The sequence below is a fragment of the Streptomyces sp. NPDC102467 genome (assembly GCF_044765445.1).
In the GTDB taxonomy this organism is placed as follows: domain Bacteria; phylum Actinomycetota; class Actinomycetes; order Streptomycetales; family Streptomycetaceae; genus Streptomyces.
This window is the reverse complement of record NZ_JBIWKA010000008.1, coordinates 226,629-283,890: the sequence shown is the minus strand read 5'-3', so window position 1 is coordinate 283,890 and position 57,262 is coordinate 226,629. Positions and strand designations below refer to the sequence as shown.

Sequence of the window (57,262 nt, the reverse complement as noted above, 5' to 3'; positions counted from 1 at the left end):
TCTAGTTGTCAGTAGTAGTAGGGGCTGTGGAAAGCGTGGATAACCGTTAGTTCGCAGGTCAGAGGCGGTTTTTTGTCCACCGAGCCTGTGGGCGGAGCCGGTGGACAACTGACCTTTTCTGTGGACGGCGAAAAGTTCTGCACACCCCATGCACAGCCCCGACCGACTTCTCCCCAGCGTCGTCCCCAGCTTTTCCCACGTTCCCCACAGCCCGACCGACCCCCTCGGTGTGACGCCTTTCACTCGCCACGGTGACGGGGCGCGTCGCGTTGCCGAACAGTGGACAGCGGTGTGGAGAAGGTTCGGATTGCTGTGCACAACAGCTGACATCCTGTGGGTCGGCGGTGGACAACGGCGTGCACAGCCTGTGGAAGAAAAATCTATCCACAGGCTGTGGGTAACTTTTGTCCACCAATCCACAGCCGTCTGACCTGGCCTGATGATGTGTCACCGGTGGCTGCTGTGGACACAGTCTGGACAACTTCCCGGTCCCCAGGGTGTGGACCGAAGAAAACTGGCACATCTGTGGAGAACACCCGTAACGCGCCGAGAAATCGAACACCGGCTCATCCCGAGGTCGTACACAACAGCGGATACGAACGTCCGCGCATACGAAGAAGGGCGCTCCAGGAGTCGATCCCGAAGCGCCCTACACGGACGTGACTGGGGTGCTGTCAGCCGTTCTTGATGCGGTTGGTGAGCTCGGTGACCTGGTTGTAGATCGAGCGTCGCTCGGCCATCAGGGCGCGGATCTTGCGGTCCGCGTGCATCACCGTGGTGTGGTCCCGGCCGCCGAACTGGGCGCCGATCTTGGGCAGGGAGAGGTCGGTCAGTTCGCGGCACAGGTACATCGCGATCTGGCGGGCCGTCACCAGGACGCGGCTGCGGGAGGATCCGCAGAGGTCCTCCACCGTCAGGCCGAAGTAGTCGGCTGTCGCCGCCATGATGGCCGGCGCCGTGATCTCCGGGGACGCGTCCTCGCCACCAGGGATCAGGTCCTTGAGGACGATCTCCGTGAGTCCCAGGTCCACAGGCTGTCGGTTGAGTGACGCGAATGCCGTGACCCGGATCAACGCCCCTTCCAGCTCGCGAATGTTGCGCGAGATACGGGACGCGATGAACTCGAGGACCTCCGGAGGCGCGTTGAGCTGCTCCTGCACGGCTTTCTTACGGAGGATCGCGATGCGGGTCTCCAGCTCGGGCGGCTGGACGTCCGTGATCAGGCCCCACTCGAACCGGTTGCGCAGCCTGTCCTCCAGAGTCACCAGCTGCTTGGGAGGCCGGTCACTGGAGAGCACGATCTGCTTGTTGGCGTTGTGGAGGGTGTTGAAGGTGTGGAAGAACTCCTCCTGCGTCGACTCCTTGTCCGCGAGGAACTGGATGTCGTCGACAAGAAGGATGTCCATCTCGCGGTAGCGCTTGCGGAAGCTGTCGCCCTTGCCGTCGCGGATGGAGTTGATGAACTCGTTGGTGAACTCCTCGGAGCTCACGTAGCGCACGCGCGTGCCCGGATAGAGACTACGGGCGTAGTGCCCGATCGCGTGCAAGAGGTGTGTCTTGCCGAGCCCCGACTCCCCATAGATGAAGAGGGGGTTGTACGCCTTGGCCGGCGCTTCGGCGACAGCGACCGCGGCTGCGTGCGCGAACCGGTTCGAGGCGCCGATGACGAAGGTGTCGAAGAGGTACTTGGGATTCAGGCGGGCGGTCGGCTCACCGGGGCCTGTCGCCGGTGCGGGCTGCGCCGCGAGTGGACCGGGAGCGCCACTGGGCACACCTCGACCGCCGGGGCCAGGACCTGTGGGGCCGCCGTCCGGACTGCGGCGGCCGCCCACTGACGGCTCTCCTTGATCACGCCGCTGGCGGCGGTCGTGCGGCGAGTTGTATGAACCGCGCTCGTCGTAAGAGCGCCGCTCGTCGTAGGAGGGACGCTCTTCATAAGAGGGGCGCTCCGCCTGCTTCTGCTCGTAAGGGGAGCGGTCGGGCTGCTGGTCGTAGCGGCCACGCTCGGGGTCGTACGGCTGCTGCTCGTAGGGCGATCGTTCTTGCTGCCGGTAGTCGTGCTGCGGCTGGTGCGAGGGGCTCGCGTACGGGTCGCGTTCCGGGAAGCCGAGCCGCGGCTGCTGCCAGCTGTACTCGTCCTGCGGTCGCGGCCAGGCGCCCGGCTCGGGTCGCTGGTAGTCCGGGTATGCGGGTCGGGCGGTGGGGAGCGGGTCGGTGCGCGGGGCCGGTGACTGCTCGCCGCGCGGGCCTTGGCCGTGCTCCTCCGGCCCGCGTCGCTCGTAGCCGTCGTAGGTGTCGCGGCTCTCGTACGAGTCGCGGGGCTGGCCGGGGGCGGAGGGCGCCTCGGTGTCCTCGTAGCGGTGCTGCTGGGCCGGTGGGGCGGCCGGCATGGGTGTCTCGCCCACGGAGTCGTCGACCGCGATCGCGATCCGGATGGGGCGCCCGCATTCGCGGCTCAGGGTCTCGCTGAGAACCGGGGCGAGGCGGCCCTCGAGTACGCCCTTCGCGAATTCGTTGGGCACTGCGAGGAGTGCGGTGTCGGCGACCAGGGCCAGTGGCTGGCAGCGCCGGATCCAGTGTTCGTCCTTCGTCTCGACGCCCTGCCCACGGCCTTCCCCGAGGAGATTCTCCAGAACTTGTGGCCACACTGCGGCAAGATCGGCAGGTACGTCAGCCACAGGGCACGCTCTCTCGCTGGTCCCACGAACGTGTGGTTCTGGGACGGATCGGGAAGAAAATCGGGTGGGACGGTGAGAAGGGAACGAATCGGAGTTCAGCCACGGTAGTCAGCGCGACCGCTGCGGTTCAAGTTGTTGTCCCCAGCCTGTGGACAGTGTCTCGCGCGTGAGGCTGGTTTGACCGGATGGCGTAGCCGCGCGTACCGTAACCAGGTCGAGTTGTCGATGGCTGCTGCCGCCTGCCTCCGATGGGCAAGGTCACGGTCCCCGCATTTTGAGGGTCGTGTAGCGGTGCACTCGGGCGTATTGCGAGCTACTCGTGGGCGCACGGTGACAGCCAGGCGATGTCCCGCCACCACACGATTTTCTGGAGCCCCCGAGTGAGCAAGCGCACCTTCCAGCCGAACAACCGTCGTCGCGCCAAGACCCACGGTTTCCGCCTTCGCATGCGGACCCGCGCCGGTCGTGCGATTCTCGCCAACCGCCGTGGCAAGGGTCGCAGCAGCCTGTCCGCCTGATCTCGTAATCAGGTCATGACGTGCTGCCTACCGAATATCGGCTGAGGCGGCGCGAAGACTTCGCGACCGCGGTACGCCGAGGACGCCGGGCCGGTCGCCCGCTTCTCGTCGTCCATCTACGTAGCGGTTCAACGGACCCGCACGCGCTTGGGGAGAGCGTTTCCCCATCGCGTGCGGGTTTCGTCGTGAGCAAAGCCGTAGGTGGAGCCGTGGTACGGAACGCGGTCAAGCGCCGACTTCGCCACCTCATGCGCGACCGGGTGGCCTTGTTGCCCCCAGGTAGCCTGGTAGTCGTACGCGCGTTGCCCGGATCGGGTGACGCTACCCACGCACAGCTGGCCCGAGACCTGGACGCCGCCCTTCAGCGGTTGCTGGGAGGGGGCGCGCGATGAAGTACCCACTGCTCGCTTTGATCAAGATCTACCAGTGGACCATCAGTCCGCTGCTCGGTCCGGTGTGCAAGTACTACCCGTCGTGTTCGCACTACGGCTTCACGGCCATCGACCGGCATGGTGCGATCAAGGGAACAGCCCTTACCGCCTGGCGCATCCTTCGATGCAACCCATGGTCGCCCGGCGGTGTAGACCACGTTCCACCACGCAAGCGTCCGCGCTGGCACGAGATGCTCCGCGACGCCTTGCGCGGGGACAAGAAAGCGACCCCCGTCGTTGAGGGCGACAGCCCCTCTGCCCAGGACGGCCCGTCCGCAGCGACCTCGCCCAATGCCCAAGGAGCCTGATCAGGGACATGATTTCCGATATCGTCAACGCGATTTCCGGTGTCTTCGCGTTTCTCACGACCCCGGTGTCCTGGGTCATCGTCCAGTTCCACAAGGTCTTCGGGGCCGTCTTCGGCCCTGACACCGGATGGGCCTGGGGTCTGTCGATCGTGTCCCTGGTGGTGCTGATCCGGATCTGCCTGATCCCGCTCTTCGTGAAGCAGATCAAGGCCACCCGGAACATGCAGCTGCTCCAGCCTCAGATGAAGGCGATCCAGGAGCGGCACAAGAGCGACAAGCAGCGTCAGTCCGAAGAGATGATGAAGCTCTACAAGGAGACGGGTACCAACCCGCTCTCCTCGTGTCTTCCCATCCTGGTGCAGTCGCCGTTCTTCTTCGCGCTCTACCACACGCTCTCCGGTATCGCCGACAACAAGAAGATCGGCGTCATCGACCAGTCGCTGCTGGACAGTGCGCAGAAGGCGCACATCTTCGGTGCCCCGCTTGCCGCCAAGTTCACGGACAGTGCCAGCGAGCTCGCCAAGATGGGCGCCTCTCTGACCGATGTCCGCGTGGTCACCGCGATCATGATCATTCTGATGTCGGCGTCGCAGTTCTACACGCAGCGTCAGCTGATGACCAAGAACGTCGACCTCACGGTGAAGACGCCGTTCATGCAGCAGCAGAAGATGCTGATGTATGTCTTCCCCCTGATCTTCCTTTTCATGGGTATCAACTTCCCCGTCGGCGTTCTCGTCTACTGGCTGACCACCAACGTGTGGACCATGGGCCAGCAGATGACCGTGATCAGCAGGAACCCCACGCCGGGCAGCGCGGCGCAGGCCAAGATGCTCGGGGTCATGCAGAAGCACGTCGTCACGCACGGTTCCACGCGCACCAAGCGTGAGCGCAACATTGTCAAGGGCATCGTCGCCAAGGGCCGCGACCGCAACGAGCAGGAGCGCAAGTTCATCAACGGCCTGAGCAAGGCCGGTCTCGCGGCGCAGGCCGACGGCACCGTGGTGAAGAGTTCCGCTGCCACGGAGGCCCTGGACGAGGACGGCACGGCCGCCGGCACCCCGAAGCGGCAGCAGCCCAAGCGTCAGTCCAAGTCGCAGCGTCAGACGGGTGTCACCGCCCCGGGCGGAAAGCCCGAGCCCTCTTCGCCGGAGAAGCCCTCGCTGGAGAAGAAGGACGAGCCGGAGGACGCCGCTCCTCAGGCGAAGCAGAGCGGATCCACGCCCGCGGCTGGGTCGAACGGCCGGAGCAAGGCCAAGTCCGGCCAGCGCAAGGGCCAGCAGCGTTCCAAGTCCTCGTCCAAGAAGTAACCCTCGACGTAAGAAGGAGTCCATCCCGTGACGGAAGGCACCACCTCCGCCGCTCCTGAGGCCGGCGACACCCTCACCCGCCTTGAGCAGGAGGGTGAGATCGCTGCGGACTACCTTGAGGGTCTGCTGGACATCGCCGACCTCGACGGTGACATCGACATGGACGTCGAGGCCGACCGCGCCGCCGTGTCCATCGTCAGTGACGCGAGCGGTCGCGATCTGCAGAAGCTGGTCGGCCGCGATGGAGAGGTCCTCGAGGCCCTTCAGGAGCTGACCCGTCTCGCGGTGCACCGCGAGACGGGTGACCGCAGCCGCCTGATGCTGGACATCGGCGGATACCGCGCCAAGAAGCGTGCCGAGCTCACCGAGCAGGGCGCCAAGGCCTCGGCCGAGGTGAAGAACACCGGTGAGCCGGTCAAGATGAAGCCGATGACGCCGTTCGAGCGCAAGGTGGTGCACGACGCGGTCAAGGCTGCCGGCCTGCGCAGCGAGTCCGAGGGCGAGGAGCCCCAGCGCTTCGTCGTCGTGCTTCCTGCCTGATCGGCACGTCGCTTCCCGGCCCCGTCTGTTCGCAGGCGGGGCCGATCTTTGTCAGCCTGTTAGTCAGCCACCCAGTGCGGTATTGCGGTACGGAAGGACGGTCCCCGTGACGGAGGCAGCAGAACTCCCCCCGGCTCCGGAGCAGGCCCGGGCGGTATTCGGCGAGCGCTTCCCCGATGCCGTCCGGTACGCGGAGCTGCTCGCCGACGCGGGGGTGCAGCGGGGTCTCATCGGGCCTCGCGAGGTGCCGCGTCTGTGGGAGCGGCACATTCTCAACTGCGCTGTGCTCTCCGAGGTGGTTCCGGAGGGTGTCACCGTGTGCGACGTCGGTTCGGGTGCCGGGCTGCCTGGTATTCCGCTGGCGCTGGTGCGGCCGGACCTCAAGATCACGCTTCTTGAGCCGCTGCTGCGCCGTACGACGTTCCTGACCGAGGTGGTCGAGCTGCTCGGGCTCGCTCACGTGACGGTGGTGCGCGGTCGCGCCGAGGAAGTTCTCGGCAAGCTGACGCCCGTCCATGTCGTCACGGCGCGGGCTGTGGCTCCGCTGGATCGGCTCGCCGCGTGGGGTGTTCCGCTGCTTCGGCCGTACGGGGAGATGCTGGCCCTCAAGGGCGATACGGCCGAGGAGGAACTCAAGGGGGCCGGCGCGGCGCTGAGCAAGCTCGGCGCGGTGAAGACCTCGGTGCTGCACGTCGGTGAGGGTGCGGTCGACCCGCTGTCCACTGTGGTGCGTGTGGAGGTCGGTGAGAGCCCGGGCGGCGTGCGTTTCGCCGCCAAGCGCGCCAAGGCGGCTCGCACGGGGCGCACCCGGCGTAGGCGTTGATCACTGGGACGGTGTAGTGATGTGTACCGCTGATCCGTCCTGACGACCAGCGGTACTCCACAAAAGCTGTCAAACGTACGCATGTCGGGGTGTCGCGCGTGACTGCGCCGAGCCGCGGTGCATCGTGTTTCACGTGAAACGTCGCTCACTGCTGCATGGCATCATCAGTCGCGGCCGCGCAGCGGCCGCCCCCCGCGACCGTAGACCTTTCGGATCCCTCGATGCGGGCACGGAGTTGTCCACAGAGAGGGATCCATCCACAGAAGACCGGGCCTCGCTGGTTCTCGACCCCGAAGACATGGGAGGCTCTGTTCATTGCGAGCCTGAAGTCGAGGAGAGTGAATCCTTGCGGTCCGACGCCAACATCGCGGGACCGATGACCGATCCGGTCCCCGGTCCCCGCACCGAATCGGCGGGGGAGGATGTTTCACGTGAAACGCCGCCCCCGATGGACGACACACCCATCGGTCGCGCTGCCCAACTGGCAGTGGAGGCTCTTGGCCGGGCAGGCGAAGGCCTGCCACGTCCGGAGCAGACCCGCGTCATGGTGGTGGCCAACCAGAAGGGCGGGGTCGGTAAGACCACGACGACGGTCAACCTTGCGGCCTCGCTCGCGCTGCACGGCGCACGCGTCCTGGTGGTCGACCTGGATCCACAGGGCAACGCCTCTACGGCTCTGGGTATCGATCACCACGCCGACGTGCCCTCCATCTACGACGTTCTGGTCGAGAGCAGGCCACTGTCGGAGGTGGTCCAGCCCGTCGCTGATGTCGAAGGCCTCTTCTGTGCTCCGGCCACCATCGATCTCGCCGGCGCAGAGATCGAGCTTGTCTCCTTGGTCGCACGCGAGAGCCGACTGCAGCGAGCCATTCAGGCGTACGAGCAGCCGCTGGACTACATCCTGATCGACTGCCCGCCGTCGCTCGGTCTCCTGACGGTCAACGCCCTCGTCGCGGGGGCCGAGGTGCTGATCCCGATCCAGTGCGAGTACTACGCGCTGGAGGGGCTCGGTCAGCTCTTGCGCAATGTGGATCTCGTGCGGGGGCATCTCAACCCCAACCTGCACGTCTCGACGATCCTGTTGACGATGTACGACGGGCGCACGCGGCTGGCCTCCCAGGTAGCCGACGAGGTGCGTAGCCACTTTGGCGAGGAGGTGCTGCGGACGAGCATTCCTCGCTCGGTGCGCATCTCCGAGGCGCCGAGCTACGGCCAGACGGTGCTGACCTACGATCCAGGGTCGAGCGGTGCGCTCTCCTACCTCGAAGCGGCGCGTGAGATGGCGCTGCGCGGGGTCGGAATCCACTACGACGCCCAGCATGCCCACGCGGGCACTCAACTTGACCAGCAGAGCACGCCGGAGGGTATTCAGTGAGCGAGCGACGGAGGGGACTGGGCCGTGGTCTCGGCGCACTGATCCCGGCTGCACCCACGCCAGAGAAGTCAGCATCGAGTACCACGGCAGGAGGAGCTTCGGCCTCTCCATCTGGTGTGCCGCTGCTGACAGCGGAGCGCGGAGTGGCGGCCGCGAAGGTGGCAGCGCTTCCGCAGGCCCCGGTTCCACGTGAAACCGAAGAGACGATCAGCAGTGCGGCAGACAGCTTCGAGAATCCTTCGGGAGCGTATTTCGCCGAACTGCCGATCGATGCCATTACGCGCAACCCCCGGCAGCCGCGTGACGTGTTCGACGAGGATGCCCTCGCCGAACTCATCACGTCCATCAAGGAAGTCGGCCTGCTGCAGCCCGTCGTTGTACGGCAGGTGGCGTCCGGGCGCTACGAGCTCATCATGGGTGAGCGCCGTTGGCGGGCCTGCCGTGAGGCGGGACTTGAACGCATCCCTGCCATCGTGCGGGCCACGGAGGACGAGAAGCTCCTTCTCGACGCGCTCCTGGAGAACCTGCACCGGGCACAGCTGAACCCGCTGGAAGAGGCCGCCGCCTACGACCAGTTGCTCAAGGACTTCAACTGCACGCACGACCAGCTGGCGGACCGCATCGGCCGGTCGCGTCCGCAGGTGTCCAACACGCTGCGGCTGCTGAAGCTCTCGCCTGCGGTGCAGCGGCGGGTCGCGGCAGGTGTCCTGTCAGCGGGCCACGCTCGTGCGCTGCTGTCCGTCGAGGACTCGGAGGAGCAGGATCGTCTCGCCCACCGCATCGTGGCCGAGGGGCTCTCGGTGCGGGCCGTCGAGGAGATCGTGACCCTTATGGGGTCGCGGCCCACGAGCACGGCGCGGGCGAAGGGGCCGAGGGCCGGCGCGCGCGTGTCTCCGGCGCTGAACGTCCTCGCCACGAGGCTCTCGGACCGGTTCGAGACCCGGGTGAAGGTCGACCTGGGTCAGAAGAAGGGCAAGATCGTCGTCGAGTTCGCGTCGATGGACGATCTGGAGCGCATCCTGGGCACGCTGGCTCCGGGCGAAGGACCGGTTCTGCAGAACGGTCTGTCCGAAGCGGGCGAGGGCGACGAGCAGGACTGACCTGCCTCGTGCGACCGAAAGGCGGGCTGTGTCCGGTGTGTACCGGAACACGGCCCGCTCTTTGCTTTCTTACGGTATCGATGGAATCGCATCGTGGTTACGATGCGACCGGGAAGAGCGCATTCACCCGACAGCACCTCACAGGGGAGGCGGGGGTCATGCGATCGGTGAGTCGCACCGGACTGATGACTGCGGGTCTCGGACTGGGCGCGGTCGGCGGATTCGTCGGCAGCCTGCTCATGGAGCGGGGCGCACTGACAGCCGCCCGCATCGCTGCGGGGGAAGGAAGCGAGGATCTGCCTTCATGGGGCGTCGGCTCGTACCGCTCACGCTGGACAACCTTCCGGACCTTCCCAAGCGTTGCCGGTCGTGTGTCTTCTGGGAGTTGGACCCAGTCAGCGGTGAGGCCGCGGTAAGAGCGGGCACACCGGAGCTGGAGAAGGAAGCGTGGATCTCGGGCGTCCTACTGGAGTGGGGCTCGTGCGGTCGCGTTGTCTACGTCGATGACGTCCCGGTCGGGTTCGTGCTCTATGCGCCGCCCGCGTACGTCCCTCGGTCCACCGCGTTCCCCACCAGCCCGGTGTCCCCCGATGCCGTTCAGTTGATGACGGCTTGGATCATGCCGGGCTATCAGGGGCAGGGGCTCGGCAGAGTCATCGTGCAGACCGTCGCCAAGGACTTGCTGAGCCGGGGCTTCAAGGCGATCGAGGCCTTCGGCGATGCTCACTGGAAAGAGCCCGCCTGCCTGCTTCCGGCTGACCACCTGCTGGCTGTCGGCTTCAAAACGGTCCGGCCCCATCCTTCGTATCCGAGACTGCGCCTGGATCTGCGGACGGCGCTCTCCTGGAAAGAAGATGTCGAGATGGCACTGGATCGGCTGTTGGGCGCGGTGCAGAAGGAACCCGTACTGCGGCCGCTGTAAGCACCCCGCAACGCCGAAGGGCCAACCCGCCTGGGTTGGCCCTTCGTGTTTCACGTGAAACAGCGACTGCCGTCCGTGAAAACGCTCGTCGGAATTACTCGGCGATGAAGTCCTCGAGGTCGCGCACGATCGCAGCCTTGGGCTTGGCACCGACGATGGTCTTGGCGACCTCGCCACCCTGGTAGACGTTCAGGGTCGGGATCGACATGACACCGTACTTGGCGGCGATGCCCGGGTTCTCATCGATGTTCAGCTTGACGACCTCGATCTTGTCGCCGTACTCGGCAGCGATGGCCTCGAGCGACGGCGCGATCTGGCGGCACGGACCGCACCAGGCGGCCCAGAAGTCGACCAGGACGGGCTTGTCACTCTTCAGGACGTCCTCGTCGAAGGAGGCGTCCGTCACGTTCTTCAGGGTGCCGGCCACAGCGGGCTCCTCATTTCTCTGGGGGGTGTGGGAGTGAAAGTTTGGAGGTCAGACGCTGGCGGTCGGCGTCTTCTCGGGCTCGGCGGACTCGCCGTCGGCGAGCGCGGCCAGGAAGCGCTCCGCGTCGAGAGCGGCGGAGCAGCCGGTGCCGGCCGCTGTGATCGCCTGACGGTAGGTGTGGTCCACGACGTCACCGGCGCCGAAGACTCCGGTCAGGTTCGTGCGCGTCGACGGGGCCTGCACCTTCAGGTAGCCCTCGTCGTCCAGGTCGAGCTGTCCCTTGAAGAGCTCCGTGCGCGGGTCGTGGCCGATCGCGATGAACAGACCGGTCACCGGCAGCTCGGCAGTCTCGCCCGTCTTGAGGTTGCGCAGCGTCAGACCGGCGAGCTTCGGGTCGCCCTTGATCTCGGCGACCTCGCTGTCCCAGATGAACTTGATCTTCGGGTCGGCGAGGGCGCGCTCCTGCATCGCCTTGGAGGCGCGCAGGGTGTCGCGGCGGTGCACGATCGTCACGGACTTGGCGAAGCGCGAGAGGAAGGTGGCTTCCTCCATCGCGGTGTCGCCACCGCCGATCACGGCGATGTCCTGGTCCTTGAAGAAGAACCCGTCGCAGGTTGCGCACCAGGAGACTCCGCGGCCGGACAGCGCGTCCTCGTTCGGCAGGCCGAGCTTGCGGTGCTGGGAGCCGGTGGTGACGATGACGGCCTTCGCGCGGTGCACAGTGCCGGCGGTGTCCGTCACGGTCTTGATCTCACCGGACAGGTCCACATTCACGATATCGTCGGGCACGAGCTCGGCGCCGAAGCGCTCGGCCTGGCCGCGCATGTTGTCCATGAGCTCGGGGCCCATGATGCCGTCCTGGAAGCCGGGGAAGTTCTCCACCTCGGTCGTGTTCATCAGCGCGCCACCTGCGGTGACTGCGCCCTCGAACACAAGCGGCTTCAGCGACGCGCGCGCGGTGTAGAGCGCCGCCGTGTAGCCGGCGGGCCCGGACCCGATGATGATCACGTTTCGGACGTCGCTCACGGCTTGATTCCTCGTCTCTGCGGGACTGCTGCGTACTGCCGGGGGAGCCTCTTCTCAGGACTCTCACCCCACCCAACGGATCCTACGGGGCGTGCATTCCCGAAGTGTCCGGGCGCACTCCCGAAGTGCCTTCGGGCGCCCCTCAGCCGCGGTCGTAGTCGTGGGTGTACAGCAGCTTGCCCGCGGAGGTGGCCTGCTTCACGCAGGCGGAGTCCACGATGAAGGCCGTGACGCGATGAGCCGGATCGGTCTTGTGGGGCAGCACGACGAGGTAGACGCTTTTCCCTTCGTACGTGCCTTTCTCAGCAGCCAGAGGATCCTCGTTGCGGTGGGTTCCGAGCTGGACGCAGGCCGGGACCGTGGTGGCCAGCTTCGGCATCGGCCGGAGCGACTGCGGCGTCTTGGGGCCGCTCTCTTGCGTGCCGAAGGACGGTTCGCTCAAGGAAGGGGACGGCGACGCTTCGCCGCCCGTGCCGAGCAGTTCCGACACCTTTGCGTTCAGTGAGCCTTCGGCGAGGGTGTCAGCGGCTCCGCTTTCCCTCGCGGTCGGAGTGCCGTCCCCGTTCTGCAGAAGCAGGACTCCCACGCCGAGGGCGGCCGCTGTCAGGGCCGCGCCGAGTGCGGCGCTCGTACGACGCCGCACGGATCGGGGCTTGCGTCCTGGGCCGGCGGCGGCACGCGGGTGCCCCGCCGGCCGGTCCATGGAACGCGGGGGCGGCTCGGGAGCGTCGACGCCCGATGTTTCACGTGAAACGGGATCGGTTGTTTCCTGCGCGTCTTCTTCCGCGTCGGCCGGGGCCGGGGCGAGCGTGTACAGGAGAGCTTCTGCGGCCAGTGCCGCATCGATGCGGCCGGCGATGTCCTCGGGCATGCGCGGTGGGTCCGGCAGAGCGCCGAGCGTGCCGCGGATCTCCTCTATCGAGGCGTAGACGTCGGCGCACAGGACACAACTGTCGAGGTGCCGCCGGATGTCGGATGTGCGGGACGGGGGCAGCAGTCCTTCGGCGAGGTCGGAGATCTCGGTGACCTCCGGATGCTCTGCCGTGTCGGTCGTGGATGTCACGCTCGCCCACCTCCGCCCTTCACCGCAGCCGAATCGTGTGGTCCTGCCTCGTCCCGAGGGCCCGCTGCCGGTGGGACGGACGTCCCCTCCGTCCGGTTCCTTCCGGGGGGCCGGTTCTCGCCACTTCCCTGGCCGTCGCTCTCTGTCCGGAGGTGTGTCACGAGAGGGAGGAGTCTCGCCCTGCCGCGGGCGCAGCGACTTTTGACGGTGCCGGTGGGGACGTCGAGGATCCGGGCGGCCTCCGCCACCGGGTAACCCTGCATGTCGACGAGGACGAGAGCGGCCCGTTGGTCGGACGGCAGGGATCCCAGGGCTTCCAGGAGCTCTCGGTGGAGGTCGTTGCGCTCCGCTGGAGCGGCCGCGGACTCGTGCGGCTCCAGCAGCTGGTCGAGGCGCTCGGTGTCGTCCACGGGTGAAGTCTTCCGGGAGGCCGTCTTGCGGGCCCGGTCCAGGCATGCGTTCACGGTGATGCGGTGCAGCCAGGTCGTCACGGCGGACTGTCCGCGAAAGGTGTGCGCGGCGCGGTAGGCGGACACCAGGGCATCCTGCACCGCGTCTGCGGCTTCTTCCCGGTCTCCCAGTGTCCTGAGGGCCACGGCCCAGAGCCGGTCCCGGTGTCGGCGCACGATCTCACCGAAGGCGTCTTTGTCTCCCGCGACGTGACGGGTCAGGAGCTCGGAATCCGAGAGCTCGGAGTGGGTTGACCGGCTGTCCATGCTTGTCCCCCGGAGGCCGTAGGGGAGGTGGCTCATGACCCCAACTCGTAGACCGTTCGCCAGAATGCCATAGATCGGGCCTGGGGCGGGGCGTCCGGAGGAAGGTAGGACGGCGATCCGGCCGGATGAGCCCGCCGGTCTCGGATAGTTCACCGGCGGTGGCCCCACCACGGCTGAAGGGCGCAGGGACACACACAAGAAAATGGCCCTGAGGAGCTGCGCTCGGCGCAGTCCCCCACGGCCATCTCTGCATGGTTCAGCTCGTGACCTTGATGTCCTTCACACGTCCGCGGTAGGTGCCGTCCTCAGTCATCGGCAGTTTGGTCAGCCAGACCAGGAGATACCGGGACTTGAGGGCCTTCTCCGGTTTGAGCGTGACGCTCGTGCCCGATCCCGTCGCAGACTTTTGGAACGCGCTGAAGGACGTGGGCTGTGAACTGTCATTGCTTGTGACGGCACGGAGTTCGACGGAGGTGTCTCCCACGAAGGAGACCTTCACCTGCCCGACCTCCTGCACCTTCCCCAGATCGAGCACTATCCCCAGGCCCGGCTTGAGGTTTCCGAACTCGGCGCCTTTGTAGAAGTCCGTCTGCCAGTACGACGACGGATCGCTGTCGTACGCCTTGCCTATGTCCGACGGCTTCTCGGAGTTGTCACCGAACGGGTCGAAGTCGTGTGCTCCGCTGATGGCGATGGACGTACCCGCCGGCTTCGTCGGGTTCTTGCCGTCGCCGTCCGTCGTCTGTGTCTGCTTCGTCTCGTCCGAGTCGCCCCCCTGGTTCATCAGCGCGTCGGCCAGCTGCCAACTGCCAAGACCCAGCGCAGCGATCAGCAGCGCCGAGACAGCCCACTTGAGGGCCTTCCCGGTACGGCTCTGCAACGGGGACGGCGGCGCCGTCAGGGGCTGAGTGACGCCGGGGGCGGCAGGCCGTCCGTACGTCCCCTGCTGGTACGTCGTCCGCTGGTACTCGGGCGGCGCGGTGAACGCGGGCTCAGGCGGACGGATCTTGGGCATCTCGCCGATGGCCTTCACCAGGTCCTCCGGCGTGGTGCACGGGGGTTCCTGGCGGGACGCCGTCGCCCCGTCGTTGGCGAGCGCGCGCATGGCGAGCTCCGCGAGGCCGCGGTGAACGCCGGCCCGCACCTGGTCGGGGGCGATGAGGCCCACGCCCTTGGGCAGCCCTGACAAGCCGTACGCGTCGTTCTCGTACGGCCAGCGCTGGGTCAGGACGGCGTAGAGGAGTGCGCCGATGGCCTCGGTGTCGGTGCGCTGCGGGGTGTCGGATGTGATGCCGCGCAGCGCGGCGTTCACGGCGAGGCCGCGGATGCGCCACTGCCCGGTGGAGGTGCGCAGCACGGCACTGGGCGTGAGTCGCAGATGGGCGAGGCCTTCGCGGTGTGCGGCGGCCATGGCGTAGGAGATCTGGCTGACCATCTGGTACGCGTCGTGTGCCTCGAGGGAACCCGTCGCGAGCAGTGCCGTCAGCTCGGTGGCGTCGGGCAGCCACTCGTGGACGACGTAGACGAGATCGTTTTCCTCGACCGCGTCCAGGACCTGTACGAATCTCGGGTCGCCGAGCAGCGCCGACGAGCGGGCGGCAGCCAGCACGGAGCGGGCCCGCGGGTGGTCGGCGGGCAGCAGGTGCACGCCGACGGCCCGGCGGAGTTTCTCGTCGACCGCACGCCAGCTGCTGAAACCGTCCAGACGAGTGACGCATTCTTCGAGTCGGTAGCGTCTGGCGAGCTTGTGGCCGCTGTGCAGTTCGGGCGGTGAGGACGTGGCGGGGCTCACGTGTGTCCCCGTTTCCGCGGTGTCCGCGGGTTCCTCGCGTGCTGTGGTCTCTCGTTCCGCGATCGTGGCCACCCCGTCGGCCGTGGCCTGCTCCGCCTTGGCGGTCAGCGGTTCGTCACCGCCGTTGTCGGCCACGTCGACGGCAGCCGTGCTCCGTTCCGCCACCGTCGTTCCTGCCTCCCCATCCGTTGCAATCACTCCGACGCCAAAGCCAATTGTGCCCACAGTCCTGCGCTATGCACGACACGCGGTGGTCGCCGATGGTTGTGCGCGATTCCGACCGAGTCAGCGACCGAGTCGACCGCGGACCATACCAACCATCGAATTCAGCTCCTCGATCCGCATTTTGCGGGCTGCCACGTAGAAGGCGCCCAGCAGTGCCGCACCACCGACGACCAGCGCCGCGATCGATCCGAATACTCCGTGGCCGAGCACTTCGGTGAGCGCGTACCCGATTCCGCCGCCGATGATCGCGGCAGGTAGCGCAGCGAGGCAGAGCCGGGCGTACGTACGGACGACGTTCGCGCCGTCCAGGTCGCCGCCGAGCCGCTTGCGCAGCCGCTGCCACGCGACACCGACACCGATCGCGTACGCGAGACCGTACGAGAAGGCCATGCCGACGACCGCCCACCGGGCGGGCAGGATCACGTAGCACAGGGCCGAGGCGGCGGCGTTGACCGCGGCGACGATGACCGTGTTGTAGAAGGGCGTCCGGGTGTCCTCGTAGGCGTAGAAGCCGCGCAGCACTACGTACTGCACGGAGAACGGAATGAGGCCGAGGCCGAACGCCATGAGGATGTAGCCCATGGACTGGGCGGCTCCGGCGCCGCTGGAGCCGAACAGCAGGGTGCACATCGGGACGCCGAGTGCGACGAACATGAAGGCCACCGGAACGATCGCCACGGCCGAGGTGCGCAGGCCCGAGGAGATGTCGTCGCGGACCGCGCCCGGGTCGCCGTCGTGGGCGGCGCGCGAGATGCGCGGCAGCATGGCGGCCATGACGGAGACGGTGATGATGGCCTGCGGCATGCCCCAGATCAGCTGGGCGTTCGAGTAGCCCATGATGCCGGTGCCGTTGACGTCGGAGGCCTTGCCTGCCGCGGTGGCGAGCTGGGTGACGACCAGGACGCCCGCCTGGTTGGCGAGCACGAACAGGACGGTCCACTTGGCGAGCTTGACGGCCTTGCCCAGGCCGTGGCCCTTCCAGTCGAAGCGCAGCCGGAAGCGGAAGCCGGTCTCGCGCAGGTACGGGATCATCGCCAGGGCCTGCACGGTCAGACCGAGCAGCGTGCCGATGCCCAGCAGCCGGACCCCGTCCGGCGGGATGTTGGTCACCTGCATACCGGAGTCGGCCGCGGTTCCGTAAACCCAGATGAACAGGCCGAACGTGAAGATCATGACGATGTTGTTGAGGACCGGGGTCCACATCATCGCGCCGAACTTTCCGCGGGCGTTCAGGATCTGGCCCATGACGACGTGCACACCCATGAAGAAGATCGTGGGCAGGCAGTAGCGGGCGAAGGTGATGCCGACGTTGTTGGCCGCGGGGTCACTGGCGACCGGGACGGACATCAGCTTGATCAGCAGTGGAGCCGCGAAGACCACGAGCGCCACAATGGCCGCGAGCGCGACCATGACGAGGGTGAGCAGGCGGTTCGCATAGGCCTCGCCGCCGTCCTCGTCCTCCTTCATGGAGCGGACGAGCTGGGGCACGAACACCGAGTTGAGGCCGCCGCCGACGGTCAGGATGTAGATCATCGTGGGCAGCGTGTACGCGACGGTCCAGGTGTCACCGAGCAGACCGGAGCCGAGCGCCGCGGTGATGATCACGGTCCGGATGAAGCCGGTGAGGCGGGAGACCAGCGTGCCCGCCGCCATCACCGCGCTCGACTTCAGCAGGCCCGCCGCGCGGCCGCCCGTCTTCGGGGCGGGGGCCGGTGCCGCAGCCGGCGGCGGGGGCGGGGGGATTTGGCCGAGAACTCGGGTCGGGTCGTCGACCGGCGGCTCGACCGGAGCACGGCCTCCGCTGTAGCCCGGCTGCTGGTCGCGGAAGAGGTGGGCGAAGGCGTCGGGCTCGTGACGCTCCTCGCCGGCCTGCGTCACCAGGTCGTCGACGCCGACGAATTGGGTCGTCCGCGCGTCGTCGCCGTACGGCAGGTACTGGGTGGGGCCCTCCGGCTCCGGCGCGGGTGTCTGCGCCCACACACGGGGGTCGGGCTGGTACTGGTTCGTGGGCGGCGGCGCGTACAGGGGCTGTGGTGCCTGGTAGGTGCCCGGGGGCGGCGGCGGGTGTGCGGCCCGGTCGTACAGCGCTTCGGTCACCGGGTCCTGGGCGGCGAGGTCGTGCGCCCGGTACGGGTCCTGGTCGTAGGCGTCCTGGAGGTACGCGTCCTGCGGGTAGGCGTCGGGGGCGGACTGGGGTGGGGGGACCTGCCCGTCGGCCCCGTGGGAGCCGGCGTACGGGTGGCCATCGCCCGAGGCAGAGCCGCCCGAGCCCTGCCCACGGTCACCGTCGTACGGCGCGTTCATGGTTACCCCACCTCATCGTCCCCGGCCCACCGGCCACGACATCGCTCAACGGTCCACTCTCTCACCCGTGTCCGATGGGGCCGCGCTTTCCGAAGTGGTGTCAGCCATCGGGTCACTCGGCTGCTGCGGAACGTCCGCCCGCGCGGTGGGAGCCGACGCGTCCTCCGGCTCGCTCCGGGCCGCCCCGGCGTCAGCATCGTCGTCGTCCTGCGGTCCGTCCTCCTGCTGCTGGGCGGCCGCGGTGCGCTTGCGGTGGGTGTACATCCGGAATCCGGCCAGGACCAGCAGGAGGACACCGCCGCCGATGACGAGCATCACGGTCGGTGTGATCTCGGTGGCGTCGACCTGGAAGTCGATCTCATCGCCGTAGGGCTGGTTGTCCTCGGTGTACAGCTGGGCGTGGACGGTGACCGGTCCCGTGGCCTTGGCCGTGGTGGTGAACTTCACGGACTGGCTGTGTCCGCTGGCGATCTTCACCACCTTGTCCTCGGAGACGCCGTCGCCGATCTTGAGGCGGGTGCCGTTGTCCGACGTGAGGCGCAGCACCAGGTGGTCGACGTCCTGCCACAGGTTGTTCTGTACGGATACCGGAATGGTGGCGCTGCGTCCCGAGAGCCGCACTCCGGACTTCTCGATCAGCGCGACCTGACCGGTGATGTCCAGGAGGTATGACGAGACGCCCTTGCGGAACGACTCGGAGGTCCCGGTCCTGCTCCGCCATGAGGTGGACATCTCCCGGTCCATCGCGCGACCGAACGGTGTCACCACCCGGGACTGGTCGGTGAGGACGACCTTGAAGTTCTCGAGGTGGTTCTGGGTGCCCTGGATCTGCTTGAACGCATCGTCGGACAGTTCTTGCTTGCGCAGTGACTTCGGGTAGGCCCGGGTGGACGGGACGCGGGTGGTCGCGCCCGGATCGGGCTTCGCCTTGGTGGCGGCCGACAGGCTCTGGGGCTGTGTCCAGGTGCCGTCCTGAAGGGCGTGCAGCGCCTGGGCCATCGAGTGGGCCTGGCTGGTGGTGGGCATCCGCTGCGGGGCCACGACGACGCTGCGCTGCCTGTCCGTCTGCTTGGTGAGCATCAGGCTCTGGGCGAGGAACTCCTGGACGGCGAGCGCGGAGTTCTCGGCGCGGGCCATGTCGCCCTGAAACGCGGTCGACAGTCGGGCGTCGGCGACCACGGCCGTCGCGCCGCCGCCGATGGGGCGCGCGGCGGACGGCGTGTACGCCAGGTCGCCGGTGTCCCGGAAGGTGTCACTGCGCGCGATGATCTTGTTGGCGCCGGCGGAGGTGGCGACCTTGACGATGTCCGGGTCGATCGCGCCCTCGGCGGGCCACGCGTAGGACGTGTCGGCCTTCACATGAAGGATCGTGTCCACGGTCGATGTGGCCGCGTCCGTGGCGTCCTTGAGGTGCCCGAGCGACCCGGTGACCTTCGTGCCGGTGTGCGCGAGGGACGCCAGATCCGGATCGGCGAACGGCAGAGTGACCACCTTCCGGCCCTGAACGGCCGTCTGTAGGTCGTTCAACCACTCCTTGGCGATCGCCTGGTCCTTGCCGGACGTGATCTTCCCGTCCGCGCCCTTGATCTTGTACGCCTCCGTCATCGCGTCGACCGAGGCAAGCAGGTCGGGGTCGATCACCCAGGTGACGTCGAGATCGTCACCGAGCGCCAGCATCTGCTGGAGGCGGCCGCCCGGGCGGATCTGCTGGGCCAGACTGTCGTCGTTGAAGACGGGTGTCTGCTGCTCGTTCGTCCCTGTCTCGGCAGTGAGATGAGTGTCGGAGATCAGGGGCCACAGGGCGGTGGTCCTGGTCCGGGTGCTCGCTGCGCCGGGCTGCCAGGGAAGAAAGGTCCGCTGGATGCCGAGCGTCTGGTCGTACGGCTGCGCTGCTGTCCGGCCCATGAGCGCCGCACTGATCTGGTAGACGCCGTCGGCGCCGAGATGCAGCTCCTTGACCGGCACCGACAGGGTGAAGTCCTGCGTGGCGCCAGGCGCCAGTCTCGCGACCTTCTGGGCGTACCTGCTCGCGACCTCCGTGCCGTCGGGAGCGCCGCCGGAGCCGTTCTTCGCGGCGTTGTCGATCTCCGAGCGACCGCCGTAGGAAGTGCCGACCCGCAACCCCACGTGGGCGCCGGTGACGGCCTGTCTGCCGTTGTTGGTGATCGTGCCGCTGACCGTGAGCGTGTCCTGTGCCGTCGGTGCGACGGGTGAGAGCTGGTTCACGGCCACGTCGACCGTTTTCGTGCCGGTCGCGTTCGCGGCGGCCGTCGTCATGGGGGTGTCCGCCGACGCGCGGGCGGCACCGGGCAGCAAGGGCAGCGCGGCGAGGAGCGGCGCCGCAGCGAGCAGTACGCCGGTGCGCCGCAGCAGACGGCGGGCAGGTGAGGGACTCATCCCTGGGAAGTCTGCCGCCTCGGCCACGCGCTCGTCCGTCCCTCGTCGTCGTCAGTGGTCGCAGATGTGTCCACGCATGGTAACGAGGAGCACTGTGCCTTGGTGCCACGGTCCGTTTCACAAGATCGTGGAGCCAGGGTAGGGGGCCGCTTCCGCGGTCGTGCCGCGGCCCCGGGAAACGGTTCGGTCCGAGCGCTCGCGGCCACGTACCCTGTCCTGTTGTGCCGAACGCCAATGAAGACAATCCCAGTGCCCTGAGCCAGGTGCAGCACCGCGCGGTCAGCGAGCTGCTGCGGGTCTCGCCTGTCGCAGACGACCTCGCCCGCCGTTTTCAGGAGGCCGGGTTCTCTCTTGCCCTGGTCGGCGGGTCGGTCCGGGACGCACTGCTCGGCCGGCTCGGCAACGACCTGGACTTCACCACTGACGCCCGACCCGAGGACGTACTGAAGATCGTTCGTCCGTGGGCCGACGCGGTGTGGGAGGTCGGGATCGCCTTCGGCACCGTCGGCTGCCAGAAGAACGCCCGCGTCGGTGATGTCGAGCAGAGCTTCCAGGTCGAGGTCACCACGTACCGCTCCGAGGCGTACGACCGCACCTCGCGCAAGCCCGAGGTCTCCTATGGCAAGTCCATCGAGGAGGACCTCGTCCGCCGTGACTTCACCGTGAACGCGATGGCCGTCGCTCTCCCGGAGAAGGACTTCGTCGACCCGCACGGTGGGCTTGAGGATCTGGCGGCGCGCATCCTGCGCACGCCGGGCACGCCCGAGGACTCCTTCTCCGACGACCCGCTGCGGATGATGCGGGCCGCCCGTTTCGCCGCCCAGCTCGACTTCGAGGTCGACCCCGGGGTCGTCGCCGCGATGAAGGCGATGGCCGGCCGCATCGAGATCGTCTCCGCGGAGCGCGTCCGGGACGAGCTGAACAAGCTGATCCTCTCGGCACATCCGCGCAAGGGCCTGACCCTCCTCGTCGATACCGGCCTGGCCGACCACGTCCTGCCCGAGCTGCCTGCTCTGCGGCTGGAGCGTGACGAGCACCACCGGCACAAGGACGTCTACGACCACACGCTGATCGTGCTCGAGCAGGCCATGGCGCTGGAGACCGACGGCCCCGACCTGACGCTGCGCCTCGCAGCCCTGCTGCACGACATCGGCAAGCCGCGCACGCGCCGTTTCGAGACGGACGGCCGCGTCTCCTTCCACCACCACGAGGTGGTCGGCGCGAAGATGACGAAGAAGCGCATGACCGCGCTCAAGTACTCCAATGAGCTCGTGAAGGATGTCTCGCGCCTCGTCGAGCTGCATCTGCGGTTCCACGGCTATGGGACCGGCGAGTGGACGGATTCCGCTGTGCGTCGCTACGTACGGGACGCGGGGCCCCTCCTGGAGCGGCTGCACAAGCTGACCCGCTCGGATTGCACGACGCGTAACAAGCGGAAGGCGACTGCCTTGTCCCGCGCCTACGACGGCCTTGAGGAGCGCGTCGCCCGGCTGCAGGAACAGGAGGAGCTGGACTCGATCCGGCCGGACCTCGACGGCAACCAGATCATGGAGATTCTGGGTGTGGGGCCGGGCCCGGCCATCGGTCAGGCTTACAAGTTCCTGCTGGAGCTACGTCTGGAGAACGGTCCGATGGAGCATGACGCGGCAGTGTCGGCCCTCAAGCAATGGTGGGCGCAGCGCCCGCAGGACTGAGACGCGAGTGACACCTCGGGGCTCTGTTTCACGTGAAACAGAGCCCCGAGGTGTGCGCGGAGCGCGTCGTTGTTTCACGTGAAACAACGACGCGCTCCGCCATCCGCCTCAGGTCGCGTCCTTCACCCGCGTATCGATGCGAGCCATGACGAGCGCGACCGCTGCGTAGAGAGCCGCTACGAGGACGACGAGGGGGACGGATCGGCCGTCGGGCGGCAGCATCAGCGCCGCCACACCCGCCGCGCCGACGAACGAGATGTTGAACAGCACGTCGTAGACGGAGAAGACCCGGCCGCGAAAGCCGTCGTCCACCGAGGACTGCACGACCGTGTCGGCCGCGATCTTCGCTCCCTGCGTGGTGAGCCCCAGGACGAAAGCGGCCACCAAGGTCGGGGCAGGCTCGAAGGTAAGGCCGAGCGCAAGCTCGAGGACGGCCGCCGAGCCGGCGCAGACCGCGATCCAGCCGCCTGCCCCGAAACGTCCCGCGGCCGCGGGTGTCACGACAGCCGCGACGAAGAACCCCGCCCCCGAGAGGCCCACGGCGAGGCCCAGCAGAGCGAGACCGTCGGATTCCGTGGACGCCCAGGCGTACCGGCACAGCATGAGCACCATGACGAGCAGGGTGCCGTAGCAGAACCGCATCACCGTGATCGCGGCCAGGGCGCGCGCTGCGGGCCGCCGGGACGCGAGGTGGCGTACGCCGCCGAGGAGATCCCGCGCGGTGCCGGCCAGGGCGGCTCCGAGCCGCGGTTGGATCGACTCCTGGTCAGGGCCGAGGAGTTGCACGTCCATGCGGAGAGAGGCGAGCGCGGCGCAGAGATAGAGGGCCGCACCGAGCAGAACGACTGCCGCGTCCGAATCCGAACCGAGCAGCCGTACGGCGAAGGCGAGCCCACCGCCCAGGGTCGCTGCGAGCGTTCCGGCCGTCGGGGAGAGCGAGTTGGCCACGACGAGTCGGTCGGCGTCGACGACGCGCGGCAGCGCGGCCGAAAGGCCGGCCAGCACGAAGCGGTTGACCGCGGTGACGCTGAGCGCGGAGGCGTAGAAGAGCCAGTCCGGGGCGTTGCTGAGCATGAGGGCGGCTGTCGCGGAAGCCAGCAGTACCCGCAGGAGGTTGCCGTAGAGGAAGACCTGGCGGCGACGCCAGCGGTCGAGCAGGACGCCTGCGAAGGGGCCCACGAGGGAGTACGGCAGCAGCAGAACGGCCATGGCCGAGGCGATCGCGGCGGGCGAGGTCTGCTTCTCCGGGGAGAAGACGACGTAGGTGGCAAGCGCGATCTGGTAGACGCCGTCGGCGCCCTGGGAGAGCAGGCGCAGCGCGAGCAGGCGCCGGAAGTCACGCAGGCGCAGCAGGACGCGCAGGTCGCGAACGACAGCCATGGGGCACAGCCTCACATACGGGGAAGGCCCCCGGACGCACGACGTGTGCGATTCGGGGGCCTTCACGACCCTCAGGTAGGGCGTGTTTCACGTGAAACACGCGCTCGCGAGGAAGGTCAGCGCTCGACCTCGCCCTTGATGAACTTCTCGACGTTCTCAAAGGCCTCGTCGTCGAAGTACTGCACCGGCGGGGACTTCATGAAGTACGAGGACGCGGAGAGGATCGGGCCGCCGATGCCGCGGTCCTTGGCGATCTTCGCGGCGCGCACGGCGTCGATGATGACGCCCGCGGAGTTCGGGGAGTCCCAGACCTCCAGCTTGTACTCCAGGTTCAGCGGGACCTCACCGAAGGCACGGCCCTCGAGGCGGACGTACGCCCACTTGCGGTCGTCGAGCCACGCGACGTAGTCGGACGGGCCGATGTGGACGTTCTTCTCGCCCAGCTCACGGTCGCGGATCTGCGAGGTGACGGCCTGCGTCTTCGAGATCTTCTTCGACTCGAGGCGGTCACGCTCGAGCATGTTCTTGAAGTCCATGTTGCCGCCGACGTTGAGCTGCATGGTGCGCTCAAGACGGACACCGCGGTCCTCGAACAGCTTCGCCATCACACGGTGCGTGATGGTCGCGCCGACCTGCGACTTGATGTCGTCGCCGACGATCGGGACGCCCGCCTCGGTGAACTTGTCCGCCCACTCCTTGGTGCCGGCGATGAAGACCGGAAGGGCGTTGACGAAGGCGACCTTGGCGTCGATGGCGCACTGCGCGTAGAACTTCGCCGCGTCCTCGGAACCCACGGGCAGGTAGCAGACGAGAACGTCGACCTGCTTGTCCTTGAGGATCTGGACGACGTCGACCGGGGCCTCGTCGGACTCCTCGATCGTCTCGCGGTAGTACTTGCCCAGACCGTCGTGCGTGTGGCCACGCTGGACCTGGACGCCCGAGTTCGGGACGTCACAGATCTTGATGGTGTTGTTCTCGGAGGCGCCGATGGCGTCCGCGAGGTCGAGGCCGACCTTCTTCGCGTCGACGTCGAACGCGGCGACGAACTCGACGTCGCCGACGTGGTACTCGCCGAACTGGACGTGCATGAGGCCGGGGACCTTGGTCTCCGGGTCAGCGTCCTTATAGAACTCGACGCCCTGCACCAGCGAGGCGGCGCAGTTGCCCACGCCGACGATGGCTACGCGAACCGAACCCATTCCGGTTGCTCCCTGTGTGTACTGGTGAAGTCCAGACCGGACTTCACGTGGCGGTGTCGTCGGACGGATCCGGCCGGGTGCTGTCCCGGTGCCGGGGCAGGCCGCCCGTCTCTCCAGATGTGTCCTGCTGAGCTGTGTCCCCCGGGCCCGGCTTTCGCTGGTCGCGGCCGGCGCGCTCGCTCTCGATGAGCTCGTTCAGCCAGCGCACTTCGCGCTCCACGGACTCCATGCCGTGTCGCTGCAGCTCGAGCGTGTAGTCGTCCAGACGCTCCCGGGTGCGGGCGAAGGAGAGGCGCATCTTTTCGAGTCGCTCCTCCAGCCGGCTGCGACGGCCTTCGAGGACGCGCATGCGCACGTCGCGTGATGTCTGCCCGAAAAAGGCGAATCGCGCGGCGAAGTGCTCGTCCTCGTATGCGTCGGGGCCGGTCTGCGAGAGGAGGTCCTCGAAGTGCTCCTTACCTTCCGCCGTCAACCGATAGACGATCTTGGCGCGACGCCCTGTGAGTGGTGCGGGGGCGTCGGCGGGGCCGACAGCACCCGGTTCCTCGATCAACCAGCCGCTCGCGACCAGCGTCTTGAGGCAGGGGTACAGCGTCCCGTAGCTGAAGGCGCGGAAGACTCCCAGCGACGTATTGAGCCGTTTGCGCAGCTCGTAGCCGTGCATTGGGGATCCGCGGAGCAGTCCGAGTACGGCGAACTCGAGGATGCCGGAGCGCCGGCTCATCGTCGCCTCCTCACTGTCGCGGGCCCATGTATCGACTCTTTATGTCGTGCTGATGTATCGACTCGATACATCAGCACGATAGAACGACCCGAGGGCTGCGACAAGAGGGATCATGGTGAACGGCGTCACATCACTGATTCGTAGGATGCAACTTGCCTGATTTGGGGTGAACTTCGACCCTCGGAGGGTTTTGACGGTGCGTAGTCTGTCCGCCATGCAGACCACCGGGAACCGTGTGACGCCTGGGGGCGTCGTTGTCCCGGGTGCAGTGCGGGTGAGTGCCGTCAAAGGCGCATCCGTACTTCGGGGGGACCGGAAACCAGACGCCGTTTCCAGGCGCGCGTGGCCGCGCCTGCCCGAGGAGTAATCGTTCGATGAGCGAGCACCGTCGCAAACCGCCGCAGCCGCAGGGCGGCGGACGCGCCGCGGCCCGTCGCGGAGCGTCAGGAGAACCGTCGGGCCGCCGTGCGGCACCGCGCGGCAGCACCGAATCGCCCTCCGATTCCTACGACACCCCGAGTTCATCGGGCTCGTACGGCGGCCAGGAGGAGGACCGCCCCTGGGGAGGCCGGGCGGAAGCCCGTCGTGCTGCCCAGCGGGGCAGCGGAGGAAGGCGCAGGGCTGCCCCCGACGGGGGCGGTGCCGGGTCCGGTGACGCCGGCGGAGGAGGCCGTCGCGGTGGCGGCGGGCCGAACGGTCCGGGGCGCGGCAGGGGCCGTGGCTCAGGGCGCCCGCAGAAGAAGAGGTTCATCGACTACCCGCGCGCGGGCAAGTCCGGGGCGGCCCGTTTCGTGCCGTCGTGGAAGCAGGTCGTCGGTACGTGCTTCGGCTTCATGCTGCTGGGGGTGGGGGCGTTCGGCATCGGCCTGTTGATCGTGTCCGTGCCGATCGAGGCACAGGCGGCGCAGGCCCAGTCGAACGTCTTCTACTGGGACGACGGCACGCAGATGGCCGCGACAGGTGGCCAGCAGAACCGCCAGATCGTGCCCATGGAGCAGATTCCGAAATCCATGCGGAATGCCGTGATCTCGGCGGAGAACGCCTCGTTCTACGACGACTCCGGCGTCGACCCGATGGGCATCGCGCGCGCGATGTTCAACATGGCGCGTGGCGGTCAGACGCAGGGCGGCTCGACCATCACGCAGCAGTACGTGAAGAACGCGATGCTGGACGACCAGTCCCAGTCGGTCTCCCGTAAGGCCAAGGAGCTCTTCATCTCGGTGAAGGTCGGCGCCACGGTCGACAAGGACGACATCCTCAAGGGCTACCTCAACACCGCGTACTTCGGTCGCAACGCCTACGGCATCCAGGCTGCCGCGCGGGCCTACTTCGACACCGAGTCCAGCAAGCTCACGCCCGAGCAGAGCATCTTCCTCGCCTCGGTGCTCAAGGGACCGAACCTCTACAACCCCGACGGCGGCATCGGCGAGGCCGCGACGCCGGCCGCCAACAAGGCGCGTGCCATGTCGCGCTGGAAGTGGATCGCCGACCGTGAGGTCACGGTCGGGAACATGTCCAAGGCCGAGCGCAGCAGCCTGAAGGGCTTCCCGGAGATCAAGAAGCAGAAGTCCGCTCTCTCGGGCCAGACCGGTTACCTGGTGGATATCGCCAAGGACTATGTCTCCAAGAAGAGCAAGATCTCGCCCGAGGACCTGGAAAAGGGCGGCTACAAGATCTACACGACCTTCAACAAGAAGAAGGTCGAACAGATGCAGAAGGCGGTCAAGGCAACCGAGGACAGCTTCCTCGATTCGAAGAAGCGGGCCAAGGACAAGTACGTGCAGTTCGGCGCCGGCTCGGTGGATCCGAATACCGGTGCGATCGTGGCACTGTACGGCGGTGCGGGTTACGACCAGGATCACTACACGAACAATGCCAACACCGCGGGTGTGCCCGTCGGCTCCACCTGGAAGCCCTTCGTCCTGGCCTCGGCGATGGAGTACGGCACGTACAAGTCGGACGGGAAGCCGATCTCCCCGATGAGCCTGTACAACGGCAATGACCTCACCGTGATCAAGGACCGCAACGGTGACCCCATCCGGGCGGCCGACGGCACGCCGTTCCGGCAGAAGAACGAGAGCGCCAGGGCCTGGGGCGACATCACCCTGCGCAAGGCCATGGAGCAGTCGGTCAACTCGCCGTTCGTCCAGCTCGGCATCGACGTGGGTCTGGAAAAGACACGAGAGCTGGCCAATAAGGCGGGAATCCTCGAGGACAGCTTCGATAAGGGCAACTTGGGAAATGCCTCCTTCTCCCTGGGAACGTCCACACCGAGCGCCATTCGCATGGCGGACGCCTACGGGTCGTTCGCCACGTCCGGCGCGCACTACGAGCCGTACTCCGTGACCAAGGCCCTGAACAAGGACGGCACAGCGCTTAAGGGATTCGAGAAGCCGAAGCAGACCAGGGCCATGGATGCGTCGGTGGCGGACAACGTCACCGATGTTCTGCAGAACGTGGTGAAGAACGGTACGGGCAAGAAGGTCGCGGACATCGGTTTCCCCGTCGCCGGTAAGACCGGTACGACGGACGAGAACAAGTCGGCCTGGTTCGTGGGTTACACCCCGGAGCTCTCGACGGCCGTCACGCTGTTCCGTACCGACCCGCGGTCCAATGGCAGGAAACTCCTCTCCATGAACGGCACGGGCGGAGTGACTTCCATTCACGGTGGTGACATTCCGGCGCAGATCTGGAAGGACTACATGGCGGCCGCGCTGAAGGGCGTGGACCACAAGGACTTCCCCGACCCCGACAAGATCGGTGAGATTGTCGGCACCCCGACTCCGACCCCGACGCCGTCCCCGTCGGTGACGCCTTCTCCGACCGATACGAAACCGGCCAAGCCCTCCACAACGCCGACCACCAGCCCGACCCCCTCCACCAGCGAGACGTGCAGCGGATGGGACTGGAACTGCGAGGACGATGGTGGTGCGGGCAACGGAGGCACCGATTCGGGAGGCACCACCGACGGCGGAGTGACAACGTCGCCGACGGAAAGTGATCCCGAAGGGAATCCGAGAGGCAACGAAAACGGGGGCGGTCTTTTCGGAGGGACAGGATAGGCCGCTCGGAAAACAGGACTGAGGGCTGCGCGCGGATCCCGAACGGGGATAAGCATGCAGCCCTCGGGCGTTGAGCGGGCAGGTGTGGGACAACCAAAGGGGTTCTTCCTGATCCTCGGCTCGTGCGCCAGGAACGCGTCGTGTGCGGACTTCCGCCCGGGACGACGCGATCAACGAGGGCTGACGAGGGCTGACGAGGACTGACGAGAACTGATGTCGTGAAGACGGGGCCGTCGCACCGACCAGGTGCGGCGGCCCTCGCCGTCTTCTCAGCCTCGTACGGCAGGATGTGCGGCATGCCCAGTGCAGAGACGACGCATGTGAGCCGGCAGGAGCCGGAGCCGGTACGGCCGACCAGGGAGGATGAGGTCGCGGCGGCCGGCAGCGAATTGATCGGCGGGCCCGTCGGGCGGCGGGCGCTGCTCGGCCGCTCGTGGCTGACCCCGGTACGTGTCATCGCGCTGGTGATGCTCGGCATGTTCGCGCTCGGCATGGTGCAGAAGTTCCCCTGCTACGACGGCGCGTGGTTCTACGGAGCGAGCTCGCAGTACACACATGCGTGCTACTCGGACATCCCGCACCTCTTCCAGGGGCGCGGTTTCGCCGACGGTCTCGTGCCGTACTTCGACAAGTTGCCCGGCGACATGGACTACCTCGAATACCCGGTCCTCACCGGTGTGTTCATGGAAGTCGCCTCGTGGCTGACGCCGGGCAGCGGCACCATCCAGCACCAGGAGCAGGTGTACTGGATGGTCAATGCCGGGATGCTGATGATCTGCGCCGTGGTCATCGCGGTCTGCGTCACCCGCACCCACCGCAGGCGCCCCTGGGACGGCCTCCTGGTCGCTCTGGCACCCGCGTTCGCGCTGACCGCCACCATCAACTGGGATCTGTTCGCCGTGGCGCTCACAGCGGCCGCGATGCTGATGTGGTCGCGCGGCCGCGCTCTCGCCTTCGGCGTGCTGCTCGGCCTCGCGACCGCCGCCAAGCTCTACCCCATCCTTCTGCTCGGCCCACTGTTCGTACTGTGCTGGCGGGCAGGCAAGTGGCGGGCCTTCGGCGTCGCGACGGTCGGCGCGGCCCTCTCGTGGCTGGTGGTGAACCTGCCGGTGATGCTCCTCGCGCCCGAGGGCTGGTCGAAGTTCTACACGTTCAGCCAGGAACGCGGTGTCGACTTCGGCTCCTTCTGGCTGATCATCTCCCAGCACAAGGACACGCCGCTGGACACCGACGTCGTCAACACCTTGGCCACGGCGCTGATGGTGCTGGCCTGCCTCGGTGTCGCGGCCCTCACGCTGACCGCGCCGCGCCGTCCGCGCTTCGCTCAGCTGGCCTTCCTGGTCGTCGCCGCCTTCATCCTCACCAACAAGGTCTACTCGCCGCAGTACGTACTGTGGCTAATCCCGCTCGCGGCCCTCGCGCGGCCCAAGTGGCGGGACTTCCTGATCTGGCAGGCGTGCGAAGTCGCGTACTTCCTGGGGATCTGGCTGTACCTCGCCTACACGACCAGCGGCGACAAGCACCAGGGGCTGCCGACCGACGGCTACCAACTGGCCATCGCCGCGCACCTCGTGGGAACCCTGTACCTGTGCGCCGTCATCGTGCGCGACATCTGGCTGCCCGAGCGGGACGTCGTACGCCGCTCCGGTGAGGACGACCCGTCGGGCGGCGTACTGGACGGCGCCGAGGACGTCTTCGTACTCGGCTATGCCGCCCATCCCCCGCGCCATGCGAGCCACGCCGCTGAGCAGCAGCCCGCGGTGAACTGGGGCAAGAATGACGACAGTTCACTCTGAATACTCAATCTGAAAGTTCACTCTGAGCGAACAGGGCGCGTGAGAGGAACAGAAACGGGGTCGGGCACCTTCTAGGCGCCGACCCCGTTCCGTATGTCTTAAGAAGACGTCATGTCTGAAGAAGACATCGCCTCAGCGGTCCACGATCCGGTCGAACTGCGTGGTGGTGTGCCGAAGGTGGGCCACCAGCTCCTCGCCGACCCGCGGCTCGGCGGCGTCCGACGGCACGAAGAGGATCGACACCTGCATGTGCGGCGGCTCGGCGAACCAGCGCTGCTTGCCCGACCAGACGTACGGTGCGAGGTTGCGGTTCACCGTCGCGAGGCCGGCGCGGGCGACGCCCTTGGCGCGTGGCATGACGCCGTGCAGCGCCTTCGGCGCCTCCAGGCCCACGCCGTGCGATGTGCCGCCTGCGACGACCACGAGCCAGCCGTCGGAGGCCGCCTTCTGCTGTCGGTAGCCGAACCGGTCGCCCTTCGCGACACGTGTGACGTCCAGGACCGCGCCGCGGTACTCGGTCGCATCGTGGTCGCCCAGCCACAGTCGCGTGCCGATCCGCGCACGGAAGCGGGTCTGCGGGAACTGCTGCTGCAGGCGGGCCAGTTCCTCGGCCTTGAGGTGGCTCACGAACATGGTGTGCAGCGGCAGCCGGGCCGCGCGCAGCCGGTCCATCCAGCCGATGACCTCCTCGACGGCGTCCGAGCCGTCGGTGCGGTCGAGCGGCAGGTGGATCGCGAAGCCTTCGAGGCGCACGTCCTGGATGGCGTGCGCGAGCTGCGGCAGGTCCTGCTCGGTCACGCCGTGCCGCTTCATCGAGGACATGACCTCGATGACGACGCGGGCGCCGACGAGGCCGTGCACGCCGTCGACGGAGGAGACGGAGCGGATGACGCGGTCGGGCAGCGGGACCGGCTCTTCGCCGCGCCGGAACGGGGTCAGGACCAGCAGGTCGCCGCTGAACCAGTCCTTGATCCGGGCGGCTTCGTAGGTGGTTCCGACGGCGAGGATGTCGGAGCCGAGGCGGGTGGCCTCCTCCGCGAGCCGTTCGTGGCCGAACCCGTACCCGTTGCCCTTGCAGACGGGTACGAGCCCCGGAAACTGCTCGAGCACGTGCTTGTGGTGTGCCCGCCAGCGCGCGGTGTCGACGTAGAGCGTGAGCGCCATGGCCGGTCCCGGAACCTTTCTCGTGTCTGCGGTGTATCAGAGGTGTGGAAAGACTTTGGAGCTACGTGAATTGTGCCGGGTCCGCGGGGAAACCGGAGCAGGGTGTGCCGGGACGGGCCGTTGGGGGCGCTGTGTCCGGCTCACGGTCAGCGTCGCGACATGTACATGTCCAGCGCCTTGTGCAGCAGCTTGTTGAGCGGGAAGTCCCACTCGCCGAGGTACTCGGCGGCCTCGCCACCTGTGCCGACCTTGAACTGGATCAGGCCGAAGAGGTGGTCGGTCTCGTCGAGCGAATCGCTGATGCCGCGCAGGTCGTAGACCGTGGCGCCGAGCGCGTAGGAATCGCGCAGCATCCGCCACTGCATCGCGTTCGAGGGCCGGACCTCGCGGCCGATGTTGTCGGAGGCGCCGTAGGAGTACCAGACGTGCCCGCCGACGACGAGCATCGTCGCCGCGGAGAGGTTCACACCGTTGTGGCGTGCGAAGTACAGCCGCATGCGGTTGGGGTCCTCGGAGTTGAGGGCCGTCCACATGCGCTGGAAGTACGAGAGCGGGCGCGGCCGGAAGTGGTCGCGCACGGCCGTGATCTCGTACAGCCGCTGCCACTCGGCGAGGTCCTGGTAGCCGCCCTGGACGACCTCGACACCGGCCTTCTCGGCCTTCTTGATGTTGCGGCGCCACAGCTGGTTGAAGTTCTTGTGGACTTCTTCCAGGGAGCGGTTCGCGAGGGGCACCTGGAAGACATAGCGCGGCTGCACGTCGCCGAAGCCGGCGCCACCGTCCTCGCCCTGCTGCCAGCCCATACGGCGCAGCTTGTCGGCGACCTCGAAGGCGCGGGGCTCGATGAAGTCCGCTTCGATGTCGCGCAGACGCTTCACGTCCGGGTCCTGGATGCCCTTCTTGATCGAAGTGGCTTCCCAGCGCCGGATGATGACCGGCGGGCCCATCTTCACGGAGAAGGCGCCCTGCTGCTTCAGGTGCGCGAGCATCGGGCGCAGCCAGTCGTCGAGATTGGGCGCGTACCAGTTGATGACCGGGCCCTCGGGGAGGTACGCGAGGTAGCGCTTGATCTTGGGGAGCTGGCGGTACAGCACAAGACCCGCGCCGACCATCTCGCCCGTGCGGTCGTCGAACCATCCCATGCTCTCGGAGCGCCACTCCGCCTTGACATCAGCCCAGGCCGGGACCTGCATGTGGCTGGCCGCGGGCAGGCTCTGGACGTATGCCAGATGCTGCTCTCGGCTGATGGTCCTCAGGGTCAGGCTCATTCGGGGCGCTCCTCGGGCTGGTGTGTCCCCATGGGTACAGGGGCTCCGGCTCTCGCGCCGAAGCCTACTGCGCCCTGTGAGCGCCCCGACTGGCCGTATGGGCGGTCGGTCTCCTCGGGGGTGCTGACCTCAGCCGATGACCCCGCCGAAGAGGCCGCCGTGGGCCATGCCGATGAAGAAGCCGACGGCCGAGGCTCCGAGGCCGAGGATCAGGGCGAAGCGCTCCCGGGTCGTCTCCGAGACGAACTGGCCGTAGGCCCCGGTCAGGATCCCGATGAGGCCGGTCCAGGAGCTCAGGAGATGGAGGCCGCTCCAGATCGACGTGATGAGGGCGAGCACTCCGAGCACCGCTGTCACCCAGACCAGGGTGTCGGGGAGTGGATGGGACCTGCCGTCCGAGGCGAAGAGGGAGCCGGCGCTGGTGCTGTTCGGTCGCATTGCTTGTGCCATGAGGGCACCTCCTGCGGAAGGTGGCGCATCGTAGCGCCATACACACCCGATGTGTACAGAGTGCGGGCATTCGCTGTCGGATTTCAACCGGAAGCCGTGGTGCGGGTAGTCTGTACCGTCTGCATTGGTGTCTGCCTGTGTCCCGACGAGGGACGAGTACCCACTGACCCGCGCGGCTCTCCTTCGGAGGGCCCGATTGTCAGTGGTGGCCGATACCGTTGCTTACGCATAACAACCCTCCTGCCACGGAACGACCGTGGCCGCTGAGTCCAAAGGAGGTGGGTTCCACATGCGTCACTACGAAGTGATGGTCATCCTCGACCCCGATCTCGAGGAGCGTGCTGTCTCCCCGCTGATCGAGAACTTCCTCTCCGTCGTCCGTGAGGGCGATGGAAAGGTCGAGAAGGTCGACACCTGGGGCCGTCGTCGTCTCTCGTACGAGATCAAGAAGAAGCCCGAGGGCATCTACTCGGTCATCGACCTGCAGGCCGAGCCTGCGGTCGTCAAGGAGCTCGACCGCCAGATGAACCTGAACGAGTCGGTCCTCCGGACCAAGGTCCTCCGTCCCGAGACCCACTGAACTTCCTAGTTCAGCGGTTCTACGGGAATTCGAGTAGCAGCAAGCAGTCCGCAGCAAACCCGCCGAGAGGTACCCCATGGCAGGCGAGACCGTCATCACGGTTGTCGGCAATCTTGTCGACGACCCCGAGCTGCGCTTCACCCCCTCCGGTGCGGCGGTCGCGAAGTTCCGTGTCGCGTCCACTCCCCGCACCTTCGACCGGCAGACCAATGAGTTCAAGGACGGCGACAGCCTGTTCCTGACCTGCTCGGTCTGGCGTCAGGCGGCGGAGAACGTCGCGGAGTCGCTCCAGCGAGGCATGCGCGTCATCGTGCAGGGCCGGCTGAAGCAGCGGTCCTACGAGGACCGTGAGGGCGTCAAGCGCACGGTCTACGAGCTGGACGTCGAGGAAGTCGGCGCCAGCCTGCGCAGCGCCACGGCCAAGGTCACGAAGACCAGCGGCCGCGGTGGCCAGGGCGGTTACGGCGGCGGCAACGGCGGCGGCGGTCAGCAGGGCGGCGGCTGGAGCGGTGGCTCCGGCGGCGGTCAGCAGCAGGGTGGCGGTGGCGGTGCTCCCGCCGACGACCCCTGGGCGACCAGTGCGCCGGCCGGCGGCGGCCAGCAGCAGGGCGGCGGCGGTGGCGGCTGGGGCGGAAGCTCCGGCAGCTCCAGCGGCGGTTCCGGCGGCGGCTACTCGGACGAGCCCCCCTTCTAAGCCCTCGGGCCGAAGGTGGGCCGTACCCCCACTTCTTGATCACACAGGAGATACACCATGGCGAAGCCGCCTGTGCGCAAGCCGAAGAAGAAGGTCTGCGCTTTCTGCAAGGACAAGGTCACGTACGTGGACTACAAGGACACGAACATGCTGCGGAAGTTCATTTCCGACCGCGGCAAGATCCGTGCCCGCCGCGTGACCGGCAACTGCACGCAGCACCAGCGTGACGTCGCCACGGCCGTGAAGAACAGCCGTGAGATGGCGCTGCTGCCCTACACGTCCACCGCGCGATAAGGGAGGGTGACCGAATCATGAAGATCATCCTCACTCACGAGGTCTCCGGCCTCGGTGCCGCCGGCGAGGTCGTCGACGTCAAGGACGGGTACGCCCGTAACTACCTGATCCCGCGGAACTTTGCGATCCGCTGGACCAAGGGTGGCGAGAAGGACGTCGCGCAGATCCGTCGTGCGCGCAAGATCCACGAGATCGCCACGATCGAGCAGGCCAACGAGATCAAGGCCAAGCTCGAGGGAGTGAACGTCCGTCTGGCCGTCCGCTCCGGCGACGCCGGTCGTCTCTTCGGCTCCGTCACGCCGGCCGACGTCGCTTCGGCGATCGAGGCCGCCGGCGGCCCGAAGATCGACAAGCGTCGCGTCGAGCTGGGCACGCCGATCAAGACGCTGGGCGCCCACGCGACGTCCGTGCGTCTGCACCCCGAGGTTGCCGCCAAGGTCAACGTCGAGGTCGTCGCTGCCTGAGCCCTGCCCTGAGCAGAGCTGAAGCACATGTGGGGCCGCACCCTTTCGGGGTGCGGCCCCACACGCTTGCGGTCGTGGTCCGCAGCTTCGCCCTTTCACGGTTCACGGTTTCACGTGAAACGGCGCTCCCAGTTCACCGTGTCGCGCCGGTGACGGCCCAGCGGCCGGAGCGATAGCGCACCCAGAGTGTCGCCATCCGCAGCGCCATCATCAGGGTCATGGCTCCCCACACAGCGGTGAGTCCGCCGCCGAGGGTCGGTACCAGCAGGGCCACCGGAGTGAAGATCGCCAGAGTGACCAGCATGGCCCAGGCCAGATACGGCCCGTCGCCCGCGCCCATGAGGACGCCGTCGAGCACGAAGACGATGCCGCAGATGGGCTGGGAGAGCGCCACCACGATCAACGCGGGCAGAGCCGCGTCCAGAACGACCTGGTCGCTCGTGAACAGCGGGACGAACAGGGGGCGTGCGGCGAGGACCAGCACACCGAGCACCACTCCTGCGGCGATGCCCCACTGCACCATGCGCCGACAGACGTCGCGCGCGCCCGAAGCGTCGTCGGCGCCGAGGTAGCGGCCGATGATGGCCTGCCCGGCGATGGCGATGGCGTCCAGCGCGAACGCCAGCAGGTTCCACAGGGACAGGATGATCTGGTGTGCTGCCACGTCCGCGTCGCCGAGCCGGGCCGCGACCGCCGTGGCGATCATCAGGATCGCGCGCAGCGACAGCGTACGGATGAGCAGGGGTGCGCCGGCCTGGGCGCAGGCTCGGATGCCCGCAGCGTCGGGCCGCAGTGATGCGCCGTGGCGCCGGGCTCCCCGGACGACCACGACCAGGTAGATCGCGGCCATGCCCAGCTGAGCGATGACGGTGCCCCAGGCAGAACCGGCGATGCCGAGGCCGGCGCCGTAGACGAGCCCGACGTTGAGCGCGGCGTTGGCGACGAAACCGGCGACGGCCACGTACAACGGCGTCTTCGTGTTCTGCAGGCCGCGCAGGACGCCGGTCGCTGCCAGGACCACGAGCATGGCGGGGATACCGAGCGCTGAGATGCGGAGATACGTGACCGCGTACGGTGCGGCCGTGTCGGAGGCGCCGAAGAGCTCGATCAGAGCCGGGGCCGTAGGCAGGACGATCGCGATGACGGCAGCGCCCAAAAGGAGGGCGAGCCAGATTCCGTCCATGCCCTGCTGGATCGCTGCCCGCAGATCGCCCGAGCCGACGCGGCGGGCGACGGCGGCCGTCGTCGCGTAGGCAAGGAAGACGAAGACGCTGACCGCGGTCATGAGGAGGGCGGAGGCGACGGCGAGTCCTGCCAGTTGGGCTGTGCCGAGATGGCCGACGATGGCGCTGTCGGCCATGAGGAAGAGGGGCTCTGCGACGAGCGCGCCGAAGGCGGGGACGGCGAGGGCGACGATCTCTCGGTCGTGCCGACGCCGGTCGGCCTTGGGTGTCGCGGGAGCCTGTGTCATGGGCACCAATCTAATCTTCCACAGGTAAGAGATGCAATGCCATTGAGACCCTTACTTACGACCTGCTTGCGCGTGCGGTGGGACGGGGTTTCCGTGGATCTTGGGCCGACTGGGAAAGTTTTTCTTCTGCACAGCCAGTGGATGGGGTTTCTGCAGGTCAGGGCTTGGGTGCGCAAACGCCTGAGGGCTTGTTCACAGGGCTGTCCACCGGGTCGTGCACAGCTTTTCCCAAGTTCTCCACAGCTTGAGGCCCGTCATCCACAGAGCCTGTGGATAACCAGATTGGCTGACGGTGCCGACAGGCCTAACGTGGGGCGGCGCCCACCGCCTCCTCCGGCCTCGGAAACCTCACGAATCCGACGCGTCAGAAGCGGAAACGGGCCCCTTATTTGTCAGTGTCGTGCCGTAGGAATGAGTGGCACGGCGAGGTCCGCTCGGCGGACGGGAGGAGGTGGCCCGGTGAGTATCTCCGAGCCCTTGGACGACCCCTGGGCCGACAGCGGTCCCAGCGACCGTCTGCCCCCCTCCCGGCAGAGCCGCAACGGTGGCCGCGGCCAAGGGGATCAGCACGAGCGCGGTCGGGAAGGCAGCGCCTGGGACGACGGTCCGGCCACATTCGAGCGCGTACCGCCCCAGGACCTGGACGCCGAGCAGTCCGTCCTCGGTGGCATGCTCCTGTCGAAAGACGCGATCGCCGACGTCGTCGAGGTCCTCAAGGGCAGCGACTTCTACAAGCCGGCCCACGAAACGATCTTCGTGGCGATCCTCGACATCTACGCCAAGGGTGAGCCGGCCGACCCGATCACCATCGCCGCGGAGCTGACCAAGCGCGGCGAGATCAACAAGGTCGGCGGCGCATCGTATCTGCACACCCTCGTGCAGACCGTCCCGACCGCCGCGAACGCCGAGTACTACGCGGAGATCGTCCATGAGCGGGCCGTGCTGCGGCGCCTTGTGGAGGCGGGCACGCGGATCACGCAGATGGGCTACGCGGCCGACGACGACGTCGACGAGATCGTCAACAAGGCGCAGGCCGAGATCTATGCGGTGACCGAGCAGCGCACCAGTGAGGATTACCTCCCGCTCGGCGACATCATGGAGGGCGCGCTCGACGAGATCGAGGCGATCGGTTCGCGCAGTGGCGAGATGACCGGGGTGCCGACCGGCTTCACGGACTTCGACTCCCTGACCAACGGCCTGCACCCGGGTCAGATGATCGTCATCGCGGCCCGCCCCGCCATGGGCAAGTCGACGCTCGCGCTGGACTTCGCGCGCGCGGCGTCGATCAAGCACAACCTGCCCAGCGTCATCTTCTCCCTCGAAATGGGGCGCAACGAGATCGCGATGCGTCTGCTGTCGGCCGAGGCGAGAGTGGCTCTGCACCACATGCGGTCCGGCACGATGACGGACGAGGACTGGACGCGGCTCGCGCGCCGGATGCCCGAGGTCTCTGCCGCGCCGCTCTACATCGACGACTCCCCGAACCTGTCGATGATGGAGATCCGCGCGAAGTGCCGTCGCCTCAAGCAGCGCAACGACATCAAGCTCGTGATCATCGACTATCTGCAGCTGATGCAGGCCGGTGGCTCGAAGCGGTCCGAGAGCCGCCAGCAGGAGGTTTCGGACATGTCACGAAACCTCAAGCTGCTGGCCAAGGAGCTGGAGGTGCCGGTGATCGCGCTCTCCCAGCTGAACCGTGGCCCCGAGCAGCGCACGGACAAGAAGCCGATGGTGTCCGACCTGCGTGAGTCCGGTTCCATCGAGCAGGACGCCGACATGGTCATTCTGCTCCACCGCGAGGACGCGTACGAGAAGGAGTCACCGCGCGCGGGCGAGGCCGACATCATCGTCGGCAAGCACCGTAACGGTCCGACGGCCACGATCACGGTCGCCTTCCAGGGCCACTACTCGCGGTTCGTGGACATGGCGCAGACCTGATCGGAGCGCGCCGCCGCGACCGGGTCTGATCGCCTCCGGTGAAATCGGCTCGACGCGGGCCGACGGTCAAGGTGGACTGGGCGCATGACAAAGCCCCCAGAACTGTTGCCCGCCACACGTCGTGCTCTCCTGCACCGCATCGCCGTCGCGCAGAGCGACGGCCGTGCGCCCTCGCTCGTGGCCGCGGTCGCCCGGGAAGGGGAGCTCGTGTGGACGGGGTCGCGCACCTCGGTGGACGGGCACGGGCCTGATGAGAACGTGCAGTACCGGATCGGTTCGATCACGAAGACCTTCACCGCCGTGCTCGTGCTGCGGTTGCGCGACGAAGGGCTGCTCGACCTGGGTGACCCGTTGGAGAAGCATCTGCCCGGGACAGGGGCGGGTGAGGTCACCATCGCCGAACTTCTTGCGCACACCGCCGGGTTGGCGGCCGAGACGCCGGGCGTCTGGTGGGAGCGTTCGCCCGCCACGCTCCGCCCGACCCTTGCCGATGTCCTCGGTGAGCAGCCGTTCCGGCATCCGGTCGGCCGCCGCCATCACTATTCCAATCCCGGCTATACGCTGCTGGGTTCGCTGGTCGAGAAGGTGCGGGGTGTCAGCTGGGAGGAGGCTCTGCGCGGCGAAATTCTCGAGCCGCTCGGCCTGAGCCGGACCAGTGTCCATCCGCAGGCCCCGCACGCCGGCGGCTGGGCCGTCCACCCGTACGCCGATGTGATGCTGCCGGAGCCCAGCGAGGACCTCGGCCTGATGGCGCCTGCCGGTCAACTGTGGTCCACCGCCCGGGACCTGGCGGCCTTCGCGGCTTTCCTGGTCACTGGTGATGATCGCGTGCTGAGCGCGGATTCCGCTCAGGAGATGCGGACCCCGGCGGCGCCGACCCTGCCGGGTGACTGGGAGGCGTCGTACGGTCTCGGGATGCAGGTGTTGCGGCGGGGCGGGCGGACGCTGGCGGGGCACACTGGTTCGCTGCCAGGGTTCGTGGCGGGGCTGTGGCTGAGCGAGGAGGACGGGCTCGTGGCCGTCACGCTGGTCAACTGCACTTCAGGGGTGCCTGTCGCCACGGTGGCCGCCGATCTCCTGGCCATCGTCGCTGAGGCCGAGCCGAGGATTCCCGCACCGTGGCGGCCGCTGCACGAAGTCGATGCCTCCGTACTGGAGTTGGCCGGGCCCTGGTACTGGGGAACGCAGATCGTGGCCCTGCGGGTGACGGCCGAGACAGGGGTGGAGCTCGGCCCGGTGGCCGGCGGGGGGCGGCGTTCCCGGTTCCGGTCGAACAGTGACGGCACCTGGACCGGCCTCGACGGCTACTACGCGGGGGAGGTGCTTCAGGCCGTGCGGCGGCAGGACGGTTCGGTGAGCCACCTGGACCTGGGATCCTTCGTCTTCACGCGGGAGCCGTACGGCGCGGACGCTCCGGTACCGGGCGGAGTGGATCCGGAGGGGTGGCGGGGTCTGTCGTAGGGGGCGGGAGATTCGGTGGTGGGCTCCGTCTCGTTTCACGTGAAACAGCCCACCTCCGGGTGTTTCACGTGAAACGGGCCCGTGGGCCCGGCTACGTCGTGCGGCGGGACAGGCTGGCCCGTCACAGTTGCAGTTTGAATCCCACATGGGAGGCCTCGAAGCCGAGCCGCTCATAGAAGCGGTGGGCCTCGGTGCGGGTCGCGTCGGACGTCAGCTGCACCAATGCGCAGTCCTGACGCCGGGATTCCTCGACGGCCCACTCGATGAGCCGCGTCCCCAGGCCGCTGCCCCGCTCGTCGGCGTGGATGCGCACGCCCTCGATGACTGAGCGGGTGGACCCTTTCCGGGAAAGGCCGGGGATGACGGTGAGCTGAAGGGTGCCGATGACGTGGCCCTCGCGCACGGCGACGACGAGGTGCTGGTTCGGGTCGGCGGACAGGCGTGCGTGGGCGGCGAGGTATGGCGTGAGGTCCTCGGGCGACTCGCGCAGGACGCCCAGTGGATCGTCGGCCAGCATCGCGACGATCGCCGGAATGTCCTCGGCCGCGGCCGGTCTGATCTCAAGATCTCCCATGGCCGCAGCCTAGGGCCCCTCTGACGGGGCGCTCCGGGTGGATGGCCTGAGTTAGGCGGGAACGCGCAGCCCTTCGACGGCCCGGACGAGGGGGGCGAGCTCGGGGTTCTCGGCCGCGGTGTCCAAGGCCTCGCGCAGGGCCGTCTCGTTCGTGGGGCGGGCTTGCGCGAGAAGCGCGAGACCCGCCTCGGAGACGTTCGTGTAGATGCCGCGCCGGTCAGTGGGGCACAGGTAGCGCAGGAGGAGGCCGCGGTCCTCGAGGCGGGTCACCAGGCGGGTGGTGGCGCTCTGGCTGAGCACTACGGCGTCGGCGACCTGCTTCATCTGCAGATGGCCTCCCTCGCCGTCGTGCTGTCGGCTGAGGACGTCGAGCAGGGAGTATTCGCGCACGCTGAGGTCGTGCTCGGCCTGCAGGGCGCGCTCGATGTGGGCCTCGATCTTCCCGTGGAGCAGGGAGAGGGCGCACCAGCCCTGGGAAAGGGCGGTCAGTGCGGGGTCGGTCGCAGTCATGGCTTGTGGATCCTCCGTCCCGGAGCGGCTGAACACCAGGATAGACGATGCGCGAAATTGCCCGCGGTTGCAATTAGCCAGCGTCTGCAATTATTGTGAGGTCTCGTAAAGCGCACCTGCAACAGTCTGGAAGGTGACCCCCCATGCCTCTCGCGCTTCTCGCCCTGGCGATCGGGGCTTTCGGGATCGGAACCACCGAATTCGTGATCATGGGACTCCTCCCAGAGGTCGCGGGTGACTTCGGCGTCTCCATCCCCACGGCCGGATTCCTGGTGACCGGCTACGCCCTCGGTGTCATGTTCGGCGCTCCGCTCATGACCGTCCTGGGCACCCGCATCTCCCGCAAGCGCATGCTGATGCTGCTGATGGGCCTCTTCATCGTCGGCAACCTGCTCTCCGCCGTCGCGCCCGTCTTCGCCGTGATGCTGATCGGCCGCGTCGTCGCCTCGCTCGCCCACGGCGCCTTCTTCGGAATCGGCTCGGTCGTCGCGGCCGAGCTGGTCGCCCCCCAGAAGAAGGCCGGAGCGATCGCCATGATGTTCACCGGCCTGACCGTGGCCAACGTCGTCGGCGTCCCGCTCGGCACCCTCATCGGTCAGTCCGTGGGCTGGCGCGTCACGTTCACGATCGTGGCCGCGCTCGGTGTCATCGGGCTCGTCGGCATCGCCAAGCTCGTACCGGACCTGCCCAAGCCCGAGGGAGTACAGCTGCGCCACGAGCTGGCCGCGTTCAAGAACGTGCAGGTCCTGCTCGCCATGGCGATGACTGTGCTCGGCTTCGGCGGCGTCTTCGCGGCCATCACCTACATCGCACCGATGATGACGCACGTCGCCGGCTTCGCCGACGGCTCGGTGACCTGGCTGCTGGTTCTCTTCGGACTCGGCATGGTCGGTGGCAACCTCGTCGGCGGCAAGTTCGCCGACCGTGCTCTGATGCCCCTGCTCTACGTCTCCCTCGGCGCCCTGGCCCTGGTGCTCGGCCTGTTCACGGTCACCGCGCACCACAAGATCCTGGCCGCGATCACCATCGTGCTGATCGGCGCGCTCGGCTTCGCGACCGTGCCTCCGCTGCAGAAGAGGGTCCTCGACCAGGCCTCCGGCGCGCCCACGCTCGCCTCGGCCGTCAACATCGGCGCCTTCAACCTCGGCAATGCCCTCTCCGCCTGGCTCGGCGGCATGGTGATCTCCGCAGGCCTCGGCTACACCGCCCCGAACTGGGTCGGCGCCGTGCTCGCCGCGAGCGCCCTCCTCCTGGCCGTCGTGTCGGCCGTGCTGGAGCGCCGCGCTCCCGCACCGAGCGTGGTTGTCGCCGGTGTCGAGCAGCGGCGTGCCGAACCGGCGCATCACTGACCCGGCTCCTCGCCCCGGTAGCCCACGGCCCCGCACGCACCCCCCCCGCGCACCCCCCGGCACGCACCACCCCGCAAGGAGCACTCCCCATGAGTACCCCCGCCGCTGTCGTCCCGCTGACCATCCAGGACGCCGAGGCCCTCGTCTCTGCCGCCCGCCAAACGGCAGAGGCGGCCGGAGTCCCTGTCAGCGTCACCGTTCTCGACGCCGGCGGCCACCTCCTGGCCTTCCGACGTGACGACCTCGCCGTCCTGATCTCCGGCGAGACGAGCACCCGTAAGGCGTACACCGCTCTTCAGCTGAATGCGCCGACCGCCGACCTCGTCGACCTGGTCAAGCCCGACGGCCCCTTCCACAGCCTGCCCACTGCCCTCGACCGGCCTCTGCTGTTCATCGCGGGCGGCCTGCCGGTCCACCGCGAGGGTCGCCTCATCGGTGCCATGGGGGTGGGCGGCGGCTCTCCGGAGCAGGACCACGGCTTCGCCTCGACGGCCGTGGAGGCGCTCGCGTAACAGCGACGTGCGCAGACGGGCCCGCATCCCGAGCGGCCGCATCACAGCGGCACTTGGGGGCGGGCCCGTCGCGTTTCTGCGGACGGACTCAGCCGGCGGCGACCGTCAGCGGGGCGAAGCGGCGCGTCCAGTCGCCGGGCAGGTCCGGTGCGCCGTAGTTCATCACCGCGTTCATGGACATGCCCTCCAGGCCGTGCTCCTTGAGCCAGGACAGCAGTTCCTCGTGGCGTACGTCGATGTCGGTCCGCAGCGGCCGCCCCGTGCCCGCCGCGAGGGAGGCGACCAGCGCCTTCGCGACCTCGGTGTCGCGGGCGATCAGCGGGCCGACGACATGGGTGTCCATGCTGGGCCAGGCGGCGGCGTAGCCGATGAGCTCACCGCGGTCCTCGGCGACGCGCAACAGGTCCGCGAAGGCGGGAAGGCGTGCGATCACGTGCGTGCGGTCGGGGCCGAACACCTCGGCGTCCAGGCGCAGGATCGCCGGCAGATCCTCGGCGGTGGCCGGGCGCGTGGCCACGACGGATGTCCGGCCACCGGCGACGAAGTGGCCGCGCACCATCTCGGCCTGCCCGGTGACCTTGAAGCCGAGCTCTTCGTAGAGCGGCCGCCCGTACGGCGTCGCGTGCAGCGTCAGCGGAGTCGTGCCCGCTCGCTCGACGGCGTATCGCATCATGCGGCGGCCGACTCCTCGGCGCGCGTACCGCTCGGCGACCAGAACCATGCCGATCGCACCGAGTTCGGGCTGCTCTCTGGGCCCGTACTCGGTCACCACAAAAGCGGTGACGAGTCCGCCGTCCGGGTCGTCGATGCCGTAGCCGGTACCGGCAGCGAGCAGCAGGCCCCATTTGTGTTCCTCGCGGGGCCAGCCCCGGTTCTCGGAGAGGTCGGCGCACGCGCGCACGTCACGCGGGGTGAGGCGGCGGATGGGCAGATCGGAGAGGGAAGGTGTCGACACGCAGGTCAGGCTGTCGGACGGAGGCCGGTGGCGTCCACCGCTTTGCGAGCAGTGGCCCGATGCTTTCGAACGCCTCGACTGCCGGGACGGCCTCGGTACCCGGCGAGGATGGCGTCGAAGTTTCACGTGAAACACGGTGCCGGGGCCGTTCTTCCGGAAGGCTGGCGGCGGGAGCAACGCCGGATACCGGTCTCCGCGTGCGGGGTGCGACCGAAGTTGCCACCTTCCGACCTCTTGTGACCCGGGGCGGCCGCCACTGTCCGGGCGGCCGGCCATGTCGCGGCCACGCTTCGCGGCCGGGCCGGTATCGGTCGCGATCAATGCGGTTGAGGTGTACGAATTGGTGCGGCGCGCGCGGTAATTGAGGAATTAACCGCACGTCGGTGGGCCGCTTAACCAGCGGTTAAGGCGGGAGGTGCTTGTGCCCCTCGCGGCTGCCGGTATGGTCGACTCCGGTTCGCCCGCGGTGCCTTGGGGGAGCGGGGAGGCGCGTGCGCAGGCTGTCGCAGCCTAACCGGACGTAGAGATCGAAGACCCGCACTTTCCGCTTTGCGTTCGAGCAAATGGAACCTGGTGGCACGCTGCGGGGAGGGGAACTGCGGGCAATGTCACATTCTTGGCTTACTCGTCCGTAGCGGCCTGGAATGCGGGGTTGAATGTGGGCCGCATTGGCTGTCGAAGCAAACGGGGGAAAGCGCACAGCTTCCGACCAGCGGGAGACCCTGGGAGAGCACGGAAGTACGTAGACCGACCAGAGATGTTCGAGGCGAGGCACAGTATGGACGCTCCGACCACTACGTCGGCCGATTCCGGTTCGGGCGGAGGCGGCTGGTTCACACCGCGCACCCCGGCGCCGCGCCCGACCCCCTCCAGTCCCGACCGGGAGCCGGGTGAGGGCCGCCGGGTATCCCCGATACGTCCCGTCGGCCGCCCCACGACGGCCCCGCCCGAGTCGGACTCGGACGAGGGCCGAATACCCCAGCCGCGCACGCACCGTGAGCCGGAGCCGACCCAGCGGCCCGCCGCGCCGTCGTCGCCCCGGCCTGCCGCTGCGAGCGGCCCCGCCGCCGAGCCCCGCCCGGCTCGCCCCGCCCGTGCGAAGGCCTCACCCGACGCGATCCTCGTGCGCCGTACGATGGATGAGATCGGCGCTGTCGCCGACAAGGTCACCTCGTACTTCTACGCGCTGCTCTTCGTCCGTCACCCCGAACTGCGCCCGCTCTTCCCTGCTGCGATGGACGCCCAGCGCGACCGGCTTCTCAAGGCGCTGCTGACCGCCGCGGAACACGTCGACAACAAGCTCGTCCTGGTCCCCTATCTGAAGAACCTGGGCCGCGGCCACCGCAAGTACGGCACGCAGCCCGAGCACTACCCGGCCGTCGGCGAAGCCCTCATCGCGGCGCTCACGCGATATGCCACGACCACCTGGGACGCGCAGACCGAAGCCGCCTGGGTCCGTACGTACACGACGATCTCGCAGGTCATGATCGACGCGGCGGCCGAGGACGAGATGAAGGCCCCCGCCTGGTGGCTGTCGGAGGTCGTCGCGCACGATCTGCGCACGCCCGACATCGCGGTCGTCACTGTCCGGCCCGACCAGCCGTATCCCTTCCTGGCCGGGCAGTACACGACGCTCGAGACGCCGTGGTGGCCGCGCATCTGGCGGCACTACTCGTTCGCGGCGGCGCCCCGCTCCGACGGGCTGCTGTCGTTCCACGTGAAGGCGGTCCCGGCGGGCTGGGTCTCCAACGCTCTGGTGCACCGCGCCCGGCCGGGCGACGTGCTGCGGCTCGGCCCGCCCGCCGGCTCCATGACCGTCGACCACAGCACCGACAGCGGTCTGCTCTGTCTGGGCGGCGGCACCGGCATCGCGCCCATCAAGGCGCTCGTCGAGGATGTCGCCGAGCACGGCCAGCGACGGCCGGTCGAGGTGTTCTACGGCGCCCGCACCGACCACGACCTGTACGACATCGACACGATGCTGCGGCTCCAGCAGAGCCACCCCTGGCTCGCGGTCCGCCCGATCGTCGATCAGCAGGGTCATCTGCAACTCCCGGACGCCGTGCGGGAGTACGGCCCCTGGAACGAGTACGACGCCTATCTGTCCGGCCCGCCCGGCATGATCCGCAACGGTGTCGACGCCTTGCGTGACGTCGGCATCCCGGTCAGCCGCATCCGGCACGACTCGGTGGAGGAACTGGTCGGCGTCGCGGACTGAACCCCGCGCCCTGGATGAGGTTCAGCCCAGATCGGGCGCGTGCATCGCCCGTACGCCCTCGATGTTGCCGTCGAGGTAGTGGCGCAGGGACAGCGGCACCAGGTGGACCGAGGCGATGCCCACGCGGGTGAACGGCACGCGTACGACCTCGTACTCGCCGCACGGCGCCTCGATCTCGGGGCCGTGCCGCAGGTCGAGGTCCATCGACTCCAGTGTGCAGACGAAGAAATGCTGGACCTTCACGCCGGTCGCCCCGCCGTCCTCGCCGATGTGCTCGACGGTGTCCACGAAGCAGGGCACCACATCGGTGATCTTGGCGCCGAGTTCCTCGTGCACCTCGCGGTGCAGGGCGTCCACGACAGTCGTGTCCTCCGGCTCGACGCCGCCACCGGGGGTCACCCAGTACGGATCGATGCCGGGCTTGGTCCGCTTGATCAGGATCAGGTCGTCGCCGTCCAACAGAACGGCGCGTGCGGTGCGCTTGACCACGGGTCGAACGGTCATGGGAGAAATGTGGCCCGGCCGGTTCCACGTGAAACATCCCGCACCGAGTCAGTCACCGCTCAAGACCAGTCGACAGCAGCGCGCAACAGCCACTCGTGCGCCCGCGCGATGTGCGGCAGGGCGAGTGTGCCGGTGCGTACGACGAGGAAGTACGTGCGCAGCGGAGGTACGGGCGGGTCGAGCAGGGCCACGACCTCGCCGCGCTCCAGAGCGGACGCGCAGAGATAGCGCGGCAGGACGGCGAGCCCCGCCCCCGTGACCACGCAGGCCAGCACCGCGCGCAGATCCGGCACGACGACCGTGCCGGGGACGACGGGGTGGGAGTCGAAGACGGAGGACCAGTAGCGGGAGACCAGCGGCAGCGATTCATGGACTTCGATCATCGGGAATTTCTCGAGCGAGGGCGCCGCGTCCCGGTGCAGCATGCCGGAGCCGACCCGGGCGGCCCAGCGAGGGGCGGCGACCAGCACGTGCTCCTCGTCGCAGAGCGGAGTCGCCGTGAGCAGGGTGCCGCGCGGGCGGGCCGTTGCGATGGCCAGATCATGATGTCCAGCGGCCAGCCCCTCCAAGGACTCCTCGGCGGTGCCGAAGGAGGCGCGTAAGGCGATGCTCTGGCCGTCGTCCCTGGTCAGTGCCGTGAGGGCGGGCAGGGCTCGCTCCGCGGTGAACTCCGGTGGCCCCGCGAGATGCAGGGTGCGGACGGCCGACTCCTCGTCGAGCCCGCCCTCGGTGATCTCCACGAGGGCGTCGAGATGCGGGGCTGCCTTGTGCGCCAGTTCGTCGCCGATGGTCGTGGGTGTCACGCCGCGCGCCTGACGCAGGAACAGCGGGCGGCCCAACTGCCGCTCCAGCGTGCGGATCTGCGAGGTGACCGCGGGCTGCGAGAGGCCGAGCAGTGCGGCGGCGCGGGTGAACGAACCGGCGCGATGAACCGTCACAAAGGTGCGCAGTAAGGCGAGGTCCACGGCGACGCCCTCCCTTCCTGCCTCGGGTCGGGCCCCACTATAAATATGTCGATAGGCCCCTGTCGCTACCGTGATTGGACACTGACACAGAGTCAACTAGCCTTGTTTGCGCGGTTCTTCGCGCGCAGAACCGTGACGGTCCGAGCCACGAGGGGGGAGGCTCGGGCCGTCCGTTGTGCGTAGCCCGGTACTAGTCGGGGCGGTGCTGGTCAGGCCGCTCGTCCCGCCACCGCGTCGCGCACGGCGTCGAGCAGTCCGTCCGCCGCCGCCTCGACCAGCCTCAGACACTCCTCGAAGCCGTCCATGTCGCCGTAGTACGGGTCGGGGACGTCCTTGTCGTCCCCGAGGGCCGCGGGATCGTACGAACGCAGCAGGCGGACCTTCTCCGCGTCCTGCGGCGTCGGGGCCATGCGGCGCAGGGTGCGCAGATGACCCGCGTCGAGGGCGACGACCAGATCGAGATGGTCGAACCAGTCGTGGCGGAACTGGCGGGCTGTGTGATCGGCGGTGTAGCCGCCCTGCCGGAGGACGTGGACGGTACGGGGATCGGCGCCGTCGCCCTCGTGCCAGCCGTCGGTGCCCGCGCTGTCGGTCTCGACGGCGCCGGAGAGGCCGGCCTCCTCGAGGCGGGCGCGGAACACGTGCTCGGCCATGGGTGAGCGGCAGATGTTGCCTGTGCAGACGAAGCAGACGCGGAATGTCATGGCGGTGGCTCAGTCCTTGTCGGGCAGGACGACGTTCAGAGCCCACGAGACGATCGAGATGATCAGGCCGCCGAGGACGGCGGTCCAGAGCCCGTCGACGTGGAAGCTCAGGTCCAGATGGTCGGCCAGCCACGAGGTCAGCAGCAGCATCAGGGCGTTCACGATCAGCGTGATCAGGCCAAGGGTGAGGACGAAGAGCGGGAAGGTGAGTACCTTCACGAGCGGCTTCACAAGGAAGTTGACCAGGCCGAAGATGAGCGCGACCAGGATCAGCGTGCCGACCTTCTTGCCGGTGCTGTCGCCGGTCAGTGTGATCTTGTCGAGCAGCCAGACCGCGACGGCCAGGGCTCCCGCGTTGGCGATCGTCTTGACTACGAAATTCATCATGTGTCTGATCGTGGCAGACGAGACCGGTGACCATGTCGGTGTCCGGTGTGGACAGCGTGGACAGCAAGGATGACGAGGGCGATGAAGGCATTCCGGCTGGACGAACTGGAGGCGGAGCGCGCCGCCAACGACGGCGCGTATCTGCAATTCCTGCGCGAACGGAACATGTCGGTCGGGCTGTACGCCTTGGACGCGGGGGAGCACGACCCGCAGCAGCCGCACCACCAGGACGAGGTCTATCTCGTGGTCAGCGGTCGCGCGTCGATCACCGTCGGCATGGAGACCACCCAGGTCGGCCGCGGCAGCGTGGTCTACGTGCCGGCCGGCGTGGCCCACAAGTTCCACCACATCAGCGAGGATCTGCGGGTCATGGTCGTCTTCTCTCCCCCCGAGAGCTGATCCCGGACCCTGGGATTCCCTAAGGGTCGGGTCAGGGACGGACAGGGGATCGCGGGGCCCCGCGCGGGCCTCCGGCGTGTCAGCATCGGATGCAGGAAGTCAGAAGAGTCCCGACACGGGTCTCGGAGCGAAGGAGCGATGGCAGTGCGAGAAATATTCGCGGGCATGCCGTGGTGGGTGAAGTGGGTCGCGGTGCCGGTCATCGCCCTGGTCGTGTTCGGCGGGCTGATCGCCAGCGTCGTCGGATTCGTGATCGGTCTGCTCTTCAAGGTGCTGGTGTTCGCCGCGCTGGTGGGCGGGCTCATCTACGTCGTGCGGAAGTTCTTGGCGGGGTCGTCCTCGCGCAGCGACTGGTGAGTCGCGGCGGGGCCGCCGGTGAGGGCTCCGGTGGTCGTGCGAGGTGGCCGTTCGCACGACCGGGGGAAGTTTCCGTTCCTGACCCGCACCGAGTGGTGGCCAAGGGTTAAAGTCCGGATTCCGACGGCTTCGCCCCCGTGAGCCCCGGGGACGCGGGGGAACTCACGCGTACCGGGAGTGAACCTTGGCCACGGCCGACCCCGCACCCGCAGCCCCGCAGACGCTCATCGGCTCCGTCCAGCGGGCCATGCGGCTGCTCGAGGCGGTCGCCTCGCACGACGAGGGGGCTCCTGCCAAGCAACTCGCCCGGGAGGCCGGAGTCGCCCTCCCTACGGCCTACCACCTGTTGCGCACGCTCGCCCACGAGGGCTACCTCCGCAAGGAGAAGGGCGTCTTCATGTTCGGGGACGCGGCCGAGCGGTTGAGCAGCAGCGGAGCGCAGCAGAATCGTCGCGGCATGATCACCGACGCGCTGCGGCACTGGCGGGACACCATCGGTGTTCCCGTCTACTTCGCGATCTACCGTGACGGCGAGATCGAGGTCATCGCCGTCGCTGACACTCCGGCCACTCCGGCCGTCGAGGAGTGGGCGGATTTCCGCGAGACCGGGCATGCCCACGCGATCGGCCAGTGCCTGCTCTCCCAGCTCGGCGAGGAGGCGCGCCGGGACCATCTCGACCGCTATCCGGCCCGGTCCATCACCCCGTACTCGATGCGTGACAACCGGACGCTGCTGCGCAAGCTGAGAACCGTCGGGCGGATGGAGCCCCTCATCGAGCGTCAGGAGTACGCGCTCGGCACCGCATGTGCCGCATTCCCGCTCACCATCGGTTCGGCCGCGGCAACTCTGGCCATTTCTCTCCCTTCCCATCAGGCCGAGAAACTGCTACCCGCCGCACGCCGGTTGCAGGACGAGATCGGCAGCCTCGTAGGGACACTCGCCTTCTCTATCAGCATCTGAAAACTCACTCCTTGTGATCCCCTGTGTACGTTGAGCAAGATGCCAGCAGTGTCAGGAAGGTCATTCCTGGCCAATCGACGGCAAGTTGACGGGGTAGGCGATGCGCGAGTCGGTACAAGCAGTTCAGGCAGAGATCATGATGAGCTTCCTCGTCTCTGAGGAGCTCTCGTTCCGTATCCCGGTGGAGCTCCGGTACGAGGCCGGGGATCCGTACGCGGTGCAGCTCACGTTTCATCTCCCCGGCGACGCGCCTGTGACCTGGGCGTTCGGCCGGGAGCTCCTCGTCGACGGGGTCAACGGCGCCACGGGCGACGGTGATGTTCGGATCTCCCCCGTGGAGCGCGCGGACGGCGGCGGCGCCGGCGAGATGCCGGGCGAGGTGCACATCCGGCTGCAAGTGGGTGCCGATCAGGCGCTGTTCCGGGCCGGGGTGGCGCCCCTCATCGCCTTCCTCGACCGCACGGACAAGCTCGTACCGCTCGGCCAGGAGCAGGCCCTGGCCGACTACGAGGCCGAACTCGACGAGGCCCTGGACCGGATCCTCGGCGAGGAGCAGAACGCCGGCTGACCGCCGTACGGGCCAGGCAGGGCAGTTGACGTAACGCTTCAGCAGCGCGGTGCACCCGAGCCGTTCCGCGCCGCTCAGCGCTTGCGTCGCCGCCCCCTGCCACCGCGCCCCGGCGCGGCCTGTGACGGTTCGTGGGAGCCCGGCCGGTCCGCGGAGACCACCAGCGCGGCAAGAGCGGTGGTCACCGGTACCGAGGCCACCAAGCCGATCGAGCCGACCAGCGTGCGCACGATCTCCTCCGCCACCAGCTCGCTGTTGGCGACGTCTCCGACGCTGCTCTGCGCGATCGAGAAGAGCAGCAGCAGGGGCAGCGCCGCGCCCGCGTACGCGAGGACCAGGGTGTTGACGACGGACGCGATGTGGTCGCGGCCGATCCGGATGCCCGCCCGGTACAGGCCGCGCCAGCCCATCGTCGGATTGGCCGCGTGCAGCTCCCACACGGCCGACGTCTGCGTCACCGTCACGTCGTCCAGGACGCCGAGCGAGCCGATGATGACGCCGGCGAGCAGCAGGCCGCTCATGTCGATGTGCGGGTACAGGCCGTGGATCAGGCCGGTGTTGTCGTCCGTGTTGCCCGTCAGCGCCGCCCAGCCGATGAACAGCGAGCCCAACAGGCCGATCAGCAGCAGCGATACGAGGGTGCCGAGGACGGCGACCGAGGTCCGGGCCGACAGGCCGTGACACATGTACAGCGCGATCAGCATGATCGCGCTCGCTCCGACGACCGCCACCACCAGGGGGTTCGAGCCCTGAAGGATCGCCGGGAGGATGAAGAACGTCAGCACCATGAAGCTGACCGCGAGCGCGACCAGCGCCATGACGCCCCGCAGGCGGCCCACCACGACCACGGCCACGGCGAAGATCCCGGCGAGCAGCGCCATAGGGAACTTGCGGTTCACGTCGGTGACCGAATACTGCAGATTCTCCGGGGCGTCGGGCGCGTAGGCGACGATCACCTCCTGGCCCTCGTGCAGCTGCCGGGGGGAGTCCGGCTGGACGATCTCTGTGAACGTGCGGCCCTTGTCCTTGCCGGTGTCGACCCTGATGGACGCTTTGCCGCAGGTGCCGGTGGCTTGTTGCTGTGCGGACGAGCCCTCGGCCGTGGAGGTGTCGCCGGTCGGGGTGTCGCCGGAGGCGTTCACGGACTTGCAGTCGACCTTCTCGACCCGGGTGACCGTGGCCTGCTGGGTCTGGCGGTCGAAGCCGACTCCGGTGCGTTCGTGCGCCGGTGCGCCTCCCGGCCACAGCACCGCGAGACCGACGACGACCGCGACGGAGAACGGCACCAGGATCGCCGCGATGACCTTGCGCAGGTGCTGGGAGACGGGCGCGGCGGGGCCGTGGTTGTGGGAATGGCCGTGTCCGTGGTCGCCGCCCCCTGCGCCCGACGGGTCCGGTCCGTGCGGTGGTTGGGGCGGCGTAGGCGGAGGCTGTTGCGTGGTGGTCACCGCCCGATCATCGCAAGAACGGCAGGGGCCCTCTGTTCAACGCGTCCGAAGGGACGCTAGCGTGGAGGCACCTTTGCAAACGCGGGAGCTCGGAGCACCGGGCTGAGAGGGCGCTGACCTTCGTCCCAGCGTGTTTCACGTGAAACAGCGTGGAGCACCGACGACGAATATCGCTGCGTCGACCGCCGAACCTGTTACCGGGTAATGCCGGCGTAGGGAGTAGGTCTACATGACCACAACGGACGCACGCACGCCTGCCTCCAGCGGCTCTGAGCCGGAGGCCGGGAAGTCCACCGGATGGCACAAGGGGTATGTCCAGGGCTCGCGCCCCGACCTCCAGGTGCCGGTCCGCCAGGTGCACCTCACCAACGGCCAGGCCGTCACGCTGTACGACACCTCAGGTCCGTACACCGATCCGACCATCGACACCGATGTCCGCCGGGGCCTTGCGCCCCTCCGTGAGAACTGGATCATCGCCCGCGGCGACACAGAGGAGTACGCGGGCCGGCCCGCCCGCCCCGAGGACGACGGGATCAAGCACACTTCGCCGCGCGGCGGACTGCGCAACCTCGACGCGGTCTTCCCGGGCCGCCCGCGCCAGCCGCGACGCGGTAGGAGCGGCGAGCCCGTGACGCAACTCGCGTACGCCAGGCGGGGCGAGATCACCCCGGAGATGGAGTACGTGGCCATTCGGGAGAACGTGGCGCCTGAGGTCGTACGCGAGGAGATCGCTGCGGGCCGCGCGGTCCTGCCCGCCAACGTGAACCACCCGGAGATCGAGCCAATGATCATTGGCAAGCGGTTCCTGGTGAAGGTCAACGCCAACATCGGCAACTCAGCGGTCACTTCGTCCATCGAGGAAGAGGTGGACAAGATGACGTGGGCGACCCGCTGGGGCGCCGACACGGTCATGGATCTCTCCACCGGCCGCAACATCCACACCACGCGGGAGTGGGTCCTGCGCAACTCCCCCGTCCCCATCGGCACCGTGCCGCTCTACCAGGCCCTCGAAAAGGTCGACGGCAGGGCCGAGGAACTGACCTGGGAGATCTACAAGGACACGGTCGTCGAACAGGCCGAGCAGGGCGTGGACTACATGACCGTCCACGCCGGGGTCCGCCTCCCGTACGTCCCGCTGACCGCCGACCGCAAGACCGGCATCGTCTCGCGCGGCGGCTCGATCATGGCCGCGTGGTGCCTCGCGCACCACAAGGAGAGCTTCCTCTACGAGCACTTCGAGGAGCTGTGCGAGATCCTCGCGGCGTACGACGTCACGTACTCGCTCGGCGACGGACTGCGCCCCGGTTCCATCGCGGACGCCAACGACGAGGCGCAGTTCGCGGAGCTCAGGACGCTCGGCGAGCTCAACTCCATCGCCAAGCGGCACGGCGTCCAGACGATGATCGAGGGGCCGGGCCATGTCCCGATGCACAAGATCAAGGAAAACATCGACCTCCAGCAGGAGATCTGCGAGGAGGCACCGTTCTACACGCTCGGCCCGCTGACCACGGACGTCGCTCCCGCGTACGACCACATCACGTCCGGGATCGGCGCCGCGATGATCGCCTGGTGGGGCACGGCGATGCTCTGCTACGTCACGCCCAAGGAGCACCTGGGCCTGCCCAACCGCGACGACGTGAAGACCGGCGTCATCACGTACAAGATCGCGGCCCACGCGGCGGACCTCGCGAAGGGGCACCCCGGCGCGCAGGACTGGGACGACGCGCTCTCCGACGCCCGCTTCGAATTCCGCTGGGAGGACCAGTTCAATCTGGCCCTCGACCCGGACACGGCACGGGAGTTCCACGACGAGACGCTCCCCGCCGAACCGGCGAAGACCGCGCACTTCTGCTCGATGTGCGGTCCGAAGTTCTGCTCCATGAAGATCTCGCACGACATCCGGCGTGAGCACGGCGCGACGAAGGACGAGGTCGAGGCGGGCATGGAGCAGATCGGCGTCACGGCGGCTGCGGGAGCGTCGGCCGAGGAGGTCGCTGCGGGGATGCTGCAGAAGTCGAAGGAGTTCGCGGCTAGCGGTAACCGAGTCTATTTGCCCATGGCCGACTGAGACGGGCGACGGAAGGCCACCGAGTGGGCCCCGCTCGTAGGAGCGCGGGCCCGCTCCGTGTTGGAGTCCTGCGTCAAAAGGCCGGTGCACCCAGATGTGACGGCCGGTATAAAGATCCTCACCGGAGCCGTCTCGGGAGGCGGTTGCCAGATTCAATCGACAAGGGGTGGGGATCAAAGGTGTTGTTGAGAAGAATATGCAGATGGGTGACGGTGGCGGGGGCAGCGGCCGCGCTCAGCCTTGTTGGGACGACAGCCTCGCACGCTGCTGATCAACTCGAGGTCCGGTATGCGGGAAGCGTGTCGGAGGACTTGGGCACCCTGCAGATCAGCGCTCGATCCGGAGCTGACATCAAGAAGATCACGGCTCATCTGATCTCGTACACAACGAAGGCTGAGGTGGCCGAAGTCGGGTCGAAGGATTTCCGGCTTTTCTCCGGGACGGCCCAGGATGGCGTATGGCGCACGAAAAGGCCGCTGAAGCTGCCCGAGCTCGGCAGCTATCGCATCGACGTGGACGTGACGGACGTCAACGGCGATCATGTGCATCAGCAGTCAGCCGGAGACCTTGCCTATTACGTTGTCGCACAGTTCGGCAAGCTGAGCGTCGACCGCACATCGATCGACCGCGAGCATCGCGAGGTGCAGGTCGAGGGGACGTTGTATGGACGGTGGCCTACGCGTGAAGTGAAGCCCTTGGCGGCACGCCAGGTCGACATCGATGTCGACTACTGGACTCAGATCACCGTTCCTACCGAGGAGAACGGTCACTTCAGCACCTCGGTCCGACTGGACAATGCCGCCCCGATTCAGGCCGTCTCCCGGGCGGGCGGTGGCGCTCCTAGCGTGCTGTACGGGGAGTCGGAGCCCGTACAGATCGGCGTCGACCAGGTTCCCACTCGTTTCATAGCGACGGTCAGTAAAACCGACATCGATTTCAACCAGTCCGTCACGCTGAACGTCAAAGTCGAGCAGAAGACTGGCGACGGATGGGTACCGCTGGCGGGACGGTCCGGCGGTGTCCTCTTCGGCCCCAATGACTCCGCGACAGATGGTGTGGGGCAGTTCACCAGCGCCGACGACGGCACGTTCACCATGGAATACACGCCCTGGCAGGGCGGCTACTTCCAGATGGCGCTGAACACCGACGACGACCCGTTCCTCCAGGCCTCGACAGGCACCAGCGCCGTCGTGCATGTGCACAGGGCTTCGAAGTTCACGGCCTTCACCGCCAGTCGCTCGGACACGGGTCAGGTTCACACCGAGGGACTCATCGATTTCCCCGACGGGTGGAGCCCGGCCACGATCCTTGTTGATATTCAGTATTCGCCCGACGGCTCCGAGTGGACGACCGTTGCCACGGACGAGGCCTTCTGGGGAGGCAGCGGCTACGAATTCGCAGCGGATATCGACCGGAGTACGGCTGGCTCGTACCGAGCCGTCTTCGCCGAAGACACCAACTTCCAGTCGGCGACATCGCAGAGCGTGTCCGTTGAGGCCTCCTCGTAGGGACGCCGCATTGCGACAGCACCTTGGCAGTACACGCAAGTGCAGGTCGGCAGCTCTGGAGTGCTGCTCTGCTCCATGAAGATCTCGCACGACATCCGGCGTGAGACGGCGCGACGAAGGACGAGGTCGAGGCGGGCATGGAGCAGAAGTCGAAGGAGTTCGCCGAGGCGGGCAACCGCGTCTGTCTGCCGCTCGCCGACTGACCGGCGTACGCGCCTGACCCAAGGCTCGGGGCCCCTGCAGTCCGCCCCGAGCCGAGGTCACGGCCCTGTGCCCCGCCGAGCGTCAGTCGGGCTGGTGCTCGGGGCCACCGAAGTCCGGGCTCGTGAAGTCCGGGCTGGAGAAGCCGGCGCGCTGTCCCGTGGCGGTACCGCCGCCGTCGGGGCTGCTGAACCCCGGCCTGTTGTAGCCGAGGTGGGGCATGCGGCCGCCGGAGCCGCCCCTTCGGCCGCCGAGTGGGCTCCCGCCCCCTGGCGGGCCCGCCAGGGCGTCCCGCAGGAACGGCTGGATGCCGCGCTCGAGGAGCACATCGCCCCAGGCGTCTCTGGCCCGCGCGACCTCCTCGTTGGCCTCGCCGTGGGCGCTTGCCTGGAGCGAGGTCGAGCCGTTGCGCAGAGCCGTCAGGAGCAGGCAGACCGCCGCGACGAGGATGAGTGCCGCGGCGAGCGCACCGAAGACCCAGCCGACCGACAGCAGGGTGTCGGCGAAGTCCGGTGGCGGGTTGAGCATCTTCAGGATGAAGCCGACCAGCAGGAAGATCGCGGCCGCGGTCCCGGCGAGGACCGGGGCGAGCACGACGGCGACCGCGGCGACACCGGGTCCCGTGGTCTCCGCGACCTCGCCCACGGCGGCGGCGAAGCCCATGGAACTGCCGCCGCCGGACTCGGCCGGGCCGGCGGTGCCTCCTTCACGTAGCGGACGGACGGGCCGCGGGGCGGTACGCAGTTCCTCGCGGACCTTGACGTAGTGCTCGTATTCCGTGGCGGCCGCCGTATTGATCAACGCGGCGGCGCCGAGCGCCATGGTGCGCAGTTGTTCGGGGTTGAGCCGCTGGCCCACTGTGGCGAGATCAGGTTGGTTCGGTGCGGTACGCAGCGCTTCATCGAGGACCCGCTCGAACTCGGGGCGGTCCTCGTTCAGCAAATGCGGAGCGCTGTTCATGTGCATCCCCCGATGCTCCGTAGGGCTTGGTGGCTCGCATGGTTACGAGCCGTCGGGCAGAAACGGAGGGGAGCCTGCTACGGATAAGCCGATGGTAGAGCGGTCACGGCACGCGGTGACAGGGGGTTTCCGGAAATTGCCCCTGCGCCCTGTCGGATCCTCCGCTTACCCCGCCTGCCCGATGAACTGTCAGGTATCCATGGGGAGTTGCTGGACCAGCAGTTTTCCGGCCATGGTCACTCCGCCGTCCATGGCGATGGCCAGACCGCCCGCGTACACATGAGGCCCCTCGACGACGGGCCCGCTGTCCTCGCCGTCGGCGTCCTCGGTGCCGACATCGCCCAGCAGGTACGGGATCGGGCTGTGGCCGTGCACGACGCGCGAGCCCCCGTAGGCGCCGAGGAGTTCGCGTACGGCTCCGGGGCCCGACTCCTCGTCCCGGAACGCGAAGCGCTTGGTCAGCTTGCGGAACAGATCCCAGCACTCGTCCGCGTCGTTGCGCGTGAGCGTCTCGCGGATCGTG

General features: G+C 67.8%; 52 protein-coding genes and 1 riboswitch (1 of these 53 running past the window's edge). Of the genes, 27 read left to right on the top strand and 25 right to left on the bottom strand.

Going from position 1 to position 57,262, the window contains the following annotated elements:
• Positions 1-674 precede the first annotated feature (674 nt).
• Positions 675-2,678: a chromosomal replication initiator protein DnaA gene (dnaA, locus tag ACIREE_RS18965; RefSeq protein ID WP_404152937.1), complete on the bottom strand. Its 2,004-nt coding sequence runs from the start codon at positions 2,676-2,678 to the stop codon at positions 675-677.
• Positions 2,679-3,058: 380 nt separating this feature from the next.
• Here dnaA and rpmH point away from each other — a divergent pair, with 380 nt between their 5' ends.
• The 9 genes from rpmH (at position 3,059) to ACIREE_RS18920 (ending at position 10,002) form a co-directional block, all read left to right on the top strand.
• Positions 3,059-3,196 carry a 50S ribosomal protein L34 gene (rpmH, locus tag ACIREE_RS18960; RefSeq protein WP_003967884.1) on the top strand — a complete coding sequence of 46 codons (138 nt, stop codon included), beginning with the start codon at positions 3,059-3,061 and terminating at the stop codon, positions 3,194-3,196.
• Between the two features lie 20 nt (positions 3,197-3,216).
• Positions 3,217-3,588: a ribonuclease P protein component gene (rnpA, locus tag ACIREE_RS18955; protein ID WP_404152934.1), complete on the top strand. Its 372-nt coding sequence runs from the start codon at positions 3,217-3,219 to the stop codon at positions 3,586-3,588.
• Positions 3,585-3,935, top strand: a complete 351-nt coding sequence (gene yidD, locus ACIREE_RS18950; RefSeq protein WP_363192516.1) for a membrane protein insertion efficiency factor YidD — start codon at positions 3,585-3,587, stop codon at positions 3,933-3,935. Before rnpA ends, yidD begins: the two co-directional genes overlap by 4 nt.
• A gap of 8 nt (positions 3,936-3,943) precedes the next feature.
• Positions 3,944-5,242 carry a membrane protein insertase YidC gene (gene yidC, locus ACIREE_RS18945; RefSeq protein ID WP_404152932.1) on the top strand — a complete coding sequence of 433 codons (1,299 nt, stop codon included), beginning with the start codon at positions 3,944-3,946 and terminating at the stop codon, positions 5,240-5,242.
• Between the two features lie 27 nt (positions 5,243-5,269).
• Positions 5,270-5,782: a protein jag gene (locus ACIREE_RS18940; protein WP_404152930.1), complete on the top strand. Its 513-nt coding sequence runs from the start codon at positions 5,270-5,272 to the stop codon at positions 5,780-5,782.
• 106 nt (positions 5,783-5,888) lie between these two features.
• Complete coding sequence (gene rsmG, locus ACIREE_RS18935) at positions 5,889-6,605, top strand: 16S rRNA (guanine(527)-N(7))-methyltransferase RsmG (RefSeq protein ID WP_404152927.1); 717 nt, start codon at positions 5,889-5,891, stop codon at positions 6,603-6,605.
• A 298-nt stretch (positions 6,606-6,903) separates the two neighbouring features.
• Positions 6,904-7,980 (top strand): ParA family protein, encoded by a 1,077-nt coding sequence (locus ACIREE_RS18930; protein WP_404153333.1) that lies wholly within the window; start codon positions 6,904-6,906, stop codon positions 7,978-7,980.
• Complete coding sequence (locus ACIREE_RS18925; RefSeq protein ID WP_404152925.1) at positions 7,977-9,080, top strand: ParB/RepB/Spo0J family partition protein; 1,104 nt, start codon at positions 7,977-7,979, stop codon at positions 9,078-9,080. The genes ACIREE_RS18930 and ACIREE_RS18925 overlap by 4 nt, the downstream gene beginning before the upstream one ends.
• Before the next feature lie 304 nt (positions 9,081-9,384).
• Positions 9,385-10,002, top strand: coding sequence for a GNAT family N-acetyltransferase (locus tag ACIREE_RS18920; protein ID WP_404152922.1), 618 nt, complete (start codon positions 9,385-9,387; stop codon positions 10,000-10,002).
• 94 nt (positions 10,003-10,096) lie between these two features.
• On the opposite strand, the gene trxA is transcribed toward ACIREE_RS18920, so the two are convergent.
• The 7 genes from trxA to ACIREE_RS18885 form a co-directional block, all read right to left on the bottom strand.
• Positions 10,097-10,429, bottom strand: a complete 333-nt coding sequence (trxA, locus tag ACIREE_RS18915; protein WP_404152919.1) for a thioredoxin — start codon at positions 10,427-10,429, stop codon at positions 10,097-10,099.
• Between the two features lie 48 nt (positions 10,430-10,477).
• The gene (gene trxB, locus ACIREE_RS18910; RefSeq protein WP_404152917.1) at positions 10,478-11,455 is read right to left on the bottom strand and encodes a thioredoxin-disulfide reductase; all 978 of its coding nucleotides are present in this window, start codon (positions 11,453-11,455) and stop codon (positions 10,478-10,480) included.
• A gap of 142 nt (positions 11,456-11,597) precedes the next feature.
• The gene (locus ACIREE_RS18905) at positions 11,598-12,518 is read right to left on the bottom strand and encodes a hypothetical protein (RefSeq protein WP_404152914.1); all 921 of its coding nucleotides are present in this window, start codon (positions 12,516-12,518) and stop codon (positions 11,598-11,600) included.
• Complete coding sequence (sigM, locus tag ACIREE_RS18900) at positions 12,515-13,234, bottom strand: RNA polymerase sigma factor SigM (protein WP_404152912.1); 720 nt, start codon at positions 13,232-13,234, stop codon at positions 12,515-12,517. Before sigM ends, ACIREE_RS18905 begins: the two co-directional genes overlap by 4 nt.
• Before the next feature lie 256 nt (positions 13,235-13,490).
• Positions 13,491-15,191 (bottom strand): protein kinase family protein, encoded by a 1,701-nt coding sequence (locus tag ACIREE_RS18895; protein ID WP_404152909.1) that lies wholly within the window; start codon positions 15,189-15,191, stop codon positions 13,491-13,493.
• Between the two features lie 120 nt (positions 15,192-15,311).
• Complete coding sequence (gene murJ / locus ACIREE_RS18890; protein WP_404152906.1) at positions 15,312-17,555, bottom strand: murein biosynthesis integral membrane protein MurJ; 2,244 nt, start codon at positions 17,553-17,555, stop codon at positions 15,312-15,314.
• A 45-nt stretch (positions 17,556-17,600) separates the two neighbouring features.
• Positions 17,601-19,952: a DUF6049 family protein gene (locus ACIREE_RS18885; protein ID WP_404152903.1), complete on the bottom strand. Its 2,352-nt coding sequence runs from the start codon at positions 19,950-19,952 to the stop codon at positions 17,601-17,603.
• A gap of 221 nt (positions 19,953-20,173) precedes the next feature.
• On the opposite strand from ACIREE_RS18885, the gene ACIREE_RS18880 reads away from it, so the two are divergent.
• A complete protein-coding gene (locus ACIREE_RS18880) occupies positions 20,174-21,646 on the top strand; it encodes a CCA tRNA nucleotidyltransferase (RefSeq protein ID WP_404152900.1) in 1,473 nt (490 codons plus the stop codon).
• A 108-nt stretch (positions 21,647-21,754) separates the two neighbouring features.
• Here ACIREE_RS18880 and ACIREE_RS18875 read toward each other — a convergent pair whose 3' ends face one another.
• From ACIREE_RS18875 to ACIREE_RS18865, 3 genes are all read right to left on the bottom strand, one after another.
• A complete protein-coding gene (locus tag ACIREE_RS18875; protein ID WP_404152897.1) occupies positions 21,755-23,026 on the bottom strand; it encodes an MFS transporter in 1,272 nt (423 codons plus the stop codon).
• Positions 23,027-23,142: 116 nt separating this feature from the next.
• Complete coding sequence (locus tag ACIREE_RS18870) at positions 23,143-24,225, bottom strand: inositol-3-phosphate synthase (RefSeq protein WP_404152895.1); 1,083 nt, start codon at positions 24,223-24,225, stop codon at positions 23,143-23,145.
• A 43-nt stretch (positions 24,226-24,268) separates the two neighbouring features.
• Positions 24,269-24,949 (bottom strand): helix-turn-helix transcriptional regulator, encoded by a 681-nt coding sequence (locus ACIREE_RS18865; protein ID WP_404152893.1) that lies wholly within the window; start codon positions 24,947-24,949, stop codon positions 24,269-24,271.
• 374 nt (positions 24,950-25,323) lie between these two features.
• Between ACIREE_RS18865 and ACIREE_RS18860 the strand changes: the two genes are divergently transcribed.
• Positions 25,324-28,011, top strand: a complete 2,688-nt coding sequence (locus ACIREE_RS18860; RefSeq protein WP_404152890.1) for a transglycosylase domain-containing protein — start codon at positions 25,324-25,326, stop codon at positions 28,009-28,011.
• 287 nt (positions 28,012-28,298) lie between these two features.
• Complete coding sequence (locus ACIREE_RS18855) at positions 28,299-29,807, top strand: glycosyltransferase family 87 protein (protein WP_404153331.1); 1,509 nt, start codon at positions 28,299-28,301, stop codon at positions 29,805-29,807.
• A 132-nt stretch (positions 29,808-29,939) separates the two neighbouring features.
• Here the strand turns inward: ACIREE_RS18855 and ACIREE_RS18850 are convergent, their stop codons facing one another.
• The 3 genes from ACIREE_RS18850 to ACIREE_RS18840 all read right to left on the bottom strand — a co-directional run bounded on the left by ACIREE_RS18850 (position 29,940) and on the right by ACIREE_RS18840 (position 32,689).
• On the bottom strand, positions 29,940-30,971 hold the full coding sequence (locus ACIREE_RS18850) for an alanine racemase (RefSeq protein WP_404152888.1): 1,032 nt from the start codon (positions 30,969-30,971) through the stop codon (positions 29,940-29,942).
• Positions 30,972-31,117: 146 nt separating this feature from the next.
• Entirely contained in the window at positions 31,118-32,239 is a 1,122-nt protein-coding gene (femX, locus tag ACIREE_RS18845) for a peptidoglycan bridge formation glycyltransferase FemX (protein ID WP_404152885.1), read from the bottom strand.
• Between the two features lie 129 nt (positions 32,240-32,368).
• The gene (locus ACIREE_RS18840) at positions 32,369-32,689 is read right to left on the bottom strand and encodes a hypothetical protein (RefSeq protein ID WP_404152882.1); all 321 of its coding nucleotides are present in this window, start codon (positions 32,687-32,689) and stop codon (positions 32,369-32,371) included.
• Between the two features lie 289 nt (positions 32,690-32,978).
• On the opposite strand from ACIREE_RS18840, the gene rpsF reads away from it, so the two are divergent.
• The 4 genes from rpsF to rplI all read left to right on the top strand — a co-directional run bounded on the left by rpsF (position 32,979) and on the right by rplI (position 34,721).
• Complete coding sequence (rpsF, locus tag ACIREE_RS18835; protein WP_104787430.1) at positions 32,979-33,269, top strand: 30S ribosomal protein S6; 291 nt, start codon at positions 32,979-32,981, stop codon at positions 33,267-33,269.
• Positions 33,270-33,345: 76 nt separating this feature from the next.
• A complete protein-coding gene (locus ACIREE_RS18830; RefSeq protein WP_404152879.1) occupies positions 33,346-33,963 on the top strand; it encodes a single-stranded DNA-binding protein in 618 nt (205 codons plus the stop codon).
• A 57-nt stretch (positions 33,964-34,020) separates the two neighbouring features.
• Positions 34,021-34,257, top strand: coding sequence for a 30S ribosomal protein S18 (gene rpsR, locus ACIREE_RS18825; RefSeq protein ID WP_003949403.1), 237 nt, complete (start codon positions 34,021-34,023; stop codon positions 34,255-34,257).
• Between the two features lie 17 nt (positions 34,258-34,274).
• Positions 34,275-34,721: a 50S ribosomal protein L9 gene (rplI, locus tag ACIREE_RS18820; RefSeq protein ID WP_404152876.1), complete on the top strand. Its 447-nt coding sequence runs from the start codon at positions 34,275-34,277 to the stop codon at positions 34,719-34,721.
• Between the two features lie 133 nt (positions 34,722-34,854).
• Here rplI and ACIREE_RS18815 read toward each other — a convergent pair whose 3' ends face one another.
• Positions 34,855-36,192: an MATE family efflux transporter gene (locus ACIREE_RS18815; protein ID WP_404152873.1), complete on the bottom strand. Its 1,338-nt coding sequence runs from the start codon at positions 36,190-36,192 to the stop codon at positions 34,855-34,857.
• A 459-nt stretch (positions 36,193-36,651) separates the two neighbouring features.
• On the opposite strand from ACIREE_RS18815, the gene dnaB reads away from it, so the two are divergent.
• On the top strand, positions 36,652-38,130 hold the full coding sequence (dnaB, locus tag ACIREE_RS18810) for a replicative DNA helicase (protein WP_404152871.1): 1,479 nt from the start codon (positions 36,652-36,654) through the stop codon (positions 38,128-38,130).
• 84 nt (positions 38,131-38,214) lie between these two features.
• The gene (locus ACIREE_RS18805; RefSeq protein WP_404152868.1) at positions 38,215-39,591 is read left to right on the top strand and encodes a serine hydrolase domain-containing protein; all 1,377 of its coding nucleotides are present in this window, start codon (positions 38,215-38,217) and stop codon (positions 39,589-39,591) included.
• 121 nt (positions 39,592-39,712) lie between these two features.
• On the opposite strand, the gene ACIREE_RS18800 is transcribed toward ACIREE_RS18805, so the two are convergent.
• Positions 39,713-40,165: a GNAT family N-acetyltransferase gene (locus ACIREE_RS18800; protein WP_404152866.1), complete on the bottom strand. Its 453-nt coding sequence runs from the start codon at positions 40,163-40,165 to the stop codon at positions 39,713-39,715.
• A gap of 51 nt (positions 40,166-40,216) precedes the next feature.
• A complete protein-coding gene (locus ACIREE_RS18795; protein WP_404152863.1) occupies positions 40,217-40,675 on the bottom strand; it encodes a MarR family winged helix-turn-helix transcriptional regulator in 459 nt (152 codons plus the stop codon).
• A gap of 143 nt (positions 40,676-40,818) precedes the next feature.
• Here ACIREE_RS18795 and ACIREE_RS18790 point away from each other — a divergent pair, with 143 nt between their 5' ends.
• Positions 40,819-42,024 (top strand): MFS transporter, encoded by a 1,206-nt coding sequence (locus tag ACIREE_RS18790; protein ID WP_404152861.1) that lies wholly within the window; start codon positions 40,819-40,821, stop codon positions 42,022-42,024.
• A gap of 89 nt (positions 42,025-42,113) precedes the next feature.
• Positions 42,114-42,536 carry a heme-binding protein gene (locus ACIREE_RS18785; RefSeq protein WP_404152858.1) on the top strand — a complete coding sequence of 141 codons (423 nt, stop codon included), beginning with the start codon at positions 42,114-42,116 and terminating at the stop codon, positions 42,534-42,536.
• A gap of 88 nt (positions 42,537-42,624) precedes the next feature.
• On the opposite strand, the gene ACIREE_RS18780 is transcribed toward ACIREE_RS18785, so the two are convergent.
• On the bottom strand, positions 42,625-43,491 hold the full coding sequence (locus ACIREE_RS18780; protein WP_404152855.1) for a GNAT family N-acetyltransferase: 867 nt from the start codon (positions 43,489-43,491) through the stop codon (positions 42,625-42,627).
• Positions 43,492-44,269: 778 nt separating this feature from the next.
• Between ACIREE_RS18780 and ACIREE_RS18775 the strand changes: the two genes are divergently transcribed.
• Positions 44,270-45,709 (top strand): globin domain-containing protein, encoded by a 1,440-nt coding sequence (locus ACIREE_RS18775; RefSeq protein WP_404152853.1) that lies wholly within the window; start codon positions 44,270-44,272, stop codon positions 45,707-45,709.
• A 21-nt stretch (positions 45,710-45,730) separates the two neighbouring features.
• Here ACIREE_RS18775 and ACIREE_RS18770 read toward each other — a convergent pair whose 3' ends face one another.
• From ACIREE_RS18770 to ACIREE_RS18755, 4 genes are all read right to left on the bottom strand, one after another.
• Complete coding sequence (locus ACIREE_RS18770) at positions 45,731-46,213, bottom strand: NUDIX domain-containing protein (protein ID WP_404152850.1); 483 nt, start codon at positions 46,211-46,213, stop codon at positions 45,731-45,733.
• Positions 46,214-46,272: 59 nt separating this feature from the next.
• Positions 46,273-47,178, bottom strand: coding sequence for a LysR family transcriptional regulator (locus ACIREE_RS18765; protein WP_404152847.1), 906 nt, complete (start codon positions 47,176-47,178; stop codon positions 46,273-46,275).
• A gap of 209 nt (positions 47,179-47,387) precedes the next feature.
• Positions 47,388-47,882, bottom strand: a complete 495-nt coding sequence (locus ACIREE_RS18760) for a low molecular weight protein-tyrosine-phosphatase (RefSeq protein ID WP_404152845.1) — start codon at positions 47,880-47,882, stop codon at positions 47,388-47,390.
• A 9-nt stretch (positions 47,883-47,891) separates the two neighbouring features.
• Positions 47,892-48,269: a phage holin family protein gene (locus ACIREE_RS18755; protein WP_404152842.1), complete on the bottom strand. Its 378-nt coding sequence runs from the start codon at positions 48,267-48,269 to the stop codon at positions 47,892-47,894.
• 81 nt (positions 48,270-48,350) lie between these two features.
• Here ACIREE_RS18755 and ACIREE_RS18750 point away from each other — a divergent pair, with 81 nt between their 5' ends.
• The 4 genes from ACIREE_RS18750 (at position 48,351) to ACIREE_RS18735 (ending at position 50,554) form a co-directional block, all read left to right on the top strand.
• Positions 48,351-48,668 carry a cupin domain-containing protein gene (locus ACIREE_RS18750; RefSeq protein WP_404152840.1) on the top strand — a complete coding sequence of 106 codons (318 nt, stop codon included), beginning with the start codon at positions 48,351-48,353 and terminating at the stop codon, positions 48,666-48,668.
• Positions 48,669-48,812: 144 nt separating this feature from the next.
• The gene (locus tag ACIREE_RS18745; protein WP_404153328.1) at positions 48,813-49,025 is read left to right on the top strand and encodes a DUF5326 family protein; all 213 of its coding nucleotides are present in this window, start codon (positions 48,813-48,815) and stop codon (positions 49,023-49,025) included.
• Positions 49,026-49,209: 184 nt separating this feature from the next.
• Positions 49,210-49,986, top strand: a complete 777-nt coding sequence (locus tag ACIREE_RS18740; protein WP_404152837.1) for an IclR family transcriptional regulator — start codon at positions 49,210-49,212, stop codon at positions 49,984-49,986.
• Between the two features lie 100 nt (positions 49,987-50,086).
• Entirely contained in the window at positions 50,087-50,554 is a 468-nt protein-coding gene (locus ACIREE_RS18735; protein ID WP_404152834.1) for an SsgA family sporulation/cell division regulator, read from the top strand.
• A gap of 74 nt (positions 50,555-50,628) precedes the next feature.
• Here ACIREE_RS18735 and ACIREE_RS18730 read toward each other — a convergent pair whose 3' ends face one another.
• A complete protein-coding gene (locus ACIREE_RS18730; RefSeq protein WP_404152832.1) occupies positions 50,629-52,002 on the bottom strand; it encodes a YibE/F family protein in 1,374 nt (457 codons plus the stop codon).
• Positions 52,003-52,073: 71 nt separating this feature from the next.
• Positions 52,074-52,238, top strand: a riboswitch (TPP riboswitch).
• Between ACIREE_RS18730 and thiC the strand changes: the two genes are divergently transcribed.
• Positions 52,232-54,070, top strand: a complete 1,839-nt coding sequence (gene thiC / locus ACIREE_RS18725) for a phosphomethylpyrimidine synthase ThiC (protein ID WP_404152829.1) — start codon at positions 52,232-52,234, stop codon at positions 54,068-54,070. It overlaps the preceding riboswitch by 7 nt.
• Before the next feature lie 299 nt (positions 54,071-54,369).
• Complete coding sequence (locus ACIREE_RS18720; protein WP_404152826.1) at positions 54,370-55,578, top strand: hypothetical protein; 1,209 nt, start codon at positions 54,370-54,372, stop codon at positions 55,576-55,578.
• A 285-nt stretch (positions 55,579-55,863) separates the two neighbouring features.
• On the opposite strand, the gene ACIREE_RS18715 is transcribed toward ACIREE_RS18720, so the two are convergent.
• Together ACIREE_RS18715 and ACIREE_RS18710 are read right to left on the bottom strand one after the other, a co-directional pair.
• Entirely contained in the window at positions 55,864-56,745 is an 882-nt protein-coding gene (locus ACIREE_RS18715; RefSeq protein WP_404152824.1) for a hypothetical protein, read from the bottom strand.
• 183 nt (positions 56,746-56,928) lie between these two features.
• A protein-coding gene (locus ACIREE_RS18710) for a metallophosphoesterase (protein ID WP_404152822.1) crosses the window boundary here: on the bottom strand, positions 56,929-57,262 show its 3' portion. The gene runs 734 nt beyond the window's last position; 334 of the gene's 1,068 nt are visible here — the last part of the coding sequence; its start codon lies off the right edge, out of view; the stop codon is at positions 56,929-56,931.

Bases quoted from the DNA above. Each gene is read 5' to 3' on its own strand.
- yidD (WP_363192516.1), top strand. From the start codon at position 3,585: ATGAAGTACCCACTGCTCGCTTTGATCAAGATCTACCAGTGGACCATC.
- yidC (WP_404152932.1), top strand. From the start codon at position 3,944: ATGATTTCCGATATCGTCAACGCGATTTCCGGTGTCTTCGCGTTTCTC.
- ACIREE_RS18930 (WP_404153333.1), top strand. From the start codon at position 6,904: ATGGGAGGCTCTGTTCATTGCGAGCCTGAAGTCGAGGAGAGTGAATCC.
- ACIREE_RS18920 (WP_404152922.1), top strand. From the start codon at position 9,385: ATGGGGCGTCGGCTCGTACCGCTCACGCTGGACAACCTTCCGGACCTT.
- sigM (WP_404152912.1), bottom strand. From the start codon at position 13,234: ATGGACAGCCGGTCAACCCACTCCGAGCTCTCGGATTCCGAGCTCCTG.
- murJ (WP_404152906.1), bottom strand. From the start codon at position 17,555: ATGAACGCGCCGTACGACGGTGACCGTGGGCAGGGCTCGGGCGGCTCT.
- ACIREE_RS18885 (WP_404152903.1), bottom strand. From the start codon at position 19,952: ATGAGTCCCTCACCTGCCCGCCGTCTGCTGCGGCGCACCGGCGTACTG.
- ACIREE_RS18875 (WP_404152897.1), bottom strand. From the start codon at position 23,026: ATGGCTGTCGTTCGCGACCTGCGCGTCCTGCTGCGCCTGCGTGACTTC.
- ACIREE_RS18870 (WP_404152895.1), bottom strand. From the start codon at position 24,225: ATGGGTTCGGTTCGCGTAGCCATCGTCGGCGTGGGCAACTGCGCCGCC.
- ACIREE_RS18865 (WP_404152893.1), bottom strand. From the start codon at position 24,949: ATGAGCCGGCGCTCCGGCATCCTCGAGTTCGCCGTACTCGGACTGCTC.
- ACIREE_RS18860 (WP_404152890.1), top strand. From the start codon at position 25,324: ATGAGCGAGCACCGTCGCAAACCGCCGCAGCCGCAGGGCGGCGGACGC.
- ACIREE_RS18855 (WP_404153331.1), top strand. From the start codon at position 28,299: ATGTGCGGCATGCCCAGTGCAGAGACGACGCATGTGAGCCGGCAGGAG.
- ACIREE_RS18850 (WP_404152888.1), bottom strand. From the start codon at position 30,971: ATGGCGCTCACGCTCTACGTCGACACCGCGCGCTGGCGGGCACACCAC.
- femX (WP_404152885.1), bottom strand. From the start codon at position 32,239: ATGAGCCTGACCCTGAGGACCATCAGCCGAGAGCAGCATCTGGCATAC.
- ACIREE_RS18840 (WP_404152882.1), bottom strand. From the start codon at position 32,689: ATGGCACAAGCAATGCGACCGAACAGCACCAGCGCCGGCTCCCTCTTC.
- rpsF (WP_104787430.1), top strand. From the start codon at position 32,979: ATGCGTCACTACGAAGTGATGGTCATCCTCGACCCCGATCTCGAGGAG.
- ACIREE_RS18830 (WP_404152879.1), top strand. From the start codon at position 33,346: ATGGCAGGCGAGACCGTCATCACGGTTGTCGGCAATCTTGTCGACGAC.
- rpsR (WP_003949403.1), top strand. From the start codon at position 34,021: ATGGCGAAGCCGCCTGTGCGCAAGCCGAAGAAGAAGGTCTGCGCTTTC.
- rplI (WP_404152876.1), top strand. From the start codon at position 34,275: ATGAAGATCATCCTCACTCACGAGGTCTCCGGCCTCGGTGCCGCCGGC.
- ACIREE_RS18815 (WP_404152873.1), bottom strand. From the start codon at position 36,192: ATGACACAGGCTCCCGCGACACCCAAGGCCGACCGGCGTCGGCACGAC.
- ACIREE_RS18805 (WP_404152868.1), top strand. From the start codon at position 38,215: ATGACAAAGCCCCCAGAACTGTTGCCCGCCACACGTCGTGCTCTCCTG.
- ACIREE_RS18800 (WP_404152866.1), bottom strand. From the start codon at position 40,165: ATGGGAGATCTTGAGATCAGACCGGCCGCGGCCGAGGACATTCCGGCG.
- ACIREE_RS18795 (WP_404152863.1), bottom strand. From the start codon at position 40,675: ATGACTGCGACCGACCCCGCACTGACCGCCCTTTCCCAGGGCTGGTGC.
- ACIREE_RS18790 (WP_404152861.1), top strand. From the start codon at position 40,819: ATGCCTCTCGCGCTTCTCGCCCTGGCGATCGGGGCTTTCGGGATCGGA.
- ACIREE_RS18785 (WP_404152858.1), top strand. From the start codon at position 42,114: ATGAGTACCCCCGCCGCTGTCGTCCCGCTGACCATCCAGGACGCCGAG.
- ACIREE_RS18775 (WP_404152853.1), top strand. From the start codon at position 44,270: ATGGACGCTCCGACCACTACGTCGGCCGATTCCGGTTCGGGCGGAGGC.
- ACIREE_RS18770 (WP_404152850.1), bottom strand. From the start codon at position 46,213: ATGACCGTTCGACCCGTGGTCAAGCGCACCGCACGCGCCGTTCTGTTG.
- ACIREE_RS18760 (WP_404152845.1), bottom strand. From the start codon at position 47,882: ATGACATTCCGCGTCTGCTTCGTCTGCACAGGCAACATCTGCCGCTCA.
- ACIREE_RS18755 (WP_404152842.1), bottom strand. From the start codon at position 48,269: ATGATGAATTTCGTAGTCAAGACGATCGCCAACGCGGGAGCCCTGGCC.
- ACIREE_RS18750 (WP_404152840.1), top strand. From the start codon at position 48,351: ATGAAGGCATTCCGGCTGGACGAACTGGAGGCGGAGCGCGCCGCCAAC.
- ACIREE_RS18735 (WP_404152834.1), top strand. From the start codon at position 50,087: ATGCGCGAGTCGGTACAAGCAGTTCAGGCAGAGATCATGATGAGCTTC.
- thiC (WP_404152829.1), top strand. From the start codon at position 52,232: ATGACCACAACGGACGCACGCACGCCTGCCTCCAGCGGCTCTGAGCCG.
- ACIREE_RS18715 (WP_404152824.1), bottom strand. From the start codon at position 56,745: ATGCACATGAACAGCGCTCCGCATTTGCTGAACGAGGACCGCCCCGAG.